The organism is Shewanella sp. TC10 (genome assembly GCF_009663145.1).
Lineage (GTDB): Bacteria > Pseudomonadota > Gammaproteobacteria > Enterobacterales > Shewanellaceae > Shewanella.
Genome location: NZ_VKHR01000013.1, coordinates 1 through 57671, shown reverse-complemented (window position 1 = coordinate 57671; position 57671 = coordinate 1). Strand labels below are relative to the sequence as shown.

General features: G+C 41.0%; 42 protein-coding genes and 1 tRNA gene (1 of these 43 running past the window's edge). 20 read left to right on the top strand and 23 right to left on the bottom strand.

Features of this window, described 5'->3' with window-relative positions:
* Positions 1 to 71: the beginning of a nucleoid-associated protein YejK gene (gene yejK / locus FNZ24_RS06615; RefSeq protein ID WP_153913708.1), read on the bottom strand. The gene continues 958 nt to the left of window position 1, outside the view; the window shows 71 of its 1029 coding nt (coding positions 1-71); it begins with the start codon at positions 69 to 71; its stop codon lies off the left edge, out of view.
* Positions 72 to 357: 286 nt separating this feature from the next.
* Here yejK and FNZ24_RS06610 point away from each other — a divergent pair, with 286 nt between their 5' ends.
* From FNZ24_RS06610 to FNZ24_RS06595, 4 genes are all read left to right on the top strand, one after another.
* Entirely contained in the window at positions 358 to 576 is a 219-nt protein-coding gene (locus FNZ24_RS06610; protein ID WP_102528342.1) for a YejL family protein, read from the top strand.
* Between the two features lie 101 nt (positions 577 to 677).
* On the top strand, positions 678 to 2480 hold the full coding sequence (locus FNZ24_RS06605) for a DUF3413 domain-containing protein (protein WP_153913707.1): 1803 nt from the start codon (positions 678 to 680) through the stop codon (positions 2478 to 2480).
* Positions 2481 to 2588: 108 nt separating this feature from the next.
* Positions 2589 to 2665, top strand: a tRNA-Pro gene (locus tag FNZ24_RS06600).
* A gap of 257 nt (positions 2666 to 2922) precedes the next feature.
* Positions 2923 to 3270 (top strand): hypothetical protein, encoded by a 348-nt coding sequence (locus FNZ24_RS06595; protein ID WP_153913706.1) that lies wholly within the window; start codon positions 2923 to 2925, stop codon positions 3268 to 3270.
* Between the two features lie 90 nt (positions 3271 to 3360).
* Here the strand turns inward: FNZ24_RS06595 and FNZ24_RS06590 are convergent, their stop codons facing one another.
* The 3 genes from FNZ24_RS06590 to msrP form a co-directional block, all read right to left on the bottom strand.
* Positions 3361 to 4206 (bottom strand): magnesium transporter, encoded by an 846-nt coding sequence (locus FNZ24_RS06590; RefSeq protein ID WP_153913704.1) that lies wholly within the window; start codon positions 4204 to 4206, stop codon positions 3361 to 3363.
* Positions 4207 to 4708: 502 nt separating this feature from the next.
* A complete protein-coding gene (gene msrQ / locus FNZ24_RS06585; protein ID WP_153913701.1) occupies positions 4709 to 5317 on the bottom strand; it encodes a protein-methionine-sulfoxide reductase heme-binding subunit MsrQ in 609 nt (202 codons plus the stop codon).
* The gene (gene msrP, locus FNZ24_RS06580) at positions 5314 to 6348 is read right to left on the bottom strand and encodes a protein-methionine-sulfoxide reductase catalytic subunit MsrP (RefSeq protein ID WP_153913699.1); all 1035 of its coding nucleotides are present in this window, start codon (positions 6346 to 6348) and stop codon (positions 5314 to 5316) included. Before msrP ends, msrQ begins: the two co-directional genes overlap by 4 nt.
* A gap of 200 nt (positions 6349 to 6548) precedes the next feature.
* Here msrP and rmuC point away from each other — a divergent pair, with 200 nt between their 5' ends.
* The 9 genes from rmuC to FNZ24_RS06535 all read left to right on the top strand — a co-directional run bounded on the left by rmuC (position 6549) and on the right by FNZ24_RS06535 (position 25395).
* On the top strand, positions 6549 to 8030 hold the full coding sequence (rmuC, locus tag FNZ24_RS06575; RefSeq protein ID WP_153913698.1) for a DNA recombination protein RmuC: 1482 nt from the start codon (positions 6549 to 6551) through the stop codon (positions 8028 to 8030).
* A 275-nt stretch (positions 8031 to 8305) separates the two neighbouring features.
* The gene (locus FNZ24_RS06570; RefSeq protein WP_153913696.1) at positions 8306 to 10255 is read left to right on the top strand and encodes a transglycosylase SLT domain-containing protein; all 1950 of its coding nucleotides are present in this window, start codon (positions 8306 to 8308) and stop codon (positions 10253 to 10255) included.
* Positions 10256 to 10408: 153 nt separating this feature from the next.
* Positions 10409 to 11320: an AAA family ATPase gene (locus tag FNZ24_RS06565; protein ID WP_153913694.1), complete on the top strand. Its 912-nt coding sequence runs from the start codon at positions 10409 to 10411 to the stop codon at positions 11318 to 11320.
* A gap of 5 nt (positions 11321 to 11325) precedes the next feature.
* The gene (locus FNZ24_RS06560) at positions 11326 to 12384 is read left to right on the top strand and encodes a DUF58 domain-containing protein (RefSeq protein ID WP_153913692.1); all 1059 of its coding nucleotides are present in this window, start codon (positions 11326 to 11328) and stop codon (positions 12382 to 12384) included.
* Positions 12374 to 14467 (top strand): transglutaminaseTgpA domain-containing protein, encoded by a 2094-nt coding sequence (locus tag FNZ24_RS06555; RefSeq protein ID WP_153913690.1) that lies wholly within the window; start codon positions 12374 to 12376, stop codon positions 14465 to 14467. The genes FNZ24_RS06560 and FNZ24_RS06555 overlap by 11 nt, the downstream gene beginning before the upstream one ends.
* A gap of 992 nt (positions 14468 to 15459) precedes the next feature.
* A complete protein-coding gene (gene recC / locus FNZ24_RS06550) occupies positions 15460 to 19203 on the top strand; it encodes an exodeoxyribonuclease V subunit gamma (RefSeq protein WP_153913688.1) in 3744 nt (1247 codons plus the stop codon).
* A complete protein-coding gene (gene recB / locus FNZ24_RS06545; protein ID WP_153913686.1) occupies positions 19203 to 23072 on the top strand; it encodes an exodeoxyribonuclease V subunit beta in 3870 nt (1289 codons plus the stop codon). Before recC ends, recB begins: the two co-directional genes overlap by 1 nt.
* Entirely contained in the window at positions 23069 to 25138 is a 2070-nt protein-coding gene (recD, locus tag FNZ24_RS06540; RefSeq protein ID WP_153913684.1) for an exodeoxyribonuclease V subunit alpha, read from the top strand. The genes recB and recD overlap by 4 nt, the downstream gene beginning before the upstream one ends.
* A gap of 80 nt (positions 25139 to 25218) precedes the next feature.
* The gene (locus tag FNZ24_RS06535; protein WP_153913682.1) at positions 25219 to 25395 is read left to right on the top strand and encodes a DUF6435 family protein; all 177 of its coding nucleotides are present in this window, start codon (positions 25219 to 25221) and stop codon (positions 25393 to 25395) included.
* A 426-nt stretch (positions 25396 to 25821) separates the two neighbouring features.
* Here FNZ24_RS06535 and prpF read toward each other — a convergent pair whose 3' ends face one another.
* The 5 genes from prpF to FNZ24_RS06510 form a co-directional block, all read right to left on the bottom strand.
* Positions 25822 to 27057 (bottom strand): 2-methylaconitate cis-trans isomerase PrpF, encoded by a 1236-nt coding sequence (gene prpF, locus FNZ24_RS06530; RefSeq protein WP_153913681.1) that lies wholly within the window; start codon positions 27055 to 27057, stop codon positions 25822 to 25824.
* 133 nt (positions 27058 to 27190) lie between these two features.
* Complete coding sequence (acnD, locus tag FNZ24_RS06525; RefSeq protein ID WP_153913679.1) at positions 27191 to 29806, bottom strand: Fe/S-dependent 2-methylisocitrate dehydratase AcnD; 2616 nt, start codon at positions 29804 to 29806, stop codon at positions 27191 to 27193.
* Positions 29807 to 29935: 129 nt separating this feature from the next.
* Positions 29936 to 31060, bottom strand: coding sequence for a bifunctional 2-methylcitrate synthase/citrate synthase (gene prpC / locus FNZ24_RS06520; protein WP_153913678.1), 1125 nt, complete (start codon positions 31058 to 31060; stop codon positions 29936 to 29938).
* A gap of 211 nt (positions 31061 to 31271) precedes the next feature.
* Positions 31272 to 32150 carry a methylisocitrate lyase gene (prpB, locus tag FNZ24_RS06515; RefSeq protein WP_153913676.1) on the bottom strand — a complete coding sequence of 293 codons (879 nt, stop codon included), beginning with the start codon at positions 32148 to 32150 and terminating at the stop codon, positions 31272 to 31274.
* A 186-nt stretch (positions 32151 to 32336) separates the two neighbouring features.
* Positions 32337 to 33005, bottom strand: a complete 669-nt coding sequence (locus tag FNZ24_RS06510) for a GntR family transcriptional regulator (protein ID WP_153913675.1) — start codon at positions 33003 to 33005, stop codon at positions 32337 to 32339.
* Between the two features lie 246 nt (positions 33006 to 33251).
* Here FNZ24_RS06510 and FNZ24_RS06505 point away from each other — a divergent pair, with 246 nt between their 5' ends.
* Both FNZ24_RS06505 and FNZ24_RS06500 read left to right on the top strand, forming a co-directional pair.
* The gene (locus FNZ24_RS06505; protein WP_153913673.1) at positions 33252 to 34349 is read left to right on the top strand and encodes an acyltransferase family protein; all 1098 of its coding nucleotides are present in this window, start codon (positions 33252 to 33254) and stop codon (positions 34347 to 34349) included.
* Between the two features lie 394 nt (positions 34350 to 34743).
* Positions 34744 to 35745 (top strand): D-alanine--D-alanine ligase, encoded by a 1002-nt coding sequence (locus FNZ24_RS06500; RefSeq protein ID WP_153913671.1) that lies wholly within the window; start codon positions 34744 to 34746, stop codon positions 35743 to 35745.
* On the opposite strand, the gene FNZ24_RS06495 is transcribed toward FNZ24_RS06500, so the two are convergent.
* From FNZ24_RS06495 to FNZ24_RS06450, 10 genes are all read right to left on the bottom strand, one after another.
* On the bottom strand, positions 35742 to 36047 hold the full coding sequence (locus FNZ24_RS06495; RefSeq protein ID WP_153913669.1) for a hypothetical protein: 306 nt from the start codon (positions 36045 to 36047) through the stop codon (positions 35742 to 35744). The genes FNZ24_RS06500 and FNZ24_RS06495 overlap by 4 nt on opposite strands.
* 182 nt (positions 36048 to 36229) lie before the next feature.
* Positions 36230 to 36967, bottom strand: coding sequence for a substrate-binding periplasmic protein (locus FNZ24_RS06490; protein WP_153913667.1), 738 nt, complete (start codon positions 36965 to 36967; stop codon positions 36230 to 36232).
* A complete protein-coding gene (locus FNZ24_RS06485) occupies positions 36957 to 38738 on the bottom strand; it encodes an ABC transporter substrate-binding protein (RefSeq protein WP_153913665.1) in 1782 nt (593 codons plus the stop codon). Before FNZ24_RS06485 ends, FNZ24_RS06490 begins: the two co-directional genes overlap by 11 nt.
* Before the next feature lie 174 nt (positions 38739 to 38912).
* Positions 38913 to 39512, bottom strand: coding sequence for a cytochrome c3 family protein (locus FNZ24_RS06480; protein WP_153913663.1), 600 nt, complete (start codon positions 39510 to 39512; stop codon positions 38913 to 38915).
* 8 nt (positions 39513 to 39520) lie between these two features.
* On the bottom strand, positions 39521 to 39997 hold the full coding sequence (locus FNZ24_RS06475) for a nitrate reductase cytochrome c-type subunit (protein WP_153913661.1): 477 nt from the start codon (positions 39995 to 39997) through the stop codon (positions 39521 to 39523).
* An 11-nt stretch (positions 39998 to 40008) separates the two neighbouring features.
* On the bottom strand, positions 40009 to 42498 hold the full coding sequence (gene napA / locus FNZ24_RS06470; protein WP_153913659.1) for a nitrate reductase catalytic subunit NapA: 2490 nt from the start codon (positions 42496 to 42498) through the stop codon (positions 40009 to 40011).
* Between the two features lie 2 nt (positions 42499 to 42500).
* On the bottom strand, positions 42501 to 42761 hold the full coding sequence (locus tag FNZ24_RS06465) for a chaperone NapD (RefSeq protein WP_153913658.1): 261 nt from the start codon (positions 42759 to 42761) through the stop codon (positions 42501 to 42503).
* Between the two features lie 40 nt (positions 42762 to 42801).
* Positions 42802 to 42960, bottom strand: a complete 159-nt coding sequence (locus FNZ24_RS06460) for a periplasmic nitrate reductase, NapE protein (RefSeq protein ID WP_102528770.1) — start codon at positions 42958 to 42960, stop codon at positions 42802 to 42804.
* Between the two features lie 511 nt (positions 42961 to 43471).
* On the bottom strand, positions 43472 to 44401 hold the full coding sequence (locus tag FNZ24_RS06455; RefSeq protein WP_153913655.1) for a class I SAM-dependent methyltransferase: 930 nt from the start codon (positions 44399 to 44401) through the stop codon (positions 43472 to 43474).
* Positions 44402 to 44447: 46 nt separating this feature from the next.
* Positions 44448 to 45575, bottom strand: a complete 1128-nt coding sequence (locus FNZ24_RS06450; RefSeq protein ID WP_153913653.1) for an AI-2E family transporter — start codon at positions 45573 to 45575, stop codon at positions 44448 to 44450.
* Positions 45576 to 46024: 449 nt separating this feature from the next.
* Between FNZ24_RS06450 and FNZ24_RS06445 the strand changes: the two genes are divergently transcribed.
* Positions 46025 to 46924 carry a TIGR01777 family oxidoreductase gene (locus tag FNZ24_RS06445; RefSeq protein WP_153913651.1) on the top strand — a complete coding sequence of 300 codons (900 nt, stop codon included), beginning with the start codon at positions 46025 to 46027 and terminating at the stop codon, positions 46922 to 46924.
* A gap of 169 nt (positions 46925 to 47093) precedes the next feature.
* Here the strand turns inward: FNZ24_RS06445 and FNZ24_RS06440 are convergent, their stop codons facing one another.
* From FNZ24_RS06440 to FNZ24_RS06425, 4 genes are all read right to left on the bottom strand, one after another.
* On the bottom strand, positions 47094 to 47972 hold the full coding sequence (locus FNZ24_RS06440) for a LysR family transcriptional regulator (protein WP_153913649.1): 879 nt from the start codon (positions 47970 to 47972) through the stop codon (positions 47094 to 47096).
* 213 nt (positions 47973 to 48185) lie between these two features.
* A complete protein-coding gene (locus FNZ24_RS06435; protein WP_153913648.1) occupies positions 48186 to 48479 on the bottom strand; it encodes an antibiotic biosynthesis monooxygenase family protein in 294 nt (97 codons plus the stop codon).
* 100 nt (positions 48480 to 48579) lie between these two features.
* The gene (locus FNZ24_RS06430) at positions 48580 to 51063 is read right to left on the bottom strand and encodes an ABC transporter permease (protein WP_153913646.1); all 2484 of its coding nucleotides are present in this window, start codon (positions 51061 to 51063) and stop codon (positions 48580 to 48582) included.
* Complete coding sequence (locus FNZ24_RS06425; protein WP_153913644.1) at positions 51063 to 51815, bottom strand: ABC transporter ATP-binding protein; 753 nt, start codon at positions 51813 to 51815, stop codon at positions 51063 to 51065. Before FNZ24_RS06425 ends, FNZ24_RS06430 begins: the two co-directional genes overlap by 1 nt.
* 67 nt (positions 51816 to 51882) lie before the next feature.
* Between FNZ24_RS06425 and FNZ24_RS06420 the strand changes: the two genes are divergently transcribed.
* The 4 genes from FNZ24_RS06420 to FNZ24_RS06405 all read left to right on the top strand — a co-directional run bounded on the left by FNZ24_RS06420 (position 51883) and on the right by FNZ24_RS06405 (position 57494).
* Positions 51883 to 52446 (top strand): arylesterase, encoded by a 564-nt coding sequence (locus FNZ24_RS06420; RefSeq protein WP_153913737.1) that lies wholly within the window; start codon positions 51883 to 51885, stop codon positions 52444 to 52446.
* Positions 52447 to 52627: 181 nt separating this feature from the next.
* Complete coding sequence (locus tag FNZ24_RS06415) at positions 52628 to 53695, top strand: DUF3083 family protein (RefSeq protein WP_153913642.1); 1068 nt, start codon at positions 52628 to 52630, stop codon at positions 53693 to 53695.
* 272 nt (positions 53696 to 53967) lie between these two features.
* On the top strand, positions 53968 to 56616 hold the full coding sequence (locus FNZ24_RS06410) for an SO2930 family diheme c-type cytochrome (protein ID WP_153913640.1): 2649 nt from the start codon (positions 53968 to 53970) through the stop codon (positions 56614 to 56616).
* Positions 56617 to 56825: 209 nt separating this feature from the next.
* Positions 56826 to 57494, top strand: coding sequence for a hypothetical protein (locus FNZ24_RS06405; protein ID WP_153913638.1), 669 nt, complete (start codon positions 56826 to 56828; stop codon positions 57492 to 57494).
* The last annotated feature ends 177 nt before the right edge of the window (positions 57495 to 57671 follow it).

The window sequence follows — 57671 nt, the reverse complement described above, 5'->3', positions numbered from 1 at the left end:
CGACAGCTTAACTGCCCCTGACTGTCTTGTGAGATTTCATGGATAATTGCTTGTTCGATATTGATGCTCATAAGCCCTAACTGATCTGTTTTGATGGAAGCGAAATAGCGCTCAATATCATAACAGAGAGTTTTAAAAAGTCTCAAAAAATCTTATTAAAATCGTGCAGCAACATTTAAATATAACGATTTAAACCTTAGTTAAACCCTAGTTAAACGATTCATTTAAAACCTCACCATAAATTTAGTTAAAGCCCTGAGATTTGATGTAATTTTAGCCATGATAAACTTGCAGCAACCACGCTTGAAATCCGATATAATGACGGGCTAATTCATTACTTTTTGAACTTTTCTGATTATGGCTATCCAATCTAAATATACCAATACCCAAGTTGAAGCGTTAATTACTGAGCTTTTAGCAGTACTAAACAAGCATCAAGCACCAACTGACTTAAGCCTTATGGTATTAGGCAACTGTGTTTCACACTTACTTGAAAACAAAGTACCAAGTGAATCTCGTCAAGCTGTAGCTGAACAGTTCGCTAAAGCTTTAGCACAATCTGTTAAAGCCGACTAAATAAGTAAAGTCATTTAAATTGTTCAAAGGTATGCTATTTTTAAGTTTAATTTTTGACACAATTATTTTGATTCCAGATAGGATTAGGAAAACGATACCGCATGGTTGAGCGTAAGAAACAAATGACTCGTGACAAAGTGTCACGCCTTGTTAACTGGGGACACTGGTTTGCCTTCTTTAATGGCTTTTTAGCCATGATAGTGGGCGCCCGATATTTATCGAGTGTCGGTTACCCTGAAACCATTATTGGTTGGGGCTACCTTGCCATTAGCACTATTGGTCATTTTAGTTTTTTAGCCTTTATTGTATATGTCGTCTTTCTTTTTCCTGTCACCTTGTTATTACCATACTCAAAAATACTCCGTGGCTATGCAGCGCTTGTCGCCACACTCGGCCTGTGTATTTTACTGTATGACACCATTATCTTTGATGACTATGGCATTCACTTAAGTCCATTTGCATTTGATCTCGCTTGGACAGATCTTAACGCCTTGCTTAAAAGCACGTCATACATAGCCACACCTACGGCAATTATATTAATCGAGTTGACTGCTGCTAACTTTATTTGGAAAAGAATCGAAAAGTTAGAAAAGAAGCAACTGGGTAATAAAGCCATTGCGTTCGTCGGCATTTGTTTTGTTAGTAGTCATTTAGTTCATATTTGGGCTGATGCATCAGACGTCACACAGATTACTCGCTTTGATGACACCTACCCTCTGTCTTATCCAGCCACTGCACGCTCGTTTATGGAAAGTCACGGTATTGAAGGCACAAATATTGAAGATAACCGTTACCAAACCAAATCAAGACAACTCAGTTATCCGGTATTGCCTTTGCAATGTAAGGCACCTTCTTCAACAAAAAGCCAACCGAATATTTTGATTGTCTCGGTTGATGGATTAAGAGCGGATATGGTGAATGAACTCACCATGCCTTTTTTAACTCAATATCAATTAGACAATAAACAGTTCACCGACCACTTTAGTGGTGGCAATCAGTTTAAAACCGGAATGTTTGCACTCTTTTATGGCTTACAAGGCAATTATGGTGATAGGAAAGAGTTTTATCACACGCCGCCTGTGATGACTGTAGCGCTGGATGAAGCTGGTTATCAACAAGCTATTTTCCTGCCAGAAGATAATCAAAGAGTCTTTGAGAACCGTTCAATATTTGATGGGCTTTTTGTTTTTACTAATAGTAGTGAAGAAGGCAGTGCCCAGACAGATATGAAAAATGTGCAGCAATTTATTAGCTGGAGTGCTGAGCAAGAGTCTCATTGGTTCTCGATGGTAAACCTATCTGCACCGAAACATTACGACACCCCTATTGGCTTTTTAGGGATCGAAACGGTGAAGCCTCATATCGATGTAAAGCCAGCTCAAAAGGTACTATATAACCAATATCGACAATCTTTGTTTTTTATTGATCAGCAGTTACAGCAACTTTTCAACCATGTTGATGATGATACCGTTGTGATGATTACGGGTACCCACGGACAAATATTTAGCAGTAACCCTTCCGAGGTTAATCAAAACTTGTCACCTGGTAATGTCAAAGTTCCTTTTGTGATGCATTGGCCAAAAACAATCTCGGACACGGTAAGTTACCGCACGAGCCATTACGGTGTTGTACCAACCATCATGAGCCAAGTATTACATTGTAACAATGCAAGTACCGACTACAGCTCAGGTTACAGCTTACTTCAGCCGAGTGAGCAAAGCTGGGTATATATCGGTGACAGCCGGACTTTTGCTATATACCAAGATGCAGAAATCACCGTATTAGATCGCCATGGCAAATACCGAATATATGATATTGAGTATAAAAAACGACTTAAGCAAAAGTTGAGCGCTCCAGAGCTAATACAAGTTATGCGTGAAGGTCGAAGACTGTACAATCAATAACGGCAACTGCAATTAATGTTTAAATAACAATCAAATGAAGGTGTTTTTCAGTAAATCTATTGCCTGAAAAATACCTTATTGTTAGTCTATGCAGCGTAAGATTCTGCTCGGGATATGGCCTAGTCCGGTAAGGCGCTTGTCTGGGGGACAAGAGATCACAGGTTCAAATCCTGTTATCCCGACCAATTCTTATTTCCCATTGATTAACCCTTTTCTGCTCATGCCGCTCTATCACTCTTATTGTTCAATTCTTTCTAATCTTAATTTAACTATATAGCTTTCGTTCATTTTTCAACTTTTCAGTTTTTGATCTCTATCACTTAAAGACCAAACAAAAATCAACTTATGTGAGATATGCAATAGAACCATAACTCCTCAATACGCTATATTGCTGCATCTTAAATACATGAATGACAGCTAAATGGGTTGAAGGAAGGTAACAATGTGGTGGCGTATTATTCTTATTTCTATGGCTTACGTACTGCTAGGTGCTCATTTTTTACGATTTGGCCAAATGCCACTGGCCATCACCTGCGTAATGCTTCCTATACTTCTGCTCCTTAAAAATAATTTGATCACACGCGTGATTCAAATGGGATTGATATTGGCGACAGTAACCGTATGGGGCCCAGCAACTTATCAATATATTGACTTAAGGATCACTATGCATGAGCCTTGGTATTTATTAGCAACCATCATGGGAAGTGTCATTCTATTTAGTTTTTTCGCCAGTTATTGTATGAATGGCTTGGTTAATCCACCAAGAGATAAAAACTGCTTATTCAGATAACCAGATCATGGCCAATAAAATTACACAAAAAAGCCGAGTTAAACTCGGCTTTTTGATGTTTATCTCACAGTGATAAATTCTGCGCTCTAGCTAACTTATCCCTAAAAAGGTATTCACAATACTGAAGTAAATCCACATACCTGAAATATCAACAATTGAGGCTAATAACGGGCTTACCAGTACCGCGGGATCTAATTTGCAGGCTCTGGCGATAATGGGCAACACGCCCCCCAGAGTCGTAGATATCGTAATTTGAATGAATAATGCAGCCGCTACCGCGCAGGCGATAAGCTCTAGATTAAAACCACCTGTAGACATACCATCACTGAAAAACAAAATCCTACCAATAATAACTAGCGCAATCACGAAGCCAATAATTAATGCAACCCTTGCCTCTTTCCACAAAACAGATAACCACTGACGCTTCTTAAGTTCTCCGGTGGCTAACGCTCTAATGACTAACGTAGCGGCTTGAGCCCCGGTATTACCGCCGGCAGCAGCAATCACTGGCATATAAATAGCCAATAACATTAACTGGCTAAGCGTATCTTCGTAACTGGCAATAATTAAACCAGATACAATACCTAACAAGGCTAAACCGATAATCCAACCTATTCTTTGTTGTACGTGTGCCAAAACCCCCGTATTTAAATATCCTTTATGAGGCTCAACTTCTGAAAGAATAATCCCCAACTGATGTGCAAAGTGTCTTGCTCTAACATCTTCGCCAATGATGTCTAATTCCGCGATCAATTTTTGGACATGAACAACTGAGCACTCACCGAGAATAATGACTGCATCTTCGATAGGCATTGACGTTAATAATGCGACTTGTTTATCTTGAGTGTATTGATGAAACACTTCTTTGGTTGTGATGAATTCTTTATCCGTTTCAGGAATAGAATCATAAGCTAAAGCTTTATTCATTAGCTTCATGGGATCTCTCTCTATCTTGCAAAGCTTAACCGACCAAGTATAAATGCGGCAGGTTTTATTAATCAGCTATCATTAAATGAGTGCGCTAATCATTTTTGAATACAAATGTATTGTGTTGTTGGGTAGAGAATTGGGAGAAAAATAAAAATAACAGAGTAGTGAAATGCAATCTGAGCCGCTGCAGGGCTAGACAATAATTGACAGGCCGACAGTAGTTTATTTTTCTCCCTTTCTACTAGGAGGATAATCGGTCGTTTTCATTGTCATTTCCAAATAAGACTGGTTATTCCAGCGCCGCGCAATATATCAAAGGCTTGCAGCTTTGAAAAAGATAATCTCTCAGGAAAAGCTAAAAATAACAAAGATATGACACAAAGTTAAAGTGAGCAAAAAGAAGCGGTTGAGCCAACCACTTATTGATAACAAAAAACAAATCAACGTATCGGCGCCAGGTAAAAGTATAACAATCTGTATTAGCGGCGATTATCAATAATTGACACAGTTATGCAGATTTAAACAACCACTGCTTGATGGCCTTTCTTCTAAACCAAAGTAACAAAACGAACACGCCAATATAGATGCTTGGTTCGATAATTTCAGATTTAACCGACCAATAAAAGTGTACAGGAGCTAACAATGCCATTAAATAAATCCAATTATGTAATGACTGCCATCCCTTACCCATCTTACGCTTAACCGCTTGAAAAGAAGTTAATGCCAATAAGCTAGCAATAATAAAGCTTGCTGCGCCGACTAATATATAAGGCCTTTTAATAATTTCCTCAAATAAGAATCCCCAGGCAAACAGTAAGTCTAAACTGATAAAAGCGGCGATATGCAGGCTAGCATAAGCAAATACATATAAACCGACTAGCCTTCTCGTTTGCAACAACAAACCTTGCTTAAATCGTTTTGCTATTGGGGATATCAGTAGCGTCACCACTAATGCATTAATCGCCCCCATGCCCGTATAATGAATAATATATTGCACGGGATCGCCACCGGCGTTATCAGTCAATACCATTGCGACTAAGTAAATAATCGGGCTCAAAAAACTTAAATGTAATAAGCCTTTAAGCCAGAATAAACCTCTAGGTGTTAAGCGCTTCAATAGTACTTCCTTAAATCTAGGTTTTTATATAAATCCGCCACCTGCTCTCCATAGCCATTAAACATCTGGGTAGGAATTCGTTTAGCCGAAAATAAGCCACCCTCGCCAATGCTTCGCTCAGATGCCTGAGACCATCTTGGATGATCCACCTGCGGATTGACGTTGGCATAAAAACCATACTCATGGGGTGCTAATTGATTCCAGCTGGTTGGTGGCTGCTTGTCTGTCACTCGAATTTTAACCACAGATTTAATGCTTTTAAAACCGTATTTCCACGGTAATACCAACCTGACTGGAGCACCGTTTTGTGGTGGTAAAGTTTTACCGTAGAGGCCAACCGCTAAAAATGGTAGCTCATTCATCGCTTCATTAATGGTTAAGCCTTCAACATAAGGATAATGAATACCTCCGCCCATTAAACGGTTTTTTTGCCCAGGCATTTGGTCAGGATCAAATAAGGTTTCAAAAGCAACATGGGTTGCCTTATTAGAAACTCCAGCCATTGTTAATAGCTCTGCTAATGAGAAACCAATCCAAGGCACAACCATTGACCAAGCTTCAACACAGCGTAAGCGGTATACACGTTCTTCAAGATCAAACTTGGTCGTTAAATCATTTAAATCAAGAGTCAAAGGCTTGTCTACTAACCCTTCAATTCTTAATTCCCACGGATTAACTTGAAACTGCTGGGCATTTTCAAATGGGTCTTGTTTGCTGGTACCAAATTCGTAGAAATTGTTATGGCGAGTAATTTTATCCTCAGGAGTTAAGCGGTCACTAATCTGAAATTGACTTGGCTTACTGTAATCAAGGCCTTGAACAGCAAATGCTGGCTTTTCTTCACTTCCAAATAAATCAAATAAACCCGCTTGAACTTGACCAGGTAAACTGGCACCTAATGCCCCTAATCCGAGTGCTTTAACAATGTTACGTCTGTCGCTGAATACACTTTCGGGGGTCACCTCATTGTCTTTGAGTGACCATGACGGTTTATTGATAATCCCTTTAGTAAAGCCTTTTTTAGATACCATGAATCACTCCTTGCTGCTCACTTAGAACAAAATTAACCGCTTCGATAAACTATAAGACAGTTTAATACGGATATAAATTTCAAAAAGTTTAGCTTTTGAGTTTATTAATTAAGCGCTTAAGTATTAAATCCCCTTTTACTCCCTTGCGCCTGCACAAGTGGCATGAGAATCTTAAGCATCATTTTCAGCAGGTCGAAATCATGACGCTTCCCACTTCTTTATCTATCGCCGAAATCATCGCATTATCCGCTGCAGCCTTTCTAGGCTTACTGATTGGCGCCTTACTTAACCAAAGATTAACCCGTCAGCGCTGGGAACAACACAGAGACAAAATTGCTGATGAAATGAGTCAATTACAATCTGACTTAGAGATCAAACAAGCCCTATTACAACAGCAAATTGATGAGAAAGAAGACGCGTTGCTTAAGACCCGCGAAAGAGCTGAATTACTCATTGCTCAGTTATCCAAATTAGAAGCTCAAGCCGAGCGTATTCCTCAATTAGAGCAAACCTTAGCTGACGGCCAGCGTAAGTTTATGGAAACTCAACTGGCCCTATCAAAATCTAACGCCATGCAGCAAAGTATTCAAGCTCAAGCAAATACTGAAAAAGCAGCGCTCAATGATAAAATTGCATTGCTTGAAAGTGCAGAAGAAAGATTAAAACTGCAATTTGAAAACTTGGCTAACCGCATTTTTGAAGAACGAAGTGAAAACTTTAAGCAGCAAAACGTCACTCAAATAGATGGCGTCCTTGGTCCGCTTAAGCAGCAACTAGAAGGATTTAGACAGCAAATACGCGAATCCTATACTCAAGAGCAAACTGAGCGTAGCGCATTAAAACACCAGCTTGACCATCTTAAAGACCTTAATCTTAAGATGAGCCAAGATGCGATTAACTTAACCAAAGCCCTTAAAGGTGATAATAAGCAACAAGGTAATTGGGGCGAAGTTATCCTAGAGCGAGTATTGCAAGAAAGTGGCCTGCGAGAAGGTCATGAATACGATACTCAGCAAGATTTAAAAGATGAACAAGGTAAACGCTTTAAGCCAGACGTGATTGTTCACCTTCCTGAGCAAAAAGATGTGGTTATCGATGCAAAAATGTCACTAGTGGCATACGAGCGCTTTTTTAATAGCGACGATGAAATCGTGCAGCAGCAGGCCATTAAAGAATTAGCATTGTCTATTCGACAACACATTAAAGGTTTAAGCCACAAAGATTATCACAAGTTACATGGTCTAAAGAGTCTCGATTATGTGTTGATGTTTATCCCAATTGAGCCTGCTTTTTTACTCGCACTTGAATCTGACCCAGCTTTAGTCAGTTTTGCTCTCGATCATAATATTATGTTAGTCAGCCCAACCAACTTATTGGTCGCACTGCGCACCATTAATAATATTTGGCGCTACGAATATCAAAATCAAAACGCCCAAAGCATTGCTGCTCAAGCGGCTAAAATTTATGACAAACTGTGTGGCTATGTTGAAGATATGGATAAATTAGGCAGAGCACTAGAAACAGCTGATAAAACATATCAGCAAGCAATGAGCAAACTGTCACAGGGTAAAGGTAACCTGATAAGACAGGCTCATAACATGCAAAAACTAGGCGTGGAAACCAGCAAAAACTTAGACCCGCAACTTATCAACAAAGCATTAGATGACTCAAAAGAGCACTAATCAATTATAAGTAACCAAATGAGCTTAAAATGAACCAAAATTAACAGCGCATAAATGGCTATTTGCACTATTATTTTGGTTGAGTTGATTTATTAATGAGTTTATCGAGCGTTTTTATATTAAATTAATTCAGGTGGAATTAATTGACTTATATTATGTTGAGTTAGACCCGTTTAACCACAAGATATAAATTACAACACTGCTGAGTTCGGCAAAAACCTTACTCAAGTTAAGTTTTCGCAACGAAGTCGTACTGAGGCGGAGGTCTCATTATTATGCGTAACATGGTGTATTTTTCATTGGTCACCCTCGCCTTGCTTTTAATGCAAGGCTTGAGTCATCGTGCTATCGCTAAAGAGATTAGTTATAGCGCTGATCAGCAATTATATCTGGATGCTCGAAAAGCACTGGATAAAAGACAAATGAAAACCTATAACAAGTTACGTACAAAGCTTGGGGACTACCCGCTTAACGTCTATCTTGATTACCATGAAAAAGGTGCCAGCATCTTAAAACTTAATGGTGAGCAAGCACATACTGCTATCGAAGCTTTCAATGCTACACCGCTATATAACAACTTGCGATACCGCTATTTAAAAAATGCAGGCAAGCGTAAACAATGGAAAAACTTTCTAGCAATCTCACCTAACACACCCAATGATACCGCCTTGCAATGCTATTATTTTAGAGCGCAGCTATCCCAAGGTAATTCAAAAGTGGCCTTCGATGGCGCAGAAAGATTATGGCAGTATGGTCGTTCACGCCCCAAAGAGTGTGACGTACTTTTCAGCGAATGGACTAAAGCAGGAAAACGCTCTCAATCATTGATTTGGTCAAGGATGCTGTTAAGTTTTAATGAAAGTCAGTACGGGCTCACCCAGTATTTAGCAAGAAAAATAACCAAGAATAAAGCTGAAGCTGAGCTGCTCATTTCAGTATATCGCGATCCAAATAGCTTGCGTCATACCCGCAAATTTTCCTCTAAATCACCCATGGTAGGTGACATCGTCACGGTTGGCCTCAGAAAACTTGCCCGAAAAGACCTCAAGCAAGCAGTTAAGCTTTACAAAAAATACGACAAAGCCAATCGATTTAACGCCATTAAAGGACAGCAGTTAAACCGCTACATTGTCCGCCGAGCGCTTATCTATAAAGAAGCGGATTTACTTGAACACATTGACGCGAGTTTACCCACTCTAGACTCTGATGATTTATTTCAAATAAGACTTCGTTGGGCCATTAGTGAGCAAGATACTGACACCATAAAACATTACCTTGCTTTACTCAGTGACGATGTGATTGACGACTCTCGCTGGCAATATTGGCAAGCACGTTATCTGAGCGAGAATGCTAAAACTGATGCCGATAAGCTTCAATCTGAACAAATCTCTAAACAACTCAGTCAGGCACGTAACTTTTACGGTTTTCATACCGCGCAAACCATCAAAGCGCCACTTGCTATGAACGATGATAATTTACAATCAAACCCCGCGCTTGCAGCAAGGCTGAACGATGACCCAGCAATGGCCAGAATTATTGAGCTTATTGCAATGGACAAAACCCGTGATGCCCGTAATGAATGGGTTCACATGCTACGCAGGCAATCAAATCCAATGCGCGCTGAGTATGGGCTATATGCCCTTAAGCAAGGTTGGTTTGATTACAGTGTAGAGGCCAGTATTCAAGCTAAACAATGGAATAGCCTAAAATTACGCTTTCCTCCAGCAGCCCAAAAAGAGTTTGAAAAGGCCAGTAAAAAATATAAAGTCAATATCGATGAGATACGCGCGATAGCAAGGCGTGAAAGCGCATTTTATCCATACGCGACATCGGGTGTGGGTGCTCGCGGCTTGATGCAACTGATGCCTGCAACGGCCAAAGAAACAGCTCGTAAAAACAAGCTCACATTTAAGCGAAAAAACGACTTATATAAAGTTGACTATAACGTACAGCTTGGCAGTGCTTATTATGGTGAGTTATTAAAGCAGTTCGATAATAACCGCGTATTGGCTTCGGCGGCATACAATGCGGGGCCTCACCGAGTTAAACGTTGGCTAAAAGAATCTGACGGAAAATTAGATGTCATGAGCTTTATTGAAACCATTCCCTATAAAGAAACCCGTGAATACGTCCAAGCTGTATTAAGCTACCGTTTGATTTATCAACAATCTCATAGTCCTGATATCAGCATGTTCAGTAAAAAAGAGCTTAACTTCTTGTATTAAATAGCTGACGGGCTTTATATAAAGATCAAATAAACTTTTACAGCTTAATCTCGTTAAGTGCTTTCCTTCTAATTACTGACAAGGTAACGTTATAGGTTCGGTGTATTTGTTAACAGGTATAACATATTTGCTTGTTAACTAACGGAGTCCTGAGTGCCAGCGTCAAAACTAAAACAATTATTATCGCAATTAGAAAGTGTATTACTGGGTAAACCTGAGCAAATTAAACTTGCTGTGGCCTGTATTTTAGCAAAAGGTCATTTATTGATTGAAGACTTACCAGGCATGGGGAAAACCAGTTTATCTCAAGCGTTAGCCACTTCATTAGGCATGAGCTACCAACGGATTCAATTTACCAGTGACATGTTACCTGCCGACATTCTTGGCGTATCCATTTACCAACAAGAACAGCAAGCATTTACCTTTCATCCTGGGCCTATTTTCAATCAGATGTTGTTAGCCGATGAAATTAACCGAGCTAGCCCTAAAACCCAAAGTGCACTTCTCGAAGCGATGGCCGAGCGCCAAATTACCTTAGACAGCACGACACACCCGCTCCCAAAACCCTTTTTTGTTATTGCCACTCAAAACCCTATAGAACAATCAGGCACTTTCCCTTTGCCTGAATCGCAACTCGATCGATTTATGATGAGAATATCTATTGGCTACCCAAATGAACAAGCTGAGCTTGAAATGCTGAAAGGGTTAACCACTCGAAGTGTTACCGAGCCACTATCGCAATGTTTTACGCCGTCAGAACTCATCAGCATACAAAACCAAGTACAAAAAGTTAGCGCATCAGATGCTGTGCTTAAGTACCTTATTAATCTCGCACAATTTTCTCGTGAACAAGCAGACGGCAACGGTTTATCACCTAGAGCCAGTATCGCACTGTTAGATGCAGCTAAAGCCTGGGCGTTTTTACATCATCGTAATTATGTGGTGCCAGAGGATATTCAAGCCGTATTTCATTGCGTGGCCGAGCACCGTATCCGCACTAACAGTCAGTTGCAAGGCCAAGCTTTGTCAGATCATATTCTTGCCAGTGTTAACCCGATTAGTTAACAAGTATGAAATCATCAACAGCCCCTCTGCCCCATTACCGCCCTAAACCCAAATGGTATTCGCGCTTTATTCCTAAACGAATAAAGCAGCGCTGGGGGCTGTGGCTGAATAAACGCATCCCACCTAACAATCAAGTTACCCTTACCCATAAGAGCATCTTTATTCTGCCCAGTGGATTTGGCCTTGCTTGGTTTGTACTTATTTGTGTGCTGTACCTTTTCGGGACTAATTATCAAAACAACTTAGTCATTGGGTTAAGTTTATTGCTGGCAAGTGTGCTGCATACTTGCATCATCTACAGTTATAAAAACTTGGCAGGGCTGACCTTAACCTCGCAAATACCGCCTGAAACACATGCCAACCAAAACATCGCATTTCCGGTAAGCTTATCCAGTAAGATTAATAAAAATAATAGTCATACTAGCCACCAGCAAATTTGTCTAAATTTTGCTGAGCAACGCCATATTCGCTTGACCGAAGTTGATGATTCAACCAATGCCACCATCGCATTTTCTCCTCAAGCGCGCGGCCAGTTTAATCCAGGCCGGATACAGGTGTCATCCAACTTCCCTTTAGGACTGTTTCGTACCTGGTCATATGTTGATCTAGATATAAACCATATTATTTATGCCGAACCACTCAACACCCAAGTGTCACTGACAAGTTTAGATGACGATAACACGAGTGAGTTTGACCACGGTAAACTGCAACCTGGGGTTGATGATTACAAAGGCTTAAAAACTTATGTTGAAGGTGAGTCGTTAAAACAAGTTGCATGGAAACAGTGGGCTCAGGGCCGCGGCATGCTAACCAAAGAATTTGCTCAACCAGAAGGTAAACCTGTATGGCTAAGTCTTGATGACACCCAAGGCACTAATATTGAGCAAAAGCTAAGTAAACTCGCATGGCAAGTTAACACCTTATCTCAAGCTCAGCAGGTCTTTGGTTTAGCACTGCACAAACATGTAATAGAACAGGACAGTGGTGAAGCACATCGAAAACAATGCCAGCAGCTAATCGCTTTGTATGCCAAATCAACATATGGAGGTGCAGATGAAAATTAAAAAATCAGCGCCTCAAACTGCAAACTCAAATGAATTATTTAACGATGATTTTAATGAGAACATCAGCCGTAATACCCTATTTTGGCTGTTGCTCACCAATGTTTTAGTGTTATCTCCTCTCTATCAAGATGCCACGCTGTGGAGCATTGGCATTTGCGCTATTTGTTTTGTCTGGCGTGTGGGCATTTATTTAGGTAAAGTCGCCGCACCACCTAGGTTACTCGTCACTAGCCTAGCCATAGGCGCTGCCACCACTCTTGCTTTAGTGGCTAAAGAGATTGGTATGCTCAATGCGCTAGTCAATCTGTTACTACTCGGTTATGCCCTTAAATATATAGAAATGCGCCAAATTCGAGACGTAAAAGTCGTCGTGTTGGTGGGTTACTTCTTAATTGCATTTGCGCTGCTTGAGCGCCAAGGAATGTTGGATGCTGTACACCTATTATTCGTCTGTATCATTAATGCCTGTGTATTAATCAGCGTATATCAACACAGCAGCAGAAAAGTAAACTTATCCTTTGGTTTTAAAGTCTTTTTACAAAGCCTGCCACTCGCATTACTTCTATTTGTCGTATTCCCACGCCTGCCGCCACTATGGTTAGCTCCGAGTATGAAAAATGCCACTACTGGCATATCAGATGAGATATCGCTAGGCGATATTAGTAAGCTAACACGCTCACCAGCTCTTGCATTTAGAGTCGGGTTTGATAATGAAAGTACTAACCTAACAAAAACACAGCTTATTCCTAATCAACAGCTATATTGGCGAGCTTTGGTTATGGAAGAATATAATGGAAGTACTTGGAAACAGGCTAATGACAGGAAAAACCAACAACTTAAAATTTATGGCGAAAGACCGAGCCGTCCACTACCTGATAGTGAACAAATGCAGAATCCACTGGATTACCAAGTCATCACAGAGCCAACCTTTCAGAAATGGTTATTTGGTTTAGACCAAGCGTACTCGCCTACCGAAAATGTAGTAGAAATGAGTGATTTTAGGTTGTTCTCTTTGCGTAATATCGATCAACGTTTTAGCTATCGAGTAACCTCTTACCCAAACAGCAAATTAGAAACTGAATTATCACCGCAGGCAAAACGAATTAATTTAACTTTACCTAGTAAAACAAATCCCAGAACTCAAGTTTTGGCGCAACAATTTGCCCAAGACTACCCCAACCCAGTCAATCGTATTAATGCAATGATGCGATATTTTACTGAGCAACCTTATTTTTATACCCTGAGCCCGCCTCCGATAGGTAGCAATCAAGTGGATGATTTTTTGTTTGATAACAAAGCAGGGTTTTGCTCCCACTATGCCTCTGCATTAGTGTTTATGGCTCGCTCAAGTGGCATTCCAGCTCGTATGGTCGCAGGCTATCAGGGCGGTGAATACAACCCTAAAGCCGGTTACTACAGCATCTATCAATATATGGCGCATGCGTGGACCGAAGTCTGGTTTGAAGGACAAGGCTGGGTAAGATTTGATCCAACCGCTATGATTGCACCCGATAGAATTTTAGATGGTTTCGATGCCATGTTTACCGGTCAAGATAGCTACTTGCAAGACAGCCTATTTACCAGTTTACGAGTAAAAGAAATTCCTTGGCTTAACGATATTCGTTTGCAAATTGCCAGTTTAGATTTCTATTGGAGCGTTTGGGTACTAGGGTTTGATGAAGAGCGTCAACAACAAGTGCTCAGTGAACTGCTAGGGGAAGTTAATACCAGTAAAATGATCATATTAATGATCATTAGCTTTAGCATTATTGCTTTAGTGATTGCCTATTATGCGGGTGTGTTTAACTTAAGTCCCAAGCAAGATCCCATCATCAAACGCTATAATCTGATTTGCGCTAAGTTCGCTAAGAAAGGTTATCAACGAGAAACTATGCCACCACAGGCATTTGCAAGTTTTATCCACCAAGCTGTTCATCAAGAGCAACCACAATTAGCCGCTGATTTTGACAAGATGACAGAGCACTTTATTGCACTGCAATACCAACAATTGAGTGACAAGCAGATTGAACAACATCAAACCTTGTTTAAACGCTACTTTAGGAAAGTAAAAATGGGGGTGTAGGGTTAACTCTTTAATTATTAGCTTTATTCATTTGAATAAGATCAACGTCGTGGCGCTTCGCCCACACCAGACGAAAGGGAAACAACAGCATTTCCCTTCTCGACATCCCTTGCCGCCCCTACGAAATTGCTCTGAAAAGCGAGCAAGCCTCATGCTTATTCGAAAATAGCTAACGCTTTAGAAAGGCCGTCCATGGCCAACTAAAGCTAGCCTGACGTCCTGTCAGGCTTACGCTATTCTCATAACAAAGAGTCTTCAACGCATTTCAGCAATTTCAATGGGGACATGTTTGACCGGCAGGTTCATTTGTTTAGTTAAAGCCTAAATAGAATTTTTTAAAACTGTGAATGTTCAATTTGAATATAGGTAAGCAAGAAAATTGCGTGAGTCTAGCCATGGATGCGTGAGTCTAGCCATGGATGGCTAGCTAGCTTTCGAGGGGAAGGGACGCCCCATCGTAAGCGTTAGTGATTTTAGTAGCTTGCCGAAGCAGTCTACAAGCAAAGTTAAACGCTATGAATATCTCCATTGGAAGTTTCGCTTTTTAAACTTCGTTGGAGCGGGTGGGTGTTCCAAGAGGGAGTTGCCGCTCACTCCCTTTTGGTCGGGTGTGGGTGGAAAACCCACGATCTTAATCCAAACAGAGTTTGGAAATACAGTAGATCAACTTCTGAATAAATGAATCTCGTTTATACAGTACATTTCTAATAGAGTGTTTATTAATCAATAGCTTTGCTACAGCAAGGTTTTAATTATAGGTTTATTATATGTGTGGGCGCTAAAATTAATGAGGTCAGAATAAACTAAACTCATGACCTATTTAACCAGCCTTATCCACTCCCCCTACTACCCAAACTGACACATACTTAAGCAAGCAAAACTCATCCCTTTTGCTTGCTATTTTAGCGTTTAAACTCTCTATCCAATAAAAGCCTTTCAAACCTAATAACAACCTCTTAGAATGGTTTTTATCATCAGTTGCCGAGTCAGTAATGCTTAGATTAATTCAATCAAATCAGATGGAAGTGCTGTCTGAACAGCTTTCTAAAATGTTAGCTATTCCCCTTGATAATGCTAACTTACTGGCAAACGAACATATCTTGGTTCAAAGCCCTGGTATGTCGACTTGGCTGCGTTTAGAAGTGGCTAAATACAATGGTATTGCAGCAGCCCTTTCCTTTCCGCTGCCGTCGAGCTTTACTTGGCAACTGTGTCATGAATTATTACCTGATGTCCCCAAAGATAATGCCTTTACCAAAGCAGCCATGACGTGGAAGTTAATGGACTTATTGCCAAGGTTATTAACCGATGAAGACTTTGCTCCACTTGACGCTTATCTTACGCCAGAACTTAAATCAGAGCAGGCACCAGAGCAGGCACTTCAACAAGCCAATGAATCTGTCTCTAATTCAAATACTGTTCCTCAAAGTGACAGTTTAACCATGCTGTCAATTAAGCATCAGCAGCACTTTGATGCGATGAAGCTATATCAATTGTGCGGTCGTATCGCCGATATTTTTGACCAATACTTAGTGTATCGCCCAAGTTGGATTTTAGGTTGGGAGCAAAACGAGCATCCGATTAAGCTCGAACAAAACCAGTTATGGCAGCCTAAGCTTTGGCGAGCTTTGATTGAATACAACCAAAATGAGATTAATGGCAGTCAGTATCACCGTGCCAACCTCCATCAAGAGTTGATTTCTGCGCTACAAAATCCGCAAACCGTGATTGGCTCATTGCCTGAACGTTTGTTTGTTTTTGGTATTTCGTCAATGCCGCCGCAAACCCTTGAAGTGCTTTATCACCTAGCTGAGCGTATTGAAGTCATCATGTTTTCATTAAGCCCTTGTCAGCATTACTGGGGCGATATTATCGACCCTAAAGCCCGCGCTCGAATGGCGCTGCAGTATGCTGATAAAAAACAATTAGGTGAGCAGTGGGAAGAAAAGCTTGAAGTGGGTAATCCTATTTTAGCCAATAACGGCAAGATGGGGCGTGAGTTACTGGACTTGATGCTGGAACTACCTGAAGCCCATACTGATTTTAGTTATGACTGTTTTATCGAGCCTGAACAATCGAGCGATGAGTTAAGTCTTCTTACAGGCTTGCAGTACGACATACTGCAGATGGAAACGTTAGGTGAACCATTAGGTCCTGATGCGCACTTCTATCAAAATACCGAGGCTCGACGCACATTGTTACCGAGCGATGACTCCATCACATTAAGAAGCTGTCATAGCCCGCTTAGGGAAGTTGAAACCCTCCACGACCATTTATTATCCTTGCTGTCGAGCCATGATGATTTACTTGCAAAAGACATCGTCGTCATGATGCCAGATGTAGCCGCTTACGCGCCTTATATCGATGCTGTTTTTGGCACCAGCAACAGCCAATCGAGTCAACATTCAGGCAATTATTATATTCCTTACGCCATCGCAGATAGAGGTGCAGCGCAAGAGTCGCCACTGATTAACAGCTTTTTAAATCTGCTCAATATCAATCAAAGTCGATTCGGGCTCACTGACATTATCAGCATTCTGGAAGTCCCAGCAATTTTACGTAAATTTCAGCTTGATGATGACGGTTTACAGCTTATCCGCCGCTGGCTAGATGATGCAAATGTTCGCTGGGGACGTAATGAGCAAACCCGTATTCAGCAAGGTGTACCAGGCTTTAATCAAAATTCATGGGCATTCGGGATCAGCCGACTTATTCAAGGCTATGCGTTTAATGATGACTCAGCCATTTATCACGACACATTACTTGTTAAAGGTGTTGAAGGTCAGTCTGCTCAGACTTTGGGTTACCTACTTAACTTTTTAGAAGCCATTGATGAATATCAGCTGCAACTTGCAAGCCCTTGTCCAACACTTGAGCGAATTGAGCAATTGCACGCGTTACTCGACATCTTTTTTGAAGCCGATGACGACGAGCGTGAGCAAGTGCAAACCATACGTGAAGCACTTAATGCACTAAAAGATGAACTCACAGGTGCTGGTCACTTTGGCGAGCTTGATATTGAAGTGCTTAAACAGTGGTTTAATCAACGCTTAAATGAATCTCGTGTTGGCCAGCGCTACCTTGCTGGTAGTGTGAATTTTTGTACCTTAATGCCAATGCGCTCCATTCCTTTTAAAGTGGTGTGCTTATTAGGAATGAATGATGGTGTTTATCCACGCGTACAACACCCTGTCGGATTCGATTTAATGGCTCACAACGGCGCGATTAAAGGCGACCGTTCACGTCGATTAGATGACAGATACTTGTTTTTAGAGGCGTTATTATCAGCAAGACAACAACTTTACATTAGTTACATTGGTCACTCTGAACGCGATAATGCTGAGCGCATTCCATCGATGTTGGTATCAGAGTTAATCGAATACTATCAATTGTGTTATTTCGCTGACGACCAGTTGATTGATGACATCAACACTGACCGTAGCCAAATTAGTCATGATGAAGCAGACCAGGCAATTATTAATCATTTAATTGTCCAGCAACCGTTACAGCCTTTTGACCCTAAGCTATTTCAGCAGTCAGCAGCTTCTAATACCATCAATACCTTACAGCAAAGTTATAACTATCAATGGTGTCCGCCTTTAAAAGGCAGCACTGCTGGACAAGGTAAATTTATCAGCCCTGATCAGGCAATCACTGCCGACTTACAAACCGACAGCATTAACGATTTAGCTAATAGCGATTTACAGCACTCTTTAGAACACTCTTTACCACATACAGTCGTCGAGTTGTCTGCTTTATTACGTTTTTTCAGAAACCCTGCACAATTCTTTTTTAATCGCAGTTTAAAAGTAGATTTTAACTTACGCATTCAGGCAGACGATAATGATGAGCCTTTCGGATTAGATTCTCTTGAACGATATAAACTGCAATCGTCTTTATTAGATAGCGCCATATCCCATCAACTAGAGCATGCTGATATTGAATTTATTGCCCAGCTTAAAGCTAGCGGCGAACTACCAATGCAGCCATTTGATGACCTCTTATTGAATCAGTATCAAAAAGATATAGCCCCACTCATCAGCCGTGTGCAATATCTAATGGGGGAAAACCCCAAGACATTAGAAATTGATATTAACTTAGCATTTGATGACATCGAATTTAATCAGCAAATCATAAAGGTCACTGTAGAAGGTCGAATTGATGATATCTACGCTAAAGGGCAAGTGAATTACCGTCCAGGCACAGCCCATGGCCGCGACTTTTTGCGGGTGTATTTACGCCACCTTTGTTTAAATGCCGCAGGTATTGAGAAAAACAGTTACCTGTTAGATATTGGTCATTTCCATGCTTTCACTGCAATTAAGCCTGATGCGGCGCATCTTCTACTGCTGCAGTTCGTTCAAGGCTACTTTAATGGCCAGACACAACCGCTATGCTTTATGCCCCGCACAGCTTTGGCCTATGTTGAAGCCGAAGGGGATCATATTGAAAAGCTCCATCAAGCTCAAAGCCAATGGCTTGATGAGCAAACTGAATTTGGCGAAGGTAACGATCCGCACAATAAGCGCTTATTCAGCTTCCCTGATGACTTTACTGAGCAAGGTTTTGGTCACACCGCAGAGCAACTGCTAAAACCTATGCTCAGTGTTTATCACAAAGGTACCTTAGCTGAACTTGATGAATACATTAATGAAATTGTCAGCGTAAATGAGATTGTCAGCGTAAATGAAAAAAATGCCCAATCTAACGCGCAAAAAAATGAGGGGAATAGCTAATGGCAACCGTAACTAAGCTTAACCCTCTTAGCCTACCTTTTGCAGGCACCAGTCTGATTGAGGCCAGTGCCGGAACAGGTAAAACCTATACGATTTCAGGCTTATACTTAAGGTTACTTTTAGGTGATGAGCAAAAAGCACCACTGACCTGCGAGCAGATTTTAGTGGTCACCTTTACCAATGCAGCAACTGAAGAATTAAGAGATCGTATTCGTAAACGTATTCAAGTGGCATTTAAATGTTTTATTGGTCTTGAAACTGATGATGAATTTGTAAAAGCACTCTACCAACAAGTGCCAACCTCTGAACGTGCAATCGCCCTAAGACGTTTAGATTTAGCATTAAAATCTCTCGATGAAGCGGCTATTTTTACCATCCACGGATTTTGTCAGCGTATCTTATCGGATATGGCCTTTGAATCATCGCTGTTGTTTGAGTCTGAATTTACCCTCGATGACAGTGAGTTTTTACACCATGCCGTGCGCGACTTTTGGCGCGAGACCTGTTATCCACTTCCTTCGGTTTTAGCCCAAGTCATTGCCAATGAGTTTGGCAGCCCAGATGAACTCGCCAAGCAACTAAGACAGCTGCTAGGGGCAACCCAAGCCCAAACGCCTTTTATTCCAAAAGACTTTAACAAGTTAACCACTGAGCTAACTCAAAGCTTATCGCGATTTAAAATGCGCTGGCCAAGTGAAAATGAAGCCGCGCTGGCTTTACTCCATAGCTTGCCACTTAATGGTGCCCGCTTTGGCAAAAAAGCTGATGACTACCCTAAACTTGCCAGTATGTTTGATAACTTAACTAATTGGGTCGCCTCGCAAGGACAAAACTTACCGCCAGTCAAAGAATTAGAAATGCTGGCACTATCAGGGCTAAAACTCAACAAAGGTGGCGAAATACCCACGCCATCAGAAGCGCCCTTATTAGACCATATTGAGCGTTTATTCGATTTAATTAAGCAGATAAAACCTGCATTTTTAGTGCGTGCAAAAGATGGGATTAAATTACGCTTTGCAATGCAAAAAGCCCAGCGCAATCTAATGACGCCAGATGACTTGTTGATAACATTAGCAGGTGCGCTGCATTCTGATACTAGTCTCTTAGAATCTAATCACATAGAGTCCGGTCTATTAAATGATAAAAGCAGCAATGCGGATTCATCTAAGCAAGCGCAGCTCATATCTGCTCAGCTAGCCAACGCTATTGCCACGCGTTTTCCTGTTGCGCTCATTGATGAGTTTCAAGACACAGATCCATTGCAATTTGCTATATTTTCGGCGATTTACCAGCAAAAGCAGTCATTAGACAAGCTCAGCTTATTAATGATTGGCGACCCGAAACAGGCCATTTATGCGTTTCGAGGAGCTGACATTCACACTTATATCAGCGCTCGTAAACAAACCCAATCTCATTATAATCTTGAGACCAATTACCGTTCATCCACTGCATTGGTCAATGGTGTCAATCAACTCTTTAGTCAACACAGCGACCCATTCATCAGCAGTGCAATACCCTATGATGTGGTCAATACCCCCAAAAGTGCTGACAATAAGTTACTCATTGAAGCCAGTGGTGATGCCTCTGCGCTGCGAATAAAATTATTGTCAGAAGATGAGTCAGGATTAAATAAAGCCACTGGCCGAAAGCTTTTAGCCGCCGATGCTGCAGCTGAAATCAAACGCTTGTTAACGGAATCTCAAACCGGTGTTTGCTACATGAATACCAGTAAAGGCGAGCCAAAAGCATTAGTGGCAAAAGATATTGCAGTGTTAGTGCGCGATCGCAACGAAGCGGCGGTAATGAAACAAGCATTAAGCCAGCGCAATATCGGCGCAGTTTTTTTAAGCCGCGATAGCGTGTTCAAAACCCAAGAAGCATTTGAACTGGCCATTATATTACGCGCCCTTGCCAATCCTAAAGATGAGCGAAGCCTGCGTGCAGCCATGGCATCTGAACTTATGGGTTACAGTGCAATTCAAATTCATCAATTTAATCAGGATGAAGAACAGCGCCAAGACTTACTGGATAAATTTGCCCACTGGCATCAGTTATGGTCTCGACATGGGATCATGCCAGCCCTCTTGTCCTTAGCCAGTGAAACTCAGCTAATTAAGCGCTTTTTAGCTAAGCAGCATGTGCACGCTCAAAAAGTGGCTCAAAACAGCGCCGATGCTATTGCAACAGACGAGCAGGCAACTGAAATAGAAAGCGGCGAGCGCCGTTTAACCGACTTTCGCCATTTATCAGAGCTATTACAGCAAAAAGCCACTGAACTTGATGGCAGTAGTGCATTGATAAATTGGTTTGAACAACAACTTATCGAAGGACAAGGCAGTGACGAGCAACAATTAAGACTCGAAAGTGAGCAAAACCTAGTACAAATCGTCACGATTCATAAAAGTAAAGGTCTTGAGTATCCCGTGTGTTTTGTGCCCTTTACCAGTCTCGCCCGCGATAACCGCCGCAAACCAACGCCAATGCTTTACCATCAAGACGAGCAACTTATCTGGGATGTTGAAGCGACCAAAGAAGGTTGGGAGCAATACAAGCAAGAAAATCTTGCTGAAGATTTACGCTTACTCTACGTGGCACTGACTCGCCCTGTGTATGTGTGTTATTTGTATATCGCTAACCATAGCCGCATGTTAAAAGCTGGCATTAGCAGTCAACTATTTGAAACCGCTATAGGCTACTTACTGGGCGTGACGACTAAAGAATGCGACTTTGAGCAATTATCCTTACATGCTAAAAAGCTCACCAAAGACAGTGAAGGTAAGCCCATTGACGCCATCAGCATAACTGAAGTTAATGAGATAGATGAGTCAGCGTTAGTTGATATCGATGAAACGCAAACCGAACTCGCTGCTAAAACGCTAAAGCGGGATTATCATACGCCTTGGCGGGTAGGCAGTTATTCAGGGTTAGTGAAACATCTTGCCCATGAAAAAGTCGCCCCAGGTGCCGACGATGAAGACTTTAGCCAAGAGTTACAGCCCCAATTTGAGCCAAGTTCAGAGCAAAATCCATTTGATACCGAGGCAGAAGAAAACGCCATTAATCGTTTCACTTTTGAGCGTGGTGCCAATGCTGGTAGCTTCATGCATTTAGTGATGGAGCTATTTGATTTTACACAGGCAGGATCAGAGTTACCTGAAGCACTAGAAAAAGCCATGGACCAATATGGTTTTGATAAAGAGATCTGGACAGAAACATTAACCGAATGGTATCAGCAAATTCTGCATACACCGCTATTAACGGGCTTCATCGACTGTGACCAAGCCTTGCTGAATGCGAATAACCAGGTCATGAGCTTGAGTGAATTAACCGAAAAACAAAAGTTGGTTGAAATGGAGTTTTATCTGCCAATTAATCAACTAAAGGCCCAGCAGTTAAATCAGTTATTAACTCAGTATGGCTATGATGCCGGACTGGATTTTGATGAGCTTCAGGGCATGTTAAAAGGCTTTATTGATTTAACCTTTGAATACAATGGCCGATTCTACATCGCCGATTATAAATCTAACCATTTAGGCAACAACTTATCCCAGTACACAGTTACAGCGATGGGCGATGCGATAAGTAGTCATCGCTATAATCTTCAGTACATCTTGTACACCTTAGCTCTGCACCGCTATTTATCATTACGAATGCCAAGCTATCATTATCAAACTCATATTGGTGGGTGTTTCTATTTATTTTTACGTGGCATGAGCCCAAGCGAGCCACAGTCTGGGGTATTTTATGACAAACCGCCTCAAGCATTAATTGAACAATTAGATCGACTATTTAATTCTTCTATAGAACAAGCTTCTATGGTTCAAGGCGCCTCACCAGAATCAAGAGCACCAACGGAGTCAGCATCATGAGTCAACTACTCCAACTGAGCGCACCAATAAAAGATTTGTTAAAGCACTGGCAGCAACAAGGTTTAATTACCCCACTTGACCGTCATTTCGCATTAGAAATGACCAAGATGCAAAGCCGCAGCCATTTGCATGGAAATGGGAATGGAAATACGCCAACTCAAGTCAAAGATGATGACTTTTTATTATTGATTTGCGCGCTACTGAGCCAGCAGCTTTCGAGCCAACATAGCTGCTTAGTGATTAACAGTATTGATTTAGCCAATCCATTTTGTGAGCAGCAGCCTTTATGTCAAATCACAGTCAATCATCAGCAGTTAATGCTCGCGATTGCAGAGTTAACTTGTATCGGTGAGCCAAATGAAAACGCGCCATTAATCATTGAACATGGCCGGTTATATTTGAACAAGTATTACCACTTCGAGACACAGGTCGCCGAGCGTTTAAATCACATGGCCACAATTGACTTAGCTGTTGATACTCAAGTTTTACCCGCTTACTTGAATGATTTATTTGATGAAGCTAGCCCAGCACAAGCGCCTCAAAAGATTAACTGGCAAAAAGTGGCCACCGCAACCGCATTAACTAAAGCGCTGGCGGTGATTACTGGCGGCCCAGGTACAGGTAAAACCACCACAGTCACTAAACTGCTATTACTGTTACTCACACAAGAGGCGCTAACCATTCGTCTCGTGGCGCCAACAGGTAAAGCGGCAGCGAGGTTAAGTGAATCGATTAAAGCCTCAAAGTCACGTTTACTCGCTCAAGTCAGTCAAACAGGTAAACCTGAATTAGTCGCAGCGCTGAACAACATTCCTGAAGAGGCGGCGACCTTACATCGATTGTTAGGCGTGATCCCCAATTCCCATGCCTTTAGACACAATAAAGACAACCCACTTAGATTAGATTTATTGGTCGTCGATGAAGCATCTATGGTCGACTTACCTATGATGCACAAATTGTTAAATGCCCTACCCTCTAAAGCAAGGTTGATACTCTTAGGGGATCAAGACCAATTAGCTTCGGTGGAAGCTGGCGCAGTACTCGCCGATATTTGTTCAGGCCTTGCCAATACGCAACTAGATTCAGCAAGTCATGAGGCGCTTAACCGAAATCAGCGACTACAACCATGGCGCATGCGGTACTCGAGCCAGCAAGCCCAATTACTTGCACAACTTACAGGTGAAGCCACCCAGCAGTTTGTGCATCAACAACCTATGATTGGTGATAGCCTGTGTATGCTTATGCACAGTCATCGCTTTAAAGGTGATGCAGGTATTGGCCTGTTGGCCACCGCTGTAAACAGTGTTGATATCAGCGGTATTCGCCGAGAGTGGCAGTTTGGCCATCAAGAGCTCACATGGATTGAGCACCAAACTGAAGGTCAAAGCTTACAGCTATTACAAGCTTCTGTTGCCGCCTACAGTCAATACTTGCAAATGGTGCTGGATAATCATCACCAATTTGAGCAAGGTGCTAACACTGCTGTTCATGGCGCGGCTGACATTATCGACAGCTTTAACCAATTCCGTATTTTGTGTGCTATGCGTTCAGGTGAGTTTGGCGTTGATGGCATGAACCTCGCCATTACTAATGTGCTTAAACAAAATCACTGGATAAAACCCACCCAAGAGTTTTACCTTGGAAGACCTATCATTATTCAAAGCAACGATTACAACTTAGGTTTGTTTAATGGTGATATTGGACTGATTTTACAAGATGAGCTTAAGCCAGAACGACTCATGGCCTACTTCATCAAAGCTGATGGCAGCTTACTTAAAGTACAACCTGCACGTTTACCGCAACATGACAGTTGTTTTGCGATGACCGTACATAAAAGCCAAGGCAGTGAGTTTGAACAAGTGGCGTTTGTTTTGCCACAAAAGCCCAGTAATGCGCAATGGCAACTACTGACCAAAGAGCTGGTTTACACCGCGATTACGCGCGCTAAAGAGCACTTTATCTGTTTAGGCTCACCTTATGTGTTCGAAAGAGCATGTAAGCAAGTGACTTCAAGAGCATCAGGCTTGGCGTTAAGGCTATGGGGAGAAGGAAACGAGTCTGGTTAATGTAAACTGTTTACTTCAAAACTGAACCCTTTTAATAAGCATTTCGTACATTTAAACCAACAAATAATGGCGGAGTGCTTATGTTTTCCTTTTTTAAAACTAATCCTATTAATAAGCTTGAAAAACAGTACTCAATACTTTTAGAGAAAGCCATGCACGCTCAAAGAAACGGAGATATTAGAAGCTACTCGAATTTAACTGCAGAAGCAGAAGAAGTGCTTAAAAAAATACAAATTCTTGAAGCTGAAAACGTATGATCTGAGTTTGAATGGTTGATGTTTATAAAGCCCATATTTAACTTATTCATTTCAAATAAAGTTACATCGAAGAAATTTGAATCCCAGTGTAAGTGCGGCTGTGACCGTCCATGACATGGACGTCATGGCCGAGCTTTCAGGGATGAACTTGCAGCATGTCACAGTCGTACTTACACAATAGCCTGCGGCAGGCATTAGATTAACTTGAAGGAATGAACTTAAATAAACCTGCCAGTATCAAAGAATTTAAGAAGTAAAAAACAATAAAAACCTTTAACGTTTAAGGCAATTAATTTAATTCCATGAAATTAACTAAAAACCTTCCCTATTTTTCTTAAAAGTAAAAGGTTAAAAATAATCTTATTGCTAACCTTTTATAAAATATAGCTAAATAAGCTAGGTATTAAACAAGTTTAAACCTAGCTTTTAAAAACTATCTCCGGGTATTCTCACCCAACCTTCCATCAATACTCTTGCACTTCGACTCATACTGGCTTTGTTAACTTGCCAGTTGTCATCAGCCCACGTTGCTTCTGCGCCGACTTTGAGTGTGCCAGACGGATGACCAAACACCACTTGAGTTCGTGGTATGCCACCAGCTGCTAGGTTAACTAATGAGCCTTCAATTGCAGCAGCCGTACCTATCGCAACAGCTGCAGTCCCCATCATCGCATGGTGTAATTTACCCATGGATAATGCGCGCACTTGTAAGTCAATATCTGTGTTTGCAATCGCTTTACCACTTGATGAGGTGTAATCACTAGGGGCTGATACAAAGGCTATTTTAGGTGTATGTTGACGAGCAGCGGCTTCATCAATGTGATTGATTAATCCCATTTGCACTGCTCCGTGGGCACGCAGCATTTCAAAAAATGCTAACGCTTGTGGATCGCTATTAACATCATCTTGCAGCTCATTACCTTGATAACCAATATCAGCGGCATTAACAAAAATAGTAGGAATACCAGCGTTGATCATAGTGGCTTTAACTGACTCCACGCCTTTGGCGCGAAACTCAGGAATAGACTGTGGCAGCACTAACTCATCAACCACATTGCCAGTAGGAAACATGGCTGCATCAGCATCAGCTGGCGCCATGAACTCCACCAGCACTTCAGCTGCAGGGAAAGTCACTCCATCGAGTTCAAAATCACCGGTTTCTTGCACTTCACCATTGGTCATTGGTACATGGGCAATAATGGTTTTATTAATATTAGCTTGCCAAATACGAACGACAGCAATGCCATTTTGTGGAACACGGCTCGTATCCACTAAACCATTTGAAATAGCGAATGACCCAACCGCAGCAGTTAAATTGCCGCAATTTCCACTCCAATCTACGAAGGGTTTATCAATGGCCACTTGTCCGAAAAGGTAATCTACATCGTGATCTTCTTGGGTGCTTTTAGAAAGAATGACAGTTTTACTGGTACTTGAAGTTGCGCCGCCCATACCGTCAGTTTGTTTACCATATGGGTCTGGGCTGCCAATCACTCTTAGCAAAAGTGCATCACGGGCAGCACCCGCAACTTGAGCTGCTTGGGGTAAATCAGTTAAATTGAAAAATACCCCTTTACTGGTGCCGCCACGCATATAAGTGGCAGCAATCTTTACTTGAGGTGTTTGTGGCGCTGATTGTGGAGAATGTGTCTTATTTTCCATAGACATACTAATTCCTACTCGAATTATTTTGTTCAATCAAAATGGGCTAAATACTCAATAAAAAAGCGCGAAACCTTGCTTTATAGCTTATATTTCGCGCTTTTACACGAGTTCAGGTTAGTTAGCTAAAACGTTACTGGTTACCTTCAAGAAAATCCTGCGCAAAGCGCTGTAAGATCCCACCAGCTTCGTAAACTGAGACTTCTTCAGCGGTATCTAAGCGACATTTCACAGGCACTTCAACGGTTTCACCGTTCGCTCGATGAATAATAAGCGTAAGCTGTGCACCAGGTGTACGCTCGCCCATTACATCAAAGGTTTCAGTGCCATCAATCCTGTATGTGTGGCGGGTTTCACCATTAATAAACTCAACAGGCAAGACCCCCATTCCCACTAAGTTAGTGCGATGAATTCGCTCAAAGCCTTCAGCAACAATCACTTCAACCCCAGCTAAACGAACGCCTTTTGCAGCCCAGTCACGGCTTGAGCCTTGACCGTAATCTTTACCCGCGACAATCACTAGTGGCTGCTTTCGGTCCATATAGGTTTCAATGGCTTCCCACATCCGACTTACCTGACCTTCAGGTTCAATACGGGCAAGTGATCCTTGCTTAACTTGGTCGTTTTCTTGCACCATTTCATTAAGCAATTTCGGGTTAGCAAACGTGGCACGCTGCGCTGTTAGATGATCGCCTCGGTGAGTCGCATAAGAGTTAAAGTCTTCTTCAGGTAGCCCCATTTTGTCTAGGTAAGCACCTGCAGCACTGTCGAGCATAATCGCATTTGATGGCGATAAATGATCGGTAGTGATGTTGTCACCTAATACCGCTAATGGACGCATGCCTTTCATTGTGCGCTCACCCGCTAATGCGCCTTCCCAGTATGGAGGACGACGAATATAAGTGCTCTGCGGACGCCACTCATATTGTGGGTCAATCTTTAATGAAGAGCCCTCTTTTGTAGAGCCACTTCCGTACTCGACTTTAATATCGAACATAGGCTCATACACTTTGCGAAACTGTTCAGGTTTAACGCTTTTTGCAATCACAGCATCTATTTCAGCATCCGATGGCCATAAATCTTTAAGGCGAATATCGTTACCTTCGCTATCTTTACCCAGTACGTCCTTCTCAATATCAAAACGAATCGTACCTGCAATCGCATAAGCGACGACTAATGGCGGTGAGGCTAAAAAGGCTTGTTTTGCATATGGATGAATGCGGCCATCGAAATTACGATTACCTGAAAGCACAGCAGTGGCATATAAATCGCGCTCTATCACCTCTTGCTGGATAACTGGGTCAAGTGCCCCGCTCATGCCATTACATGTAGTACAAGCAAAACCAACAATACCAAAGCCTAAAGCTTCAAGCTCAGGCAATAAATTGGCTTCTTCAAGGTATAGTTGCACCGCTTTAGAGCCTGGTGCCAATGAGGTTTTAACCCAAGGTTTACGAGTTAACCCTTTTGCATTTGCGTTACGGGCAAGTAAGCCAGCAGCAATCACGTTGCGTGGATTTGAGGTGTTAGTGCAGCTAGTAATTGCGGCAATAATACAGGCGCCATCAGGCATTAAACCGGCTTCGTTTTCTACTTTCCCACTGATCCCTTTAGCGGCTAAATCAGCAGTAGAAACACGACGGTGAGGATTAGATGGACCTGCAATGTTACGACCTACAGATGATATATCAAACTGTAATACACGCTCATATTCTGCGTTCGTTAATGTGTCCGCCCATAAGCCATTGGCTTTGGCATAGGTTTCAACTAACTCAACTTGCTCGTCATCACGTCCGGTCAGCTTTAAATAATCGATGGTTTTATCATCGATATAGAACATGGCGGCTGTAGCACCAAATTCTGGTGTCATGTTCGAGATGGTCGCGCGATCGCCTAAGGTCAGATTTGCTGCGCCTTCGCCAAAAAACTCAAGGTAAGTCGATACCACTTTTTGTTCACGCAAAAACTCGGTAATAGCGAGAACAATATCGGTCGCGGTGATGCCTGGTTGGCGCTCACCGATAAGTTCAACACCCACAATATCCGGTAGACGCATCCAAGATGGACGACCTAACATAACGCTTTCAGCCTCTAAGCCACCGACACCAATAGCAATAACCCCTAACGCATCCACATGTGGTGTATGACTGTCGGTACCCACTAAGGTATCAGGAAATGCAACGCCTTCACGGGCTTGCACCACTGGCGACATTTTCTCAAGATTGATTTGATGCATAATGCCGTTACCCGGCTGGATCACATCAATGTTTTCAAAGGCTGTTTTAGTCCAATTAATAAAATGGAAACGGTCATCGTTACGTCTATCTTCAATGGCCCGGTTTTTCTCGAAGGCATCTTTCTCAAAACCAGCATGCTCCACAGCTAACGAATGATCCACAATAAGCTGTGTAGGAACAACTGGATTGACTTTAGATGGGTCACCGCCCTTTTCAGCAATTGCGTCCCGTAAACCAGCTAAATCAACTAATGCGGTTTGGCCTAAAATATCATGGCAGACCACACGTGCAGGGTACCAAGGGAAATCTAAATCGCGTTTGCGCTGGATAATTTGTTTGAGTGAATCGGTCAGTGTTTCAGGTGAGCAGCGACGTACTAAATTCTCGGCATAAACACGAGAAGAATAAGGCAGTTTTTCAAAAGCTCCAGGCTCAATATCATTGATTGCAGCTTGTGTATCAAAGTAATCAAGCGATGAACCCGCAAGCGGTTTTCTATAGTTAGCGTTCATAACTACATCCATTGTTATTTGTTTTATGTAGGCAAATCTTAAGTGACAAAGCGGAGCTAAAAGTTAACGAAAAGATTTGCTAAAAGATTGACGAAAAAGGCTAACGCAGTGTCGTTAGCCTTTTAAGGTTTATCTTTCGCTAATTGGCGTCACGGTGCGTGGTTCAGACCCAGTGTAATCAGCACTTGGTCGGATAATACGGTTGTTTGAACGTTGCTCCATCACATGTGCAGCCCAACCTGTTAAGCGAGAGCACACAAAAATCGGTGTGAATAGCTTAGTTGGAATGCCCATGAAGTGATACGCAGAGGCATGGAAGAAGTCAGCATTACAGAAGAGTTTCTTGGTATCCCACATGAACTCTTCACACGCCACTGAAATGTCGTACAAGCTAGTGTCGCCATTCTCTTGTGCAAGCTTTTCTGACCAAGCTTTAATGATCACGTTACGTGGATCTGAAGTGCGGTAAATCGCATGACCAAAGCCCATGATTTTTTCTTTACGCTCTAGCATGCCAGCCATTTGTGTTTTGGCATCAGCTGGTGAAGTAAACTGTTGGATCATATCCATCGCTGCTTCGTTTGCGCCGCCATGAAGTGGGCCACGTAACGTACCAATCGCACCAGTAATACATGAATACATGTCAGATAACGTTGATGCACATACACGCGCCGTAAAGGTTGATGCATTGAACTCATGTTCAGCGTATAGAATTAACGATACGTCCATCACTTTACGGTGCTGCTCTGATGGGGTTTCACCGCGTAATAGCTTCAAGAAATGACCGCCAATGGTGTCTTCATCAGTGACACAATCAATTTCTACGCCTTCATGAGAGAATTTATACCAGTAACACATGATGGCAGGGAAAGCAGCAAGCAGACGATTAGCTGCAGTGTTTTGCTCTGTAAAATCGACTTCTGGCTCAAGGTTACCTAAAAATGAACAACCCGTGCGCATCACATCCATTGGATGAGCGTCAGCTGGAATACGTTGCAGAACTTCTTTTAGTGCTTGTGGTAAGTCTCGTTGCGCTGTCAGTGCTGCTTTATAAGTTTCTAACTGATCTAGGGTCGGTAGTTCACCGTTGAATAATAAGTAGGCGACTTCCTCGAAAGTGGCATTTTCAGATAAATCCGCCACATCATAACCGCAATAAGTTAAACCAGAACCTGATTTACCCACAGTACATAATGCCGTTTCACCTGCGCTTTGACCACGAAGGCCTGCGCCACTTAATTTCTTGTCTACCATAATGATGTCCTATTCTTTTATGTTTATTTTTGTCGGGTACTTTAGCCGTCATTGGCTCATTAATAACTTATCTGCTTGCTAGAAACTTATATTGTCCCAAAACAATATTTGGCTATTTTTAATACAGGTATTAAGTAAGTCGTTTCTAGCAAAGACAAATGAACCTTTAATGATATTGAGCTAACTTGTCGTTAATCGTTGACTGTTAACGTTATTTGTTTTTACCTTCAGCAAATAAGCTATCTAGCTTTTGCTCATAATCGTGGTAACCCAAGTAATCGTATAAATCCATGCGGGTTTGCATCGTGTCGACAACCGCTTTTTGGTCACCGTCATTTAAAATGGCAGAGTAAACATTTTCAGCGGCTTTGTTCATTGCACGAAAAGCACTTAATGGATAAAGCACCATGTCAGCACCCCACTCACCTAGTTGCTCTTTATTCCACAATTCTGTTTGACCAAACTCAGTGATGTTGGCCAAGATTGGTACGTCTAAGGCTTCTGAAAATGCACGATAATGTTCTTCTGTTTTAACCGCTTCAGCAAATATGCCATCGGCGCCAGCTGCGACATAAGCTTTTGCACGAGCGATTGCGGCATCTAAACCTTCTTGAGCAAATGAGTCTGTACGCGCCATGATGAAAAAGTCAGGATCCGTGCGCGCATCAACTGCAGCTTTAATACGATCGACCATTTCTTCTGTAGAAACGATTTCTTTATTAGGGCGATGACCACAACGCTTTTGCGCAACTTGATCTTCCATATGCACAGCTGCTGCACCGGCTTTTTCCATATCACGTATCGTTTTAGCAATATTAAATGCGCCGCCCCAACCTGTATCGATATCTACCATTAAGGGTAAATCACAAGCTGAAGTGATACGTTGTACATCTACAATCACATCATTTAATGATGTCATGCCTAAATCAGGTAAACCGTAAGAGGCGTTGGCGACACCGCCGCCTGATAAGTAAATGGCTTGGTGACCAATTTGTTTTGCCATCATTGCTGCATAAGCATTGATAGTCCCAACAATTTGCAATGGTTTGTTGTCAGCTAGTGCTTGACGGAATTTTTTGCCTGCGCTCATGATTTCCCTCTCTATTATTTGTTTTTATCTTTATTAATGGCTTAGCTTTTTCATGACTTAGCTCTTTGATAGCTTAACTCTGTGATGATTTAGTTTAGATGGATTAAAATGAAATTTAATCCATTTAAACTGCCATTAAGCTATGTGTTTAAGTGTTATTTACTGCCGATTTGAACCTTGAGCACCTTAAGCACCTTGAGTCTCTAGCTTGGTTTCAATATTGGCTTTAGAATACATAATGTGACGACGCATCAGCATTTCGGCTAATTCTTCATCTCGATTAGAAATGGCTTTCACAATGTGTTTATGTTCATCAAATGCAGTAGTGACACGTGGCCCAGCCATGCCTAATTGAACTCGATACATACGAATAAGATGATACATACCATCTATCAGTACAGAGATGAGGTGCTTGTTTTTACTGCCTAATATGATGCGATAGTGAAAGTCGACATCACCTGCTTCTTGATAATATGACTCGCCTGACTGCACTTCATCAAAATGGCGATTGAGTAATGAATTCAAAGCTGCAATTTCGCTGTCTGACATATTCTTAGCCGCTAATCTTGCCGCCATGCCTTCTAATGATTCACGTACTTGATACAGTTCAATCAACCCTTCAGGGCTTAATGCAACCACTCTAGCGCCGATATTTGCCTTACGCTCAACCAAATGGCAAGACTCTAAACGGTTTATGGCTTCACGAATTATGGCACGACTTACTTGATACTTTGTCGACAGTTCAGTTTCACTCAATTTTGACCCAGCTTGGATGTCACCCTCTACAATATCTTTGCGTAACTCAAAGAAAGTCTTGTCTGCGGCGGTGATTGGCTGTTCATTAAAGAATGTCATAGGAATAATACTGAACTCTGTTTCGACTTATTGTCGACAATATAAGCTCATTATTTACTCTGGTCAATATAAAACCAGTGTATTGTCGACAAAGGTCTAACGTAAACGTCAATATTTCGATACGTTTAATCTAGCTTTAAGGGGATTCAAACAAAGCTGTTCGACTATTGTTATTTCGTAACAATATAAGCACAATGGAGTAACACTGATGTTTCTTATTAAAGAATAATAGAATCAAGGCTTAATATGTCAGATAGCACCAATGCCACTAACGCAACACCTAAGATTAACCCCGCTGAGAAAAAAGGCTTTTTAAACAGCATTAATCACTTCCGTGGTATTGCGATTATTTTTATTGTTATGGCCCACTGTTATCGCCCAGCCGGATGGGAAGTTGAAACCTTAGCCGATAAAGCATGGTTTAACTTAATGATGAACGGCACAGTATTTTTTGTATTTATCTCAGGTTTTTTATTCCACCACGTGTTTTATCACCGCTGGGATTATAAGAAATACATGAAAAGTAAAACCAAGTTTGTATTCCTACCTTATTTACTCCTGTCACTGCCTTGGATTTTTTGGCACTTAACCGTAGGGACTGATCCTGCAATGCACGTTATGTATGCCGATATCGAAAAACCTGCGGTTGCAGCAAGTTGGTATGTCATCACCGGCCGAACTCTTACCGCCTATTGGTATATTCCAATGGGGATGATGTTATTTGCCTTATCGCCTTGGGTAATGCATTTGATTAAGCGACAGCACCTGCTGATCGTTGCTATTCCACTGTTTATTATCGCTATGTTTATTCATAGACCCGAATCAAATCTCAATGCTATCCAGTCTTTGTTCTACTTTTTACCTGTGTATTTATTTGGGGTTTGGGGCTCTGCTCATCGAGACAAGTTGTTCCCATTCATTGATAAATATTGGGTACTGATGTTACTGATAGCCATTGCATTGGCAGTCGCACAAGCCCATTGGTTTGGCGCAGGCACACTTAACAAAGCTGCCCTTGAGATGACAGTGCCTGATTTAATGTTGCCACAAAAAATCTTACTGACCTTTGTGATTTTGGCTATTTTGAATAAGTTTGAACACATCAGTATTAAACCTTTGCAAAAATTAGCCGAAGTCAGCTTTGCAATTTACTTTATTCACCCTTGGATCACCACACCTTGGTGGATGATTTATAACAGCCCAGATATATTTGGCCTTGCTGGCAGTGGCAATATCCTCACGACATTGTTTGTGACTATGGTTGTCGTTATTATTTCCTACTTTATTGCCACAATAATTAAGAAGATATTTAATAAGAAAAGTCGTTACTTAATTGGTTGGTAGCTTCCACCAATGAATAAAAGAAAAACAACTTTAAAGTTTGAATAAAACCATAGCCTGAATAAGTCTGTTCAACTATGGCCTGAATAGTTCTGTTCAACTATGGGAAAATGCCATTAAAATCGCTGTTGCTAGTTGAGAACAAACAACTAGTTGAAAACAAACAACTGCGATTTCAATGCCGTAATTTTGAGTTGACGTAAACAACTTCGTTTAACCCAAACACCACTTCTAACTTCACTAAAACGGTCATACCAGCAGGTTTAAATTTTAAATTGGCGATATTGACGATTAGATAAGCAGTTATCTAAAACCTTTCTTGCACTAAACCTTACCTGTTCATTATCATGAGCCTAGAATTAAACTGTTTTACATCGTCAACTTCTCTCGGGGCTTTATGACAACTTTCAACGTACTTCTAATTTGTGGTGGCGGCAGCGCTGAACATGATGTTTCAGTTATGTCTGCAAACTATTTTGAATCGTCTTTAGCCAAGTCAAATAAAGTTAATTTATTAAGACTAGAGCTTGATGCAAATGGTCACTATTTTGATCAAGACGGACATCGCTGTGAATTAACCAATCGTCGTGAAGTGCGCTTTGATAATGAAGCTAAGCCTGTTTGGGCTGTTGATTATGCCATTCCTTGTATTCACGGGTTCCCCGGAGAAACTGGCGATATTCAGTCATATTTCAACCTTATTCAACTGCCTTACTTTGGCTGCGAGTCTGAAGCATCAAGTAATTGCTTTAATAAAATCACCGCTAAAATGTGGTTTAGTGCGTTAGGCATCCCAAATACCCCATATATTTTCCTAAATGATATGAACCAAGATGCCATTGAGCAGACTCAGACAGCACTCAATAAGTGGGGTTCGGTATTTGTAAAAGCGGCATCTCAAGGCTCATCTGTTGGATGCTACAAAGTGGATGATGTAGCCCAAGTTGAGCACGTTTTGAATGATGCATTCAGTTTTGCACCCTCTGTCGTGGTTGAAAAAACCATTGTTGCTCGCGAATTAGAAGTTGCGGTATACGAATATAAGAACGAAGTGATTGCTACACTGCCCGGTGAAATCATTTGCGCCAGCAATACATTTTACACTTTTGAAGAAAAGTATAATGCCAGTAGCCAAGCCAGAACCGACGTCGTGGCACAAAACCTGTCGGAAGAAGTAGCGGAACAAATTAGAGACTATGCCATTAAAGCATTTAAAGGAATGAAGTTAAGACATCTATCAAGAATTGATTTCTTTTTAACTGATGAAAATGAAATTTTATTGAACGAAATTAATACCTTCCCTGGCTCAACGCCCATTTCGATGTTTCCTAAAATGCTACAAAACCACGGTGAAGACTTTACTGATTACTTATTAGATAACATCGAAAATCAGCTTTAGCGAGACATATTAATCGAAATAATATTGGAGAATGTTTGCTGGTGGCCAGCATTTTCCAATTCATCTCGCCAAGGGTTATCCTGCACTTTCACCATATAAAAATGCTGCCTGTATGTGTCTGTCACAAACGCAATACCGTGCTGCATCAACTCATAATGAATATCATTGATAAACACAAGTGAGAAGCCTTGTCGCCCAGTTAACTGATTAATATCTTCTCTTGTTAGACTAACGCCAGTTTCTAACTGATCAAACTGCAGTTTAAGCCAATTTGCAAAATCTTTAGAACTCACCATAGACATAATACCCCTCCAAACACAGCTCATTAGAATTGACAGCGGATATCTCATCCGTTGAGAGCTTGCTGAATATGTTAAGTATAGTTTGTTAAAGAAATTATATTTGAGACGATACTTTTTATAGACTAAAAGGATATGAATCTAGCACTTTAGTTGTAGCCACCATTGGCAGCAATAAGAGAAAATTAAAGAGAAACACCATACTCACGGTTGATTTTAGTCATAAATCCATCCTGATACATTTCATTCAATGCGTTAACTAATGCTCGATGCTTAGCATCATCCATTAACTTATTACATGCCATCGCTCGTAAAGAAGTATGAAATATAAGTTCCGGTTCACCTAGCTGGACTTTAGATTGCTCCATTAATGCCTTCGCACTGATTAATTCAGCAGCCCAAAGATCGATACGGCCTCTTTCCAGTTTCTTTATATTTAGCCCATCATCATTTGTTAACTGAACTTGATAGTGAAAAGATGCTAAATATTCACTTATTCCGCTACCTAAATAGGTACCGATAGACAATGATTTAGCATCTTGCAGTGTCACTAATGGAATTGTGCTGTTAGTGGCGCTAAATAATCCATATCGAGAAATGAGCACAGGGCCAACCCACTGATATTCACTCTCTATTTGCTGAGTTCGCACAATAGGCAATACACAAACATTTTTGCTTCTTTCGGTCATTGTCAAACCACGTTTTAGCGGATTAAAAATAATCTTGTAGTCAATATCGGCTCTAGAAAATAACTCGTCGATAATATCAACAATCATACCTTGGTGTTTAGTGTCAGTTTGCTCGGCAAATGGAACATGTTGATAGGTGTAAACCGTAATTTCTTCGGCAATCACAGAGTTGATCCCAACAAGTATAAAAATAACTGCACTGAGCAATGAATGAAGCTGTTTACTACCAAGCATTAATTGCCTCCTCAAAAGGTAATGTTTTACCTTTTACCTTATTGGGCAATGCAGCTTTCGGTGCCCCTGGTTTATTTAACCAATAAGAAGACGCTTTTTTTGTATTCACTTTAGGCCCACAAGTTAGGTCTTGTGCTTGCAATTTAATTAAATGCTGATCAACTTCCTCTGCTAAGGCATTCATACCTTCAGATACAGATAACTCCCCTTCAATAATGCGGCTAATTGCTTGCCACCAATAGCCAGCCATTCCTGGGTAATCAGGTACATTGGTGCCAGTGGGTGTCCACACATCCCTTGCATGACTGCGATAAAATTCGACTAAACCACCTAAATATGGCGCTTTCTGAGTCATATAGTCTGATTCTAAATCTGACTGGCGGATGGGAGTTAACCCGACTAAGGTTTTCTTCAATGAGACAGTTTTAGAGACAACAAATTGAGCGTAGAGCCATGCAGCGATTTGGTTACTTTCTGGGGTATGGTTTAAAAAAGTCCAAGCACCAGTGTCCTGATAACCAGACTTCATCCCTTTCTGCCAATACTTACCCACAGGAGAAGGCGCAACTCGCCATTTAGGCGTACCATCTTTATTCATAACCGCTAAATTCTTTAGAGTAAAATCAGGCACAAAAGCGGTATACCAAAATATTTGCTGGGCAATATTGCCTTTAGCTGCCCAATGGCCTGACTCGGAAAAAGTCAATTGCCTAGCTTCTGGCGGCGCGTATTTTACTAACCAGTCTTTATATTTTTGTATTGCATAAATTGCTGCTGGACTATTTAAGGCCCCTCCTCGTTCAACACTGGCTCCAACGGGGTGGCAATCCTCAACACGAATTCCCCATTCATCAACGGGTAGACCATTCGGTAATCCTTTATCACCGACTCCGGCCATAGATAACCATGCATCAGAAATTCGCCAACCTAAAGATGGATCTGACTTAGCATAATCCATGTGACCATAAACTTTCTCACCTGCAATTTTGCTTATGTCATTTGTAAAAAAATTAGCTATATCTTCATAGGCTTGCCAGTTCTGTGGCACCCCTAAAGGATAGCCATAATTAGCTTCAAATTGTTTTTGATAATCGGCATTGGCAAACCAATCACTTCGATACCAATACAAATTGGCAAATTGTTGATCAGGTAGCTGATATATTTTTCCATCGGGGCCTGTAGTAAATGCCAGACCTATAAAGTCGCTCAAATCTAATGATGGTAGCGTGTAAGCCTTGGCTTGGTGATTGATAAGATCGGTTATCGATATTACATGCTGTTGTCTAAAGTGACTGCCAATTAAATCACTATCACTGATGTAGGCATCATAAAGACGTTGTCCAGTCATGACTTGCGCTGAAAACTTCTTTAGCACATCATCCTCATTGGTGAGTTCATGAATAACATGAATACCAGTGATGTCGAAAAAAGCTTTAGCTAGAATATTAGATTCATACTGGTGGGTATTAATACGTTCAGAGACAACTCTAATCGTCATCCCTTTAAAGGGCTGAGATTTTTGTTGGAACCATTGCAACTCCTTCGTTTGCTCTGATAACGATAGCGTGGAAGGTTGAAACTCTTTCTCTAACCAGTTTTTTTGAACTTTAGAGAGCTGCGGCCCATTCGCTTTTCGGGCTTGTGTTGTTTCATCAGCAAAAAGAGCGAATGAAATAAAAACACTTAATATAAGCCCAGTATTGAGTGATGCCAAAGAGGGTAATTTTTGTGTATTTTTTATGTAGCTAAATAATAATGATAATTTCTGCATGCATCCTGCTTCAGTGTACGATTCAAGATAAGTTAGCCAAATTAAGTCTCTATTACTGCTGAATAATTTGTATATTTAAATATAGCGCTATTAGATATAAAAAAGCCAGCTTACGCTGGCTTTTTATGATACAAAATGTCTAAAATCTATATGATTTTTATCGCTGTTGAAGTATTAAAAACCTTCCACTCCTGCCATGTCAGGTAATTGGTGAGCAATCCCTTTATGGCAATCAATACAGGTTTTTTCACCACTGGCGAGTGAAGTCGAATGCATTTGTGATGCACGTTTAGATTGACGCGTAAAATCCATGTAATCAAAGTTATGGCAATTACGGCACTCTAACGAATCATTTGCTTTTAATCTATTCCACTCATTCTCCGCTAGATGACGACGTTTCGCTTCAAACTTTTCACGGGTGTTAATTGTGCCGAATACCTTACCCCAAACCTCTTTAGACGCTTGCATTTTACGGGCAATTTTATCCGTCCAGTTATGAGGAACATGACAATCAGGACACGTAGCGCGCACACCACTACGGTTAGTAAAATGAATCGTCGTTTTTAACTCTTCATAAACGTTATTTTCCATCTCATGGCAACCAATACAAAACTGTTCTTGGTTAGTAACTTCCAAGGCAGTGTTAAAGCCCCCCCAGAAAATCACCCCTGCAACAAAGCCACCAAGAGTTAGAAAACCTAGACTGTAGTGAACACTTGGACGATTAAGTACTTTCCAAATTAAATTCAGGTTTTCTAGTAATTTTGAAATCATAAACGCTCCTAGTGCTCAGCTGTTGAAGAATGTTTCATTAACTCTTTAACATCAACGAAATCATTCTCGACAAGTATCTTGGCATCTAATTGAGATACATGGCATTGAGTACAGTAATAACGACGTGGCGATAATGATGCCAAGAAGTTATTTTCTCTATCCATATAATGCGTCACACTCACCATAGGTGCTTGTGAATGCCCTGTACTATTTCGCGCATGGCACTGCATACATTTATTTACTTTCAAATCAATCTGGTAACCATCAATGCGATGCGGGATTACCGGCGGTTGCATTGGATAATTACGCACTTGTTTTACGTCAGAGTTAATCACCTTTTGCATCGCTGGCGGTGTTGGCTCAATATCAATTGGCGCAAGTCGTAAAGTAGCAACCTTATCTTCAGGCACAGACGCAATTTCAGCCATAGCAGCAAAAGAAAGACTCAATAATACAAATACTGATAAAACATTACGTGTTTTCATGGTCGTTCTCCTTAGGCTTTGACAATCTTAACCGCACACTTTTTAAAGTCAGTTTGTTTCGACAATGGATCTGTCGCATCAAGTGTGACCTTATTAATCAGCTGGCTAGCATCAAACCATGGCACGAACACCAATCCCATAGGCGGCTTGTTACGCCCTCTTGTTTCAACGCGAGTTTTAATCTCACCACGACGAGAAATAACTTTAACTTCATCACCTCGGCGTAAACCACGCTTTTTAGCATCATCTGGATGCATGAAACAGACTGCATCTGGAAATGCTTTATAAAGCTCAGGGACACGTTGAGTCATTGAACCTGAATGCCAATGCTCTAAAACACGTCCTGTTGATAACCAGATATCAAACTCTTCATCTGGTACTTCAGGCGCAGGTTCGTACGGCAAGGCAAAAATAATCGCTTTACCATCAGGTTTACCGTAAAACTCAAACCCTTTACCTGCTTTCACGTATGGGTCTGCACCTTCACGATAACGCCACTTAGTTTCTTTACCGTCGACAACAGGCCAACGTAGGCCGTGCTCTTCATGATATCGGTCAAAGTCAGCTAAATCATGACCGTGTCCACGACCAAACTGAGCGTATTCTTCAAATAAGCCTTTCTGAACGTAAAAACCAAAGTGCTTAGCTTCATTATTCATAAACTTAGGATCGGCATCACTTAAAGGGAATTTCTCAACATTGCCGTTTTGGAACAGCACTTCAAATAAGGTTTTTCCTTTAAACTCAGGATTAGCAGCAAGCACCTCTTTAGACCACACTTCATCAGTGGTAAAGCGCTTAGAGAATTCCATCAATTGCCATAAATCAGACATTGACTCGCCAGGGGCTTGCACCATTTGATGCCAGAATTGAGTACGACGCTCTGCGTTACCATAGGCACCTTCTTTTTCAACCCACATTGCAGAAGGTAAAATCAGATCACCGGCTTGAGTGGTCACTGTAGGATAAGCGTCAGAAACAACAATGAAATTGTCAGGGTTACGGTAACCCGGTAAACCTTCTTCATTCATGTTAGCCGCAGCTTGCATGTTGTTGTTTACTTGCACCCAATAACAGTTTAAATCCCCGTCTTTAAGTCGTCGGTTTTGTTCAACCGCGTGGTAACCAGGTTTAGGAGGAATAACCCCTTCAGGAATGTTCCAAATATCTTCTGCAATTTTACGGTGTTTAGGGTTGTTAACCACCATATCTGCAGGAAGTCTATGAGAGAAGGTACCCACTTCACGAGCGGTACCACAAGCAGAAGGCTGACCGGTTAACGAGAATGGACTGTTACCCGGAGTCGAGATTTTACCTACTAATAAGTGAATATTATAAATCAGGTTATTACACCAAACACCACGAGTGTGTTGGTTAAAGCCCATAGTCCAAAAAGAAGTCACTTTCTTTTTAGGGTCGGCATATAACTCAGCAAGTTCAATCAGTTTATGTTCTGGTACACCAGAAAGTTTACTGACACTTTCAACGTCATAATCAGCAACAAACTTTTTGAATTCTTCAAAGTCGATAGGGGTTGAATCGCCAGCAGTGCCAACATTCTTGGCTTTTTTCTGCAGCGGGTGTGATGCACGTAAACCATAACCGATATCAGTTTCGCCTTTACGGAAATTAACATGTTTGCTGATAAAGTCTTTATCAACTTTATCATTTTGAATGATGTAGTTAGCAATAAAATTAAGCATTGCTAAATCAGTTTGCGGGGTAAATACAATCGGTAAATCTGCTAAATCAAATGAGCGATGTTGGAATGTCGATAATACCGCTACTTTAACGTGTGGTGCACTTAAACGTCGGTCAGTCACGCGAGTCCAAAGAATTGGATGCATTTCTGCCATGTTTGAGCCCCATAATACAAATGCATCAGCCGCTTCCATATCATCGTAACAACCCATTGGCTCATCAATACCAAAAGTACGCATGAAGCCACCTACAGCAGATGCCATACAGTGACGCGCGTTAGGGTCAATGTTGTTTGAGCCAAAGCCTGCTTTCATCAATTTAACTGCAGCGTAACCTTCCCAAACAGTCCACTGACCGGAACCGAACATACCAACTGCAGTAGGCCCTTTAGCTTTAATGGTTTTTTTCCATTTTTCGGCCATGGTGTCGAAAGCGGTATCCCAACTTACTGGAGTAAATTCACCATTTTTATCATATTTACCGTTTGTCATACGTAACATTGGTGTTTGTAGACGATCACGGCCATACATAATTTTAGAAAGGAAGTAACCTTTGACACAGTTAAGGCCTTTGTTCACTTCACTTTTAGCATCACCATGAGTAGCAACCACTTTACCGTCTCTAGTGGCTACGATGACTGAACAGCCCGTACCACAAAAACGACAAGGCGCTTTGTTCCACTCTAATTTAGTTTGCTCTGAGCTAGTAATTAGGTTACTTGCTGATGCAGGTAAAGCCATTCCAGCAACGCCTGCTGCTGCAATGGCAGCATTGGCTTTCATAAATTCACGTCTGTTCATACTCATTCTTCACCCTCTTCTAGCTCTTCGCTTTGGTGATAAACCATGGTGGCAGTCAACACACCAGGAATAGCATTAATAGTAGAGATGTCATCCATTAAAGAGCGCTGAGTAGGCCCTTCAATCACCACTACAATCTTCATTTCGTTATTCACTGATAATTCAGCATTCTCCATCGCCATAATTTTTTGACGTACTTCAGCCATTTGTTCAGGTTGTACTTGTACAATTAGGCTAGTTACATGGATTTCTTTTTTGCTCATCGACACAATTTCTCTATTAATTATTGTTATTTATTAAAGACTAACCAGCACCTGGCGGGCCTGAAAGGATTTGACTGAACCAAATGGTAAAACCGAGTGCACTGACTAAAAGTGCTGACAAGATTGGCGCTAAAAAAACCGTTAAGAAGATAAAAATTTTAAATTCTAGGCTTTTTTCACTTTGCGGATCTGTACTCATGGAGCCTCCAGCAGAGGTATCTAATGAAAGTGATGTAACTTAGTTGTTACCGACTAAGATTTGCGAGAATTTTATCTTTAATCAAAGACTAAACTATATACTCACAAATTGGTAAAACGAAACTTTGTTGATCTAGATCATAAAATCAAACTAAACACTTGCCCTATAAAGATTTATGTTTGACTTAAGAAACTAGACCTAATAAGGGTGAGAATTAATTTACATAAATAAAACAATTGCGAAAGCATCTTGATACTGCATGCAATGCTTAGGTATGTATAGTCGCTTTTGCAAAAGTTATCAACTTGTTAATTGGAGTGGGTGGCTTGATTTTGTGCTTTGGAATTGTATTTATAGTCGAAAATGTAAACGACAAATCTTCAACTAGTCTGCTTTTGCAACACAACATTTAACGCACATTTATTATCTGAATTCGAGAGCAATAAAAAAGCACAATTGAATGAATATTCAATTGTGCTAAATAAGTGCTACTTTCAATTGTTAATCTTACTTAACTATTTACTCGATATCGGAGAACCTTAAGTGATTTCTGCTCGTCGATATCTGCGAACACTTCAGGGTTATCAATCCGCTCAATAAACTCAAGACTTGGTGCTGTATCTTCAACTTGCTGCATTAAAAAATCACAGCCTAACTCTGGCGCATTCAAACACAGTAACACTTCGCCATCTTCAGCAAGTAATTCAGGCAACCTGCGTAAAAGTCTTACATAATCTTTAGTTGCAACAAAACTGCCCTTTTGATTGCTCGGTGGATCAGCAACAATTAAATCATAAGGACCCAATTTGGTCAGTTTGCCCCATGATCTAAAAATATCATGACCTAAGAAACGCGCACCAGACTCAAAACCATTTAAAAGGTGATTCTGTTTACCAATACTTAGTGCACCTTTGCTCATGTCCATGTTAACAACTTCAGTCGCACCGCCCTGTAAACCGACGACAGAAAACGCGCAAGTATATGCAAATAGATTTAATACTTTTTTATCTTTAGCGTGAGTGTTAACCCAGCGACGACCGTTAGCCATATCGAGAAAAATGCCGTGATTTTGACCACGCAGAAGATGCACTAAAAAGTCTGCACCATTTTCTGTCACTATGTGCTTCTCAGGAACATCACCTGCTACAATATCAGTGACGGTTCTACCAGCATTACGGTATTGGAATACGAGGTTGAACTGCTGTTCACTGTGATGTTGTTGCCATACTTCTGCGATAGCATCAGTTAGCACAATACGTTCAGCATCTGATAACTCTTTAAAGCTAGTTAATAGCAAAACAGGGTTAAACCAATCTAAACAAAGATGCTCAAAACCTTCAAAACGGCCGCCACGGCCATGAAATATGCGGCTAAGTTCATTGGTTAATTTCACTTGAGCAAGTGCTTGCCCTAGCGGAAAATCATCACTTACAAAATTCATTTATACTTTCACAACTTTAATTAATTAAATTACGATTTCAGTTTTATTAGGCTTTATCAACAGTCTTGTTATCATCTGTTGATGCCAAGCTATCATCTGTTGATGCTGAATTTTCTTCGCTGACCTTACTGTTGTCATCTTCATCAGGGGTAACGTCAGACAATAAAATAGCAAACCATTTACCGCCTTCACTGGATTCAAGTGCGATTTTAACAATCATAGTCAATGGTACCGAAAGCAGCATACCTACAGAGCCTAATAACCAGCCCCAGAAGATTAATGATAGAAATACCACTAACGTAGATAAACCTAAGCCTCTGCCCATAAACCTGGGTTCAACAGCGTTGCCCATTACAGTATTAGTACCAAGGTACAATAATGCTGTAACACCTGCAGCTCCTGGCCCCATTTGAATAAAGGCCAATAGCACAGCAGGAATAGCCGCAATAATAGAACCAATATTCGGAATATAGTTAAGCAAGAACGCTAAAACAGCCCATAACAAAGCATAATCGACACCAATGACCGATAAACCCACTCCGATGATGATACCTGTGGCAATACTGACAAGCGTTTTAATGACCATATATTGATTTACAGAGTGCAAAAACTTATCAATTTGCTTTAAACGCATATCAGGATCATCTAACGCTAAATGAAACTTTTTCGGTAATGATTGAGCTTCAAATAACATGAAAATAATGGTCAAAATAATCAAAAATAGATTGGCCATTACATTACCTAAACCCGACAACATATTAGTCGTCATACTAAGCGCCATACCTGGATCGAAATATTCCAATACCTTGTCTTTAGAAATATTGATATTCAGCGCGTTTAGTTTTTCCAAGATCCACGAAAACTGTTCAATTAATTGTTGTCGATAAAACGGCATTTGTTGGGTAAATTCATTTATTGAACTCCCTACTAAGCTTGCAAGCCATAACCCCATCATGACAATAAACATCATTAATAAGATGACCGATAGCCATTTAGGTACACGGTAACGAGTCATAAATTGAATTGCTGGATTACAGACTACGGCTAAAAATGCAGATAACACAAATGGCACGACGATAGGACTTGCGGTTTTAATGCCCGCTAGAATCACGACCAAACAAGCCATGATAGCGAAACCACGTAACGCCATCGATGAAGAATTACCGCCACTCATATTTAATACCCTTTTATATTGCTGAACTCTATTGAATTGTATGACTCGATTTCATTAATCATTACTCCAATGGCTATTTAAAGCGATGATTAAAGAGTTTTGATATTAAAATCTTAAGACATGGATACGTAAATTGTATATTTCATCAACTTTGAACATAAAATCTACTATTAAACTAGCACAATAAGAATAACTTACGCATTATACTCGTTATCAGTTGACTATGAATGACTATCTTAAAGCTATTTAATTAAAAACCCGTACTACTTTAACAAGTAAAAGCTGAACTGGAGTTAAATGAGCTGAAATAGCTGACTTAAACCATTTTAGTTGTGTAAATTGATCTAGCATCGACTGCATTGCGTAATAACTTGTTAAGCGTAGCTATTTAAAATCAAGCTCCTAGATAGATTAAACCAACACCTTTCGACCGATTAAGTGGTGAGAATATGAATATATTAATGACTGGCGCAACAGGATTTGTCGGACAACAGTTAGTTAAATTGCTTAGTGAACAATCTCACCAGCTCACGATTGTGACTCGAAATATCTCACACGCTACAGCGACACTGGGTGGACAACATAAGTACCTAGACAACCTAGATAAACTCAATAACCTCAACAATTACGACGCTGTTATTAACCTTGCTGGCGAACCGATTGTCGGGAAACGTTGGAGCAACCAACAAAAACAACGCATTTGCGACAGCCGCTGGAACATCACAGCGATGTTAACTCAATTAATTAAGCAAAGTGATACACCACCAGCAAGCTTTATTAGTGCATCTGCGATTGGTTTTTATGGACGCCAAGGCAGCACTCCTGTAGATGAAGACAGTCAAGCCCACAATGAGTTTAGTCACCAAGTATGCAGTGAATGGGAACATTTAGCCTTAAAATCTCAATCAGAAAACACAAGAGTATGCGTACTACGGATTGGCATTGTATTGGGCAAAAATGGCGGAGCATTAGCCAAAATGTTGCCACCATTTAAACTAGGTCTCGGCGGCCCTATTGGGAAAGGTCTACACGGCGTTAGTTGGATACATATCGACGATTTAACCCATTTAATTCAACACTTATTAGTGACTGATGAAGCTCAAGGTGTATTTAACGCAACAGCCCCAAATCCGGTTAATCACAAATTGTTTGCCGAATCTATTGGTGCAAGTCTAAATCGTCCCGCAGTAATCCCAACACCAGTAATCGCACTAAAACTGGCAATGGGAGAAATGGCCGATTTGATTGTTGAAGGTCAGTTTGTATTGCCTAAACGCACACTTGCTTCAGGTTTTAACTTCAAATATCCAGATATTAGTCCAGCTTTAGACTCAATCCTCAAAGCCTAAGAGATTAAAAGCAAAGCGGCTCTAAAACTAACAAAGCCAATACAGAAAATAGCTCTTAAAGGCTAATGAGATCCATTCATCTCATTAGCCTTTTAAAGTCGTTTAATCGTTATGAAGTATTATTAGCATTATCTAAAATGACTCTACTCTCTACGCTACCACATTGTTTTTATTGATTGATAAGCCCTGTGGTTGTTTCGACAAACCACTCATATCGTTTTGGTAAAGGGCGAAACTTTTTACGGATCATGTAAAGCGGTTCTTTGACTTGATGCTTCAGTTTTACCACCGAAATAAGCTCTTGTTGCTCGAAGCTATTAACAGCAAATTCCGGCAAAACAGTGAACCCAAGGCCTTTCGAAACAGGCAGTAATATCTGACTTAACTGGTTGACATAACTGGCGATAGGGAGCGAACTGACTTGTTCATCACTATAGTTACTACTGACTAATTGTTGTAGGTAATGCATTGCATCAGGGTGTGAAATGACACCAAGTGAGATTAACTTATCGAAGTTAATCTCCTCACCTTCCAACGCTGCTGGCACAATCAAGCATAAATTATCATCACCAATAGGCATTACCTCAAGCTCAGGGTTAGAGATAAATTGCGTCACAATCCCAATATCAATGTCATTATTGATAACTTGCTCTATCACTCTTTTATTTGGCGCAGCTTCTATTGATACAGACAATTCAGGGTGCAATATTTGGTAGTCGATAAAGTGTGGAAACAACCACATTGCCAATGAGCCAGAACACGCAAAACGACATTCACCGACATAAGGGGAGTCCAGTTGTATGTCACTTAACAGTTGCTCTTGTTGCTTTAATAGCTGCTCACCATATTGCTGCAGCTGCATTCCCGCATCTGTTAATTCAAAACGCTTACCAAAACGTTGTATTAGCTGTACGTTTAACTGTTGTTCTAACTTTTGAACATGCTGGCTAACGCCTGGTTGAGTCATAAATAATTGCTCAGCAGTTTGGGTAAAGTGCCCTACTTCAGCAAGCTTAAGAAAAGTCGATAACCACTTTTGATTTATCATAAATTCACTGCTCAATACTAACGTTAACGATTTAAGTACTATAACAAAAATTTATTCATCTACTGGATATTAATAACTTTTATCTAAGGTGATACCACTATTTAAAAATAATGCCGTTAAGCGAACTTAACGGCATCATAAACACAGAATAACCTAAATAAACAAATAGCTTGGTAAAAAATAGCTAATCAAACAAACAGTTAAGTCAGCTTCTTACTCACCAAAACTATACTTTCTTTTAATTTCCACCACTTCTACTGTGTAGGATGAATACCATTTTTGTTGGCCTAACTTCTGCGCAACGGCGTGCTTTGAGTCATCATGCCAACGCTTGATGTCATCTTCATTGTGCCAATAAGATATCGCAATTTCTTGCTCGCCTTCTGACACGGCAATAAAGTCTATGCAATTATATTGCTCGAACGCCAAGTCGCGCATAACAGCAACAGTATCAATATAATGCCGATCTTGAGCGCCCACTTTTGCTTTAAAAATTACCGCAAACATACTCATTCCTTTATTCATTTCCTAAACCAGGTTTCGCAATCAAATCCCTAAACCTGGCCCCAAAAAAATGGCAATGATGTTGCGAAGTGCGCTCACCTAATTAGCCCGCTTTTAGCAAGTCACTACAAGACTGGTTGAGTAATTGGCGACAGCGCCACATTCCTAAAAATGCCACCACTGCTGCGCCAGCCAAAGGTGAAATCCCCCACCAAGGCCAATGCATATAAACCACCAACTCGAACACTTGAGTTTTAAGCATATAAAGTGCAAATTCAGCTACAATAACGGCCAGAATACCTGCTATAGCACCGAGTAAAGCAAACTCAAGCCCTGTTGCAGAGCGCAGCAGCCAACCTGAAGCTCCAAAGGTTCGCAGCACAGCTAACTCGCGTTGTCTGGTTGCCATGCCAGCTTCAGTTTGTGCAATCAAGACTAAGGCACTTGCTAACAACACTAAGGCTAAAACCAAAGAAAGAGAAAGGGAAACTTGTTCAATGATTTGGCGTAACTGCCCTACCATAGCCCCAACATCAATCACTGAAATAGTTGGGAACTGCTGAATAAGCTGCAATACCACTGCATTCGCCGTTAAGTCACTGCCATTGGCTTTCAAATCTTCATCATTTAGATGAAAACTTGCCATAGACGTGTAAGAAAACGGCTCCAGTGCTTTAGGTTTAAAAATCATGAAAAAGTTAGGTTGTAGAGTTTCCCACTGCACTTGCCTAAAGCTGGTGACTTTAACGCTAAAGCTTTGGTTATCAATATTAAACGTCATTGTATCGTTTAGTGATAAACCGAGTCGCTCAGCAACTTCAGCTTCAACAGAAACCTCGTCATCGGCCTGATTAAAGGTACCTGCAGTAATTTCATTGTTCGGGGGTAATGTTTCTCGATAAGTTAAATTTAATTCTCGAGATATCCCAACACGGCCTTCAATTCCGTCTTTTTCTTCTTGACGTGAAATCAATTCTTCATCGTTAATATGGGTTAATCGACCACGGATAACGGGGTAAATATCAGTCGCAATTATCTTATTACTATCAAGAAAGTCATCAAGAGGTTTAGTGTCTTCTGGGGCGATGTTCACCAAGAAGTAATTGGGCGCATCTTCTGGTAACTGCTTTTGCCATTCATTCAATAAGTCTTGTCTGAGGGCCAGAATTGTTAGCAGTAAAACCAGTGCACTACTAAAACCTACTAGCTGAACAGCATTTTGCCTTGCACGGCGTCTAAGTCCCGCTAATGCTAACTGCAATGGATTAGTGGTTTTCATCCCGACACTATGACCTAGACGGATCATAGCGAAACCTAAAATACTTAACAGCACGCCTAACAGTAAAACTGCTAATACCACTGTCATGGTCAATGCGATACTGCGAGAATATAAATAACCCAGTAAAGCCATTGCGCCCAAACTCAGTAATAGGTGCAACCACATGCCAAACTGCAAGCCTTCTAACTGTCGCTGCAATACTCTTAATGGCGGAATAGCCAGTAAGCGCATCAAAGGATAAGCCGAGAACATAAAGGCACTGATTAAACCGGTAGTCACACCTAACAGTAATGGTCTTGAATATGGTGGAGAATATGCAGCAATTTCTGCAGGTAAAAATTGATTAATCCCAAGGTCAAGCAGTAAACCACCTAATAAACCCAAAACGATGCCCACTAAAGTAACGAGCATTAAATGTATGCCGAACAAGGTTCGAATTTGTGTTGAAGATGCACCAAATGTTTTTAGCATCGCCACGACATCATAGTGTCGTTGGCAGTATCGCTGAGCCGCAATACCGATAGCGGCACACGCTAAAGCGATCCCCAATAAACTTGCCAATAATAAAAAACGCTCGGCACGTTTAACCGCTGAGGCAATAGGAGAATCCCCAGATTGAACATCTGTCCAACGTTGGCTGTTATTCAGTAATGGTTTTGCTTGAGTTTCAAACTCAGTTAACGCAGCGGCTTCTCCTGCGAACTGATAAATATAATTAACGCGGCTACCAGGTTGAATAATTCCCGTTGCTGCCACGTCATCCAAACGCATCAATAACACTGGTGACGATGCAAACGGATTAAAGCCAGCATCGGGTAATCGATTTATTTCAGCGGATAAATTTAACTCAGTGTTACCTAGTTCCAGAGTCGTTGGATAACCCAGTAAACCACCTAATCTATTTTCGTACCAAGCTTCGCCGGTTTTGGGTAAAGCCTGAGTAACACCTGAAGATAATTCAATTTCGCCTCGAAGCGGATAACCATCAGCAACGGCTTTAATCGTGACTAATTGGAAGTTATCGCCGGCATAAACCATTGAGTTAAAGGTCATGTTTGTTACATGGGCAATATCTAATGACTCAGCCAGCTCAAGCACTTTTTTATCAAGCTCAACAGGCGAATCAATGATCCTATCAGCGGCAATAAAATTAGCTGCTTCACCATTAATGGCAACTTGTAAACGCTCACTGACTCTGGCAAGCCCACTCACCGACAGCACAGCTAATGTAATTGCTAATACAATGAGCAGTAACTGCCCTTGCATTAGCTCTCTTTTGAATAAGCGCCACGCTAATTGTAACTCCATTAGCAGGCCTCCTCATTCGCTGCTTTTGCAGTATTATGTTCAGTAGGGCTTTGTTCGGCATTTGGCTCTGACAAGTGGCCATTATCCATGACTAATTGTCTTTTACAGCGCTTGGCCAACTCTAAATCATGAGTCACCAAAACCAAGGTTGTGTCACTTTCTTGGTTTAAAGCAAACAGCATATCGGCAATTTTGTCACCGTTGGCGCTATCCAAGTTACCTGTTGGTTCATCTGCAAATAGCACTTTAGGTTCACAGATAAATGCACGTGCAATAGCAACACGTTGCTGCTCACCGCCAGATAATTGCTTAGGTAGATGGGTTAAACGATGCGATAAACCAACACGTTCAAGCATGTTTTCTGCTTTCTCACGCGCATTAGCAACGCCTGCTAGTTCAGCTGGCAACATTACGTTTTCAAGGGCAGTTAAAGTGTCGACAAGCATAAAGGATTGAAAAATAAAGCTGACTTTTTGTTTACGTAGTGCCGCTTTTTGTTCTTCGTTTAATCCTGATAATGCCTGACCATCCAGCAATATTTCACCTGAAGTTGGTGTATCGAGTGCAGCTAACAAGCCGAGCAAGGTAGATTTACCAGAACCAGATGGACCAAGGATCGCAATACTGTCACCCTGCTTGACATCCATATAAATGCCATTGAGGATAGTAAGCTCTCCCTCTTGGGTCACTACAGTTTTATTGAGGTTAGTAACATTAATGGCACTTGAATTATTTGCAAAATTAGTCGACATACGATCCTTCTTTTATTTACCAGCTAAACGCCAGCTTACTGCGGCATTTCTGTTTGTTGCATCAACAATGTTTATTTCTACTTCTAGCTATGCTGCCACGATTTTAATCTTAGGTGATAGTCTAAGTGCAGGTTACGGCATGTCAGAAGAACAAGGTTGGGTACAATTGTTACGTGATGAACACCCTGAATACAACATAATTAATGGTTCAGTCAGTGGCGAAACCACCGCTGGTGGTTTACGTAGACTCCCGAATTTACTGGCCTCCACTGACTTTGACCTAGTTGTTGTAGAGCTGGGTGGCAATGATGGTCTTCGTGGTTTTCCGCCTAACAAGCTGAAATCAAATCTTACAAAAATCATTAGCTTGTCTCAAGAGAGCGGCGCTGATGTTCTACTCACCGAGATTATGGTGCCACCAAATTACGGCCCTAGATACACATCAATGTTCAATGGTGTATACCATCAACTTGCCGATGAATTTGACATTGCATTAGTGCCTTTCTTTATGCTCGAAATTGCGCCAAACCCAGACTTAATGCAACGAGATGGTATTCATCCAAATGTCGAGGCTCAACCTCAAATTACGCAATGGATGTCACCGTGGATCAAAGATGCGTTAAAAAAGTAATCAAGGTTAGAATTTTTCACCTAAAGTAAGCAATTAGAGTAAGAAAGTAATTTTATTTTAAGTTTTAACATATAGAATGACAAACAAATAACTTTGTTCAAACGTTCTAAAATACTAATTTTACATTACTGTTTTTAAGCAACAATGTTTAGTATTTGGTTTATGACTACAAGGAAATCTCATGGCTATCAGTCGGCAAAAGAAAGTTTACTTACCTACAACGACCAGAAAAAATCAATATATTACCGTTGGTTTCCCACTTACTGATGAGTTTATCTCGCATTATGAAAGCTTAGAAAACTGTTACCAAGAATTTAGCAAACTTGTTTTTGAAACTGCTGATAAGTTAGAACTTTATAATGTCCACGTTGTTGCGACAGATAAACTTCCTGTTGTACGTTTTCATAACGAAGTTTACTGTTTTTCAACTCAAGAGCAGCTTCGCTTTTTCTACAATCCCGCATATCATGAAGCGAACAGTTTACACATGGTTGCCGATTATCGCGCTAAAAAGCTCAAGGTGGTGTTTTTAGCCACTGGAGATGAAATTCGTAGTAATGCTGCAAATTTCCACGCACGGATCCGAGATTTTACTCAAGCTTTATTGCCTCAATTACCTATCCAAGGTCTAGCGACTAAAATACGCGATCACCAACATATTTCTTATGACCTATATGCCAAAAATAAAGGCCACAAAGAAACCTACGGCTACAAGTTAAGAGCACTAAATAGCCGTTATCAACATCGTGACTGTCCATTACCAGAAGAAGCCAGTGCCCTTTCTTACGCTATGATCACTATGCCAATTGGTCGCCGAATTAAAAATCAGCTTCTAGCAGAAAAACACGAAAACTATAATGATAGTTACCAAAAACTTTGCCAAAACTTTATTGAAGCAGCTCAATCTAAACAACTGAATAAATTGGCTGTAGTTGCTAATGGTAAATACCCTTTAGTGCGTAACAGTAAGTTCGAAGATTTAGAAAGTACCAATGAATTACAAATGATTGGTTTTGACCCAAGCGCAACCGACGCAAGCCCTATATGTCATTGGGATGGAAACGTCATAGCTGAAGCGATACGTTTTGTGGTTGTTGCAGATGATAGCAATATTTCTGATGGTGGCTATGGCCGCTTTATGAACCAAGTTGAAGAAGCCATGCGAAAATTTATCGGTGACATCGACTTTGATAAAGAGCATGTTAATTTAACGATAGGTTTCCATCAGCATTTAAGTTACAAAGCTTAAATACATAATCACTGCTTTTTTCGCTAGTTAAAGAACGAAAAATTAACTGGTTTGCATAAAACGACAGCTTAGGCTGTCGTTTTTTATTACTGCAATAAAAACATCTACTTCAACTCCCCACCACCACCGCATGTTAATTAAATGTGGCCAGATCTCACATTGATTAACATTTATCAAACAAGGCATGTTGGAGAACATACGAAATAAATCGTATCCACTCCTCTAGCGGAACTTAAGGAGTAGGCAATAAATAATAAAAAGCAGGAGATGCTATGTTTAACAAGAAGATGCCATGGTTGGTGCCTACCATAGTAGCAACAGCAGTCACTATGAGTTTATCGGGTTGTGGTTCTGACGATGATGAACCCACAATCACAGAAACCCCTCCAGTTGTTCAGCCACCCGCAGAAACCGGGCCAACCTTTCCTGAAGATGCAATCATGGTCGAAGCTGGTGAAAACCTCACTATCAGTATCCAAGAAGCCTTAATCAATGCTCAAAGTAATGATGTCATTGTACTTCCAAAGGGTAACTTTAAAATCGAGTCGACATTATTATTTGATGGGGATGTTGACGGCGATGGTGTGTTTTCTAAAAACGTGACCATTATGGGTTACGGGCAAGATGAAACCGTACTCGATTTCTCTGAAGCAAACTCTGGTGACGGCATTTTCGTGCAAAATGCAGTCAATATTATCATTCAAGATTTATCCGTTAATGAAGCAAAAAGTAACGGCATCAAGCTTAAAAATACTAACGGAATTATCTTAAGAAGACTGGCAACTATTTGGGATGGTGAGCTCGATAAAGATAATGGTGCTTACGGTCTTTACCCTGTCGAGTGTGAAAATATCTTAATTGAAGATACCTATGTACGCGGTAGTGCAGACGCCGGTATTTACGTAGGCCAATCACAATATATTGTTGTGCGTCGTAATATTGCAAAAGAGAACGTCGCAGGTATTGAAATCGAAAATTCTAAATATGCTGATGTTTATGACAATGAAGCAGTAGGCAATACAGGTGGCGTATTAGTATTTGATTTACCAATCAATAACCAAAGATATGGTTCAAGTGTTCGTGTGTTTAATAATAAAATTCACAATAACAACACTAAAAACTTCGCCAATGCTTCATCTAACCCTGGTGGTGTCCACATTGTCCCTCCTGGAACTGGTGTCATTATTCTTTCTACAGATGATGTAGAAGTATTCAACAATGACATTAGTAACCATGACAGCTTAGCGGTTGCCATCACGAGTTTCTTCGTAGCAGAAAGAGATATAAGCACGTTTGTAGGTAACTATGCCCAGCCAGGACAAGCCATTAGTGATGGCTGGCGTGCCACTCCAAGAAATATTCATGTGCATGACAATAACATTAGTGATTACGGCCAAAAACCTAATGGACATTTGATTGATGACATTATTAAAGCTTATGTACTCACTCACGGGCAAATGCCTGGTATTATTTACGATGGCTTAGGTGAAGCATTATCTAATAATGGCACTGCAGCTTATCTCGGTTTGCAAGAATTACCATTCGCAGAAGACGGCAGTGACAACACTTGTATAACCAACAATGGCGATGTCAGTGTTGGTCGCTTATATGCCAATTCAAATACAGATCAAAATCTACCTGAAGCAATGTTACAAGCTCCTCAAACAGACCTTTTGGCTTGTTCACAAGTCAGTTTGCCTGTTCATACCGTCACCTTTGGCGATGAGATCTTCGGCTGTGGTGTTGATGATGAAACAGAAGGTTGTGATGGCGGTACGTTAATTGGCGGTGGTGGTTCTATTGGTGAGGGTGAAGGTGGCCTTGAAGGCGACGGTGACCTAAGTTTATGTGAAGCTTCTGGCAGCAATGTAAGCTGGGATGCACTACTTAAAGCAAACTGTCCAAACCTATCTGATTATAATCTGTTTGCAGACATGACAAATCCCACCGATGCGCCTAACTCTAACGGATTAGCTTATGATTTGAATACTCCATTATTTACTGATCACGCGACTAAATATCGCTTTGTCTATTTACCTGATGGAACCACTGCAAATTATAGTGAAAACGAATCATTTGATTTCCCAGTGGGTACAGTCATCAGTAAAACATTTGCTCTGCCCGCTGATACCAATGCACGCGGCTTTGCAAATGAAGATTTAATAGAGACTCGATTGCTAATTCACCGTGAAACGGGCTGGAGCGCACTGCCTTATGTTTGGAAAGCTGACAAATCAGATGCTGTATTAGCAAAAGCCGGGGCTATTCAAGGTAAACAAGTCACCCATAAGGGGGAAATGCTTAGCTTTGACTATGTTGTTCCAAGCATGAATCAATGTAAGCAATGTCATCAATTTAAAGCTGATGCTGATAGTAATGCGGTATTCATGCCTATTGGTCCGAAAGCTCGTCACTTAAATCGAGATTATGTCTACAGTGATGGCAGCATGAATCAGTTAACTAAATGGCAATCGGCAGGCATGTTACAAGGTTTACCGACATTGTCTGATGTCGATATGGTGCCAGAGTATCAAGATGGAGATGAAGATAATATTGCATCAATGTCAGATACAGAATTAATGGCAGCAGCTAAAGGTTACTTGGATATTAACTGTGCACATTGTCATCGCCCAGAAGGCAATGCATCAAATACAGGTTTAAAACTTGAGTATTGGCGTAGTTATGATGAAGATGCAGGCTTCTCTCATGGTACTTGTAAGTCACCAGTGGCTTATGGCGGCGGTACCTTAGGTTTTGATGTTGTCCCAGGCAACCCAGAGGAATCAATTTTGCACTTCCGTATGGAAACCAACGACCCAGGCGATAGAATGCCTGAAATTGGTCGCAGCTTATCCCATGATGAAGGTGTTGCCTTAATCAATGAATGGATTAAGCGATTACCTGCTGCATCTTGTTCTTAAAAACTTGACCAATAGAGGATGAGCTTTGGCTCATCCTCTATTCATTTCATTATCTCAACCGTTTTCAAAAATCATGATTAACAACCAGTCATTAACCAATAATTTTTATGAGCTGGATATTAGCTCAAGAGTGTTAACACTCAAAACAAACTAAACCCAATAACCCAAACCTAATAAATACCCCCGAATCACCAACCTAGGATACCTCAATGCCAGAACGCACAGATATGACTAGCCTAGATACAAAATCTTTGATTCTGAAAACAATATTAGCATCGTTAATTGCATTCAGTTTGTTGGCCTGTGGTGGGTCTGACAGTAATGAATCAAACAATATTGAAACAAACGAGTCAACGGATGCTTCTACGCCGTCTGTGCCTTCAACGCCAACAACCCCTGAGCAGCCAGATGTTGCAGACGATGTTTGCCAGCAAACCAACACAGAGGTTAACTGGGATGCATTGATGTCCAAGGACTGCCCTAATTTAAGCGATTATAGTCTTTTTGTAGAGCCGACTAAGCCAACTGAAGCTCCAAGAGCCCCAGGAATTAATTATCAATTGTCTACTGAGTTATTTTCTAACTACGCAAGTAAATACCGATTTGTATTCTTGCCTGAAAACCAGCAAATGAAGTTCATGCCGCAACAAGTTTTTCAACTCCCTGTTGGCAGTGTATTAGTCAAAAGCTTTGCCTTACCGTTTGATACTCAATCAACAGGCGAAAACAATGAAAAGTTGATTGAAACCCGGTTGATGATCCATCGTGAAGCTGGCTGGACAGCGTTAACTTACCAATGGCAACATGTTTCAAGTTTAAACGTATCGGTTGCAACGGGTATTTGTTTATTTGAAGCGGTGCGTCAGCGCAAAGCTTAAACTAGGGCCTGTTGATCTTTCAAGGTTGTTTTTGCAGCGAATTGTTGGCCATTTATACAAGGCAGAGGCTTTGTGGTGTAGTTATTCTACATAAAAAGTCGATAACACAGTAAAAATGGCCAACAAACGCTGCCCAAAGGGTTCGACTAAAAGCATTTTACTCTTTGTTGGATGAAT

What these genes read in the sequence shown, in the direction of transcription:
- FNZ24_RS06450 (WP_153913653.1), bottom strand. Translation starts at nt 45,575, where the DNA reads ATGAGTGGCGGTAATTCTTCATCGATGGCGTTACGTGGTTTCGCTATC.
- FNZ24_RS06610 (WP_102528342.1), top strand. Translation starts at nt 358, where the DNA reads ATGGCTATCCAATCTAAATATACCAATACCCAAGTTGAAGCGTTAATT.
- recB (WP_153913686.1), top strand. Translation starts at nt 19,203, where the DNA reads ATGGCAACCGTAACTAAGCTTAACCCTCTTAGCCTACCTTTTGCAGGC.
- FNZ24_RS06435 (WP_153913648.1), bottom strand. Translation starts at nt 48,479, where the DNA reads ATGTTTGCGGTAATTTTTAAAGCAAAAGTGGGCGCTCAAGATCGGCAT.
- FNZ24_RS06465 (WP_153913658.1), bottom strand. Translation starts at nt 42,761, where the DNA reads ATGAGCAAAAAAGAAATCCATGTAACTAGCCTAATTGTACAAGTACAA.
- FNZ24_RS06440 (WP_153913649.1), bottom strand. Translation starts at nt 47,972, where the DNA reads ATGATAAATCAAAAGTGGTTATCGACTTTTCTTAAGCTTGCTGAAGTA.
- acnD (WP_153913679.1), bottom strand. Translation starts at nt 29,806, where the DNA reads ATGAACGCTAACTATAGAAAACCGCTTGCGGGTTCATCGCTTGATTAC.
- FNZ24_RS06475 (WP_153913661.1), bottom strand. Translation starts at nt 39,997, where the DNA reads ATGAAAACACGTAATGTTTTATCAGTATTTGTATTATTGAGTCTTTCT.
- FNZ24_RS06420 (WP_153913737.1), top strand. Translation starts at nt 51,883, where the DNA reads ATGTTTATTTCTACTTCTAGCTATGCTGCCACGATTTTAATCTTAGGT.
- FNZ24_RS06555 (WP_153913690.1), top strand. Translation starts at nt 12,374, where the DNA reads ATGAAAATTAAAAAATCAGCGCCTCAAACTGCAAACTCAAATGAATTA.
- FNZ24_RS06560 (WP_153913692.1), top strand. Translation starts at nt 11,326, where the DNA reads ATGAAATCATCAACAGCCCCTCTGCCCCATTACCGCCCTAAACCCAAA.
- FNZ24_RS06490 (WP_153913667.1), bottom strand. Translation starts at nt 36,967, where the DNA reads ATGCTTGGTAGTAAACAGCTTCATTCATTGCTCAGTGCAGTTATTTTT.
- FNZ24_RS06460 (WP_102528770.1), bottom strand. Translation starts at nt 42,960, where the DNA reads ATGAGTACAGATCCGCAAAGTGAAAAAAGCCTAGAATTTAAAATTTTT.
- prpC (WP_153913678.1), bottom strand. Translation starts at nt 31,060, where the DNA reads ATGGTAGACAAGAAATTAAGTGGCGCAGGCCTTCGTGGTCAAAGCGCA.
- FNZ24_RS06480 (WP_153913663.1), bottom strand. Translation starts at nt 39,512, where the DNA reads ATGATTTCAAAATTACTAGAAAACCTGAATTTAATTTGGAAAGTACTT.
- FNZ24_RS06500 (WP_153913671.1), top strand. Translation starts at nt 34,744, where the DNA reads ATGACAACTTTCAACGTACTTCTAATTTGTGGTGGCGGCAGCGCTGAA.
- FNZ24_RS06510 (WP_153913675.1), bottom strand. Translation starts at nt 33,005, where the DNA reads ATGACATTCTTTAATGAACAGCCAATCACCGCCGCAGACAAGACTTTC.
- recD (WP_153913684.1), top strand. Translation starts at nt 23,069, where the DNA reads ATGAGTCAACTACTCCAACTGAGCGCACCAATAAAAGATTTGTTAAAG.
- FNZ24_RS06410 (WP_153913640.1), top strand. Translation starts at nt 53,968, where the DNA reads ATGTTTAACAAGAAGATGCCATGGTTGGTGCCTACCATAGTAGCAACA.
- recC (WP_153913688.1), top strand. Translation starts at nt 15,460, where the DNA reads ATGCTTAGATTAATTCAATCAAATCAGATGGAAGTGCTGTCTGAACAG.
- prpF (WP_153913681.1), bottom strand. Translation starts at nt 27,057, where the DNA reads ATGGAAAATAAGACACATTCTCCACAATCAGCGCCACAAACACCTCAA.
- rmuC (WP_153913698.1), top strand. Translation starts at nt 6,549, where the DNA reads ATGACGCTTCCCACTTCTTTATCTATCGCCGAAATCATCGCATTATCC.
- FNZ24_RS06605 (WP_153913707.1), top strand. Translation starts at nt 678, where the DNA reads ATGGTTGAGCGTAAGAAACAAATGACTCGTGACAAAGTGTCACGCCTT.
- FNZ24_RS06505 (WP_153913673.1), top strand. Translation starts at nt 33,252, where the DNA reads ATGTCAGATAGCACCAATGCCACTAACGCAACACCTAAGATTAACCCC.
- FNZ24_RS06405 (WP_153913638.1), top strand. Translation starts at nt 56,826, where the DNA reads ATGCCAGAACGCACAGATATGACTAGCCTAGATACAAAATCTTTGATT.
- FNZ24_RS06455 (WP_153913655.1), bottom strand. Translation starts at nt 44,401, where the DNA reads ATGAATTTTGTAAGTGATGATTTTCCGCTAGGGCAAGCACTTGCTCAA.
- napA (WP_153913659.1), bottom strand. Translation starts at nt 42,498, where the DNA reads ATGAACAGACGTGAATTTATGAAAGCCAATGCTGCCATTGCAGCAGCA.
- FNZ24_RS06495 (WP_153913669.1), bottom strand. Translation starts at nt 36,047, where the DNA reads ATGTCTATGGTGAGTTCTAAAGATTTTGCAAATTGGCTTAAACTGCAG.
- FNZ24_RS06535 (WP_153913682.1), top strand. Translation starts at nt 25,219, where the DNA reads ATGTTTTCCTTTTTTAAAACTAATCCTATTAATAAGCTTGAAAAACAG.
- FNZ24_RS06425 (WP_153913644.1), bottom strand. Translation starts at nt 51,815, where the DNA reads ATGTCGACTAATTTTGCAAATAATTCAAGTGCCATTAATGTTACTAAC.
- FNZ24_RS06570 (WP_153913696.1), top strand. Translation starts at nt 8,306, where the DNA reads ATGCGTAACATGGTGTATTTTTCATTGGTCACCCTCGCCTTGCTTTTA.
- FNZ24_RS06430 (WP_153913646.1), bottom strand. Translation starts at nt 51,063, where the DNA reads ATGGAGTTACAATTAGCGTGGCGCTTATTCAAAAGAGAGCTAATGCAA.
- FNZ24_RS06415 (WP_153913642.1), top strand. Translation starts at nt 52,628, where the DNA reads ATGGCTATCAGTCGGCAAAAGAAAGTTTACTTACCTACAACGACCAGA.
- FNZ24_RS06445 (WP_153913651.1), top strand. Translation starts at nt 46,025, where the DNA reads ATGAATATATTAATGACTGGCGCAACAGGATTTGTCGGACAACAGTTA.
- FNZ24_RS06485 (WP_153913665.1), bottom strand. Translation starts at nt 38,738, where the DNA reads ATGCAGAAATTATCATTATTATTTAGCTACATAAAAAATACACAAAAA.
- FNZ24_RS06595 (WP_153913706.1), top strand. Translation starts at nt 2,923, where the DNA reads ATGTGGTGGCGTATTATTCTTATTTCTATGGCTTACGTACTGCTAGGT.
- msrP (WP_153913699.1), bottom strand. Translation starts at nt 6,348, where the DNA reads ATGGTATCTAAAAAAGGCTTTACTAAAGGGATTATCAATAAACCGTCA.
- prpB (WP_153913676.1), bottom strand. Translation starts at nt 32,150, where the DNA reads ATGAGCGCAGGCAAAAAATTCCGTCAAGCACTAGCTGACAACAAACCA.
- FNZ24_RS06590 (WP_153913704.1), bottom strand. Translation starts at nt 4,206, where the DNA reads ATGAAGCTAATGAATAAAGCTTTAGCTTATGATTCTATTCCTGAAACG.